Source organism: Dermacoccus sp. GAS27A, assembly GCF_044909235.1.
Taxonomy (GTDB): domain Bacteria; phylum Actinomycetota; class Actinomycetes; order Actinomycetales; family Dermatophilaceae; genus Dermacoccus; species Dermacoccus nishinomiyaensis.
The window spans coordinates 114,289-170,133 of record NZ_JBIYDW010000007.1; the positions used below are offsets into that span (position 1 = coordinate 114,289).

Here is a 55,845-nt window from a genome sequence, read left to right on the forward strand (position 1 = left end):
TCGTCGCCCGGCTCGCCGACGAAGTGGATGGCAACGCGCTCGCCGTTGCCCGCCTCGACATGGCGGTCGGCGCAGTTGTAGGCGACGTTGAGCTCACCTCCGACGAACCATTTCGCGACGGGCGCGTCGGACCAGTCGAGGACCTCGTCGAAGTCCTTGCTCCAGGTGAGGCGCTCGCGGGCCTGCTTCGCCCAGAACGCGAGGTGGTCGGCGCCGGCCTCTTCGTACAGCGACGCCTGACCCACGGCCTGGGCCGTGAAGGCCTCGCTCGGGGGGAAGGGGCCGGGCGTGGGGTCGGGGGTTTCGCTCATGGCGGGCGCTCCTTGCTTCGTCTCGGACACTCCGGCGTCGGCCGCCGAGCGGGCGGGCGCCGGGCCTGCTCGCGCTCGGATCGGGGGAGGCCCCGGATCGTCAGCGCGATGAGGTGTGGATCACAGGCGTCAACCCTTTTCTATCGCATCGCCCGGGTGGCGCGTCGAGGGCGGTTCGCATACTGACGGGTAGCAAACGTGGGGCGCTGAGTACGCTTGCGCCATGACTGCGACCGTCGACGCCGTGCGTGCCCTTGCCGACCTGCCCGAGGTGGGCGAGAGCGTCGATCGTGCCCGTGAAGCCTGCACCGAACTGCGCTGGCACAACGCGTTGCGACGGCGCATCCCGCAGGCCGCCGCCGAGTCGCGTGTGCGCGGGGCGCGGGCCAGCGCCGCGCTGGACGGCGCCGAGGTCTCCGTCGACGTCGTGCGTGAGTTGGTCGTCGGGCTGACGTCGTGGCCCGAGGAGCCCGACCCGCTCGAGCGGGCGCTGCGCGGCGCGGTGCAAGCCACCGCCGAGACGGAGCATGCCCGAGACCTCGTGCTGACGTCCCCCGCTCAGGCCCTCGCACGCCTCCACGTCGCCGTAGCGGGGTCTTCGGCGGGTGTCGATCTGCCGCCCGACGCCGTAGGACGCCCCCGTCGCGATGACGAGGTGTGCGCCGAACTCGTCGAGGTCGGAGCGCCCGTGCCGGCACTGGAACTTCCCGCGCGGCTCGGAGGGCTCTACGAACTCGTCGCGTGCCATGACAAGGCACCGGTGGCGGTGGTCGCCGCCCTCGCTCATGCCGAGATCGCGACGATGCGCCCCTTCGTGCGCGGGAACGCGATCGTGGCGCGAGGTTTCGAGCGGGCCCTCGTGCAGGCCGCCGGGCTCGACCCGACGGGAGTCTGCGTGCCCGAGGTCGGCCACCTGCGCGAGGCGAGCGCGGGATACGTCGGGGCGCTCGCGGCGTATGCGACCGGCTCCGCGGACGGGGTTCGCCTGTGGCTGACGTTCTGCGTCGGCTCGTACGAGCGGGGCGCGCGTGAAGGCATGCGCATCGCGGACGCGGTCCTCGCCGGGCGGCTCGGCGGATTGTAAGCAATTGCCACCCACTTCAGGGTGGAGTCTTGGCGTAATGTGGGTGAAGTCTCAGTAAATCAACAGGTTCCGGCTTGGATTAGCGTGCCCACCGTGACATATTGAAGCAGTGCGCTCCCCTCGGGTCGAGCGCTGGCGTGCATGCCGCACCCCCAAGGGTATGCACGCATAGACAGCCCCCGTCGTCCCCCCGACGGGGGCTGTCGCTGTTCCTGGCCGGTGGGTGCGGCGGGGGCTGGAATTCGGCGGGCCCCGACGGAGGCGCTGAGGCCGCGACGGGCGGGTGCGTCATCCACAGGGTGTGACGGCTACGGCCGGTTTTTGCCCTCGCCTGCAGGCTGATCCACAGGTTCGGCTCTCGCGACCTTGGCCCGGGCTGGTGCCTGCCGTGACGGTGGAGCCATGAACGCATGGGACGACGCGGGGGCGAGATTCGAACTCCCCGGGCGGCATCGAAGCCGCAGTGAAGAGCAGTCCGCCGAGTCGGCGCGAGGCGACGGAGCGCGTGATGCCTGGCCGGATGGCGAGGTGTTCGCCGACGACGTCGATGATCTGGCCGGTTCGGGCGGTGGCATCGTCGGCGTCGGGGATGGGGCCCTCGAGGCCCCGCTCGTGCGTGGACGTCGCATCGCGGTGATGTGCCCCGATTCGAGCATCGACGGTGCGTGCTTCGGGGCTGCGCTCGCGGGGTATCTGGCGAAGGTCGCGGCGGCCAGCGGCTCGTCGAGACCGCCGGTGGCCCTCGTCGACGGTCAACCCGGAACGGGTGGGCTCGACGTGCTGCTCGACCTCGAGACGACGCCCGGTGCGCGCTGGCCGGCCCTGCGTGGCGCGGGATCCCACATCGACGGTGAGCGGCTGCTCGCCGCCCTGCCGCAGCGCGACGGGGTGGCGGTGCTCAGCCACACCGCCTCTCCCGCCGTCGTCGACGAGGAGTCGAGGCGCGCGACGCACGAGGCGCTCGCCCACGTCGCGGGGGACGTCGTGCACTGCCTGGCCGCGCATCCGCTGCCACGCCCGGGGGAGTTCGACGTCATCGTGCTGCTCGTGCGCGGCACGCTCGCGTCGACGGCTGCAGCGCAGCACACGGTGCGAGCGCTCACGGAGCTCGCGCTGGACGAGCCGGGCGGCTCGAGCATCGCGCCGGTCGCGCTCGTCGCGCTGGAGACGCCGGTGCGTACGCGCTCCGTGCTCGCCGAATCGCTCGGTGCCCCGCTTGTCGCGGCCGGCCCGACGCGGTGGCGCATGAGCGCCCACTGCCCGGCCGACCTGCTCGCGGGCCGATGGCCGGGGCAGCGTGAGACGACGATGACCCGCCTCGTGCGCGACGTGTCGATGTTCGTCGCGCGCCTCGAACGGGAGCCGTCATGGGCGTAGCCGAAGGCATGTGGAAGGAGATCCACGCCGGGCGTGCACCGAGCGCTCGCTCGCTCGAATCGCTCGTGAAGCTCGACGCGCCGGTGTTCGGGCAGGAGCAGCGCGTCGCACTCGAGGCGCGCCTCGACGCCGATGTCCTCGGCGCCGGGCCGCTGCGTGAAGCGCTCGAACTCCCCGGGGTGAGCGACGTGCTCGTCAACGGCACCCGGGGTGTCTGGGTCGATCGCGGATGCGGCGTCGAACGGATCGCGCTCGACCTGGGCGGCGAGGAAGACGTGCGGCGACTCGCCGTGCGCCTCGCTGCCGCAGCGGGCCGGCGCCTCGACGACGCGAGCCCCTACGTCGACGCCGTCCTGCCCGGCGGGGTGCGACTGCATGCGGTGCTGCCGCCGCTCGTCGACCACGGCGCACACCTGAGCCTGCGTGTGCCGGGCGGCTTGCGAATCGGTCTCGGCGACCTCGTCGCCCGCGGCGCGATGGACGACGAGGTGGCCGCGCTGCTGCTCGCCCTCGTGCGGGCCAAGGTGTCCTTCGTCATCAGCGGTGGCACCGGAACGGGCAAGACCACGCTGCTCGCGGCGCTGCTGCGTCACGTGCCCCACGACGAACGCCTTCTCGTCGTCGAGGACGTACGGGAGCTCGCCGTCGAACACCCGCACGTGGTGCGACTCGAGGCGCGCTCCCCGAACGTCGAGGGGGTCGGCGAAGTGCCGCTGGCCGCGCTCGTGCGGCAATCCCTGCGCATGCGGCCCGATCGGATCGTCGTCGGCGAGGTGCGTGGCGCCGAGGTGCGTGAGCTCATGACGGCGCTCAACACGGGCCACGAGGGTGGGTGCGGCACCGTTCATGCCAACGCGGCGGCCGACGTGCCCGCGCGTTTCGAAGCGCTCGGCGCGCTGGCCGGCATGAGCCCCGAAGCAGTGCGCACACAGCTGCGGCCGGCGATCAGCGTCGTCATCCACGTCGAACGCGTCGACGGGATGCGCCGCGTCGCGAGCGTCGGGGTGATGGGGGGCGACCATCACGGCTTGCGGGTCGAGGCAGCCTGGCAGCGCGGTGTGCGCGCGGGTGCCTGGCCCGCTCTGTGCGACCTGGCAGGTGTGCGATGAACGTCATGACCTTGGCGCTCGCCGCTGCCGTCGCCGTCATCGCTTGGCCGGCTCGGGTGCAGGCTCTTCCGCGGGAGGACCGGCGGCCGGTGCGAGGGGTGCGGCGCCTGAGCAGCAGCGATCCCGAGGCCGAATGCCTGCAGCTCGTGGACGCTCTCGTCACGGTGCTGCGCGCCGGGTCGGCCGTCACGCCGGCCCTCATCATGGCGCTCGATGGTGTGGGGGCCACCTCGGCGGGTGGGAGCGCGACGAGTGCCGGGTGGCAGCGGCTGCGCCTCGAAGCGGTGCGCGACGGTGATGTCGTGCAGGTCTGGCGCGACCTCGGACGCTTGTGGCGCAGCGCCGCGTTCGAGGAGGTCGCCGCGGCCTGGCAGCTGTCGGCGCGGCACGGATGCCCACTCGCCGACGCGATGGAGGGTGCCGCCCGCAGTGTGCGAGCACGGCGCTCGCATCGTGCGTGCGTGGACGGTGCGACGGCGGGTGCGAAGGCAAGCACGTCGGTGCTGCTGGGCCTGCCGGTGCTCGGGGTGGGCCTCGGGATGCTGCTGGGCGTCGACATGCTCGGTTGCTACAGCGGCTTCTCCGGGCTGGTGACGCTGTGGCCCGGGATTGCGCTCATGTTCGTCGGGGCGCGGTGGTCGCGTCGCATGACGGCGTCCGCGCTCAAGGCACCGACCGAGGCGGCGACGTCATGACGGTGTGGGTGCTGGTGGCGGCGAGCGCCGCTGCGATGGCGTTGTGGCCGAGTTCGACGCGGGCCGAGCGGCCCGTCCTCGTCACGAGCGACGAGAGCGACACGGCGGATCATCCGTTGGCGGTCGCCTCCTCCATCGATCTGCTCGCCCTCGCACTGGAAGGCGGGGCGCCCGCCGTCGTCGCGCTCGAGGCCGTGGGAGCGGCGCAGCGGGGAGGGCCGTCGACGGAGACGGCGTTTCGGGATGCCGGCGGGCTCGAGCTGCCGAACAGCGCAGGCTCGCCGGGGAACGCGGCCGGTGGCGTCAGTACGGTCAGCCGCGTCGCGGCGGCGCTGCGCTGGGGCGTGGACGAACGTAGCGCTTGGGCGCTCGCGCCGCCCGTCTGGCGTCCCGTCGCGACAGCCTTCGAACTGGCCGGACGTTGCGGCGCGGCGCCGAGCTCGCTGCTGCGGCAGGCGGCCGACGACCTGCGTCGCTCCGAGGCCGAACGTGTCACGCAAGCGGGCGCGAAGGCCGGCGTGCGCATCGTCCTGCCGCTCGGCTTGTGCTTTCTGCCCGCCTTCATCCTCATCGCCATCGTTCCGCTCGTGCTCGGGCTCGTGAAACTGCCCGCCTGAGTGCCCACACACTCCGTCGCCGCCGGCGCCGGGACGTCCACTCCGGACGACAACCGCACCACCTTCAAGGAGACAACCATGATCGCCACCACCCGCCGTACCCGTGACGAGCTGCTGCGCCGCTGGCGCGCCGCGAGCGAAGCCGCCGAGCACGGCATGTCGACCGCGGAGTACGCCGTCGGCACCATCGCCGCCGTCGCGTTCGCCGCTGTGCTCATCGCCATCGTCAAGTCCGACACCGTCCGATCCGCGCTCGAGGGCATCTTCTCCTCGGCACTGTCGACGCGCTGACGGCGAGGGCGACGATGACCACGCGGGCGACGGCGCTGGGGGTGGCGAGGGCGACCTCGTCGCGGGCGACGCTCACGGCGACGAGTGCTCCATCGACTCGAACGGCTCGGCCTGCGGCCGGTCGGGCGTCGACGAAGCCTGCGTCCGCGACCATGGGATGCAATCTGCCCACATGGTTGCGCCGTCGTTGGTTGGTCGACGAATCAGGCATGGCTACAGCGGAATTCGCCGTTGCGCTGCCCGCCGTTGTTGTCGTCGTCTCGCTCGTCGTCGCCCTCACGCAGTTGTTGTTGACCCATCATCGGACGTGGAACGCCGCCTCCGTCGCCGCCCGTTCAGCCGCCAGGGGTGACGGCGACGACGCCGTACGTCGCGCCGTCGCCGCGACGGGCGTGCCGGCGACGTTGAGCGTCGCTCGCGACGGCGGGTGGGTGACGGTCTCGCTCGTCGCCCGCCCGCCGTCGCCCCTCGGCTGGGTGCTGCCCGATGTCACGGCCCGTGCGGTGGCCGCTCAGGAAGAGGGCCCATGATCTGGCGATCCCGACAGCCGCGTCTACCCCAGCACGGGTCGACGCGTTCGTCGCAGCCGTCCCATCTGTGGCGCCGGCTGCCGCGCGCGTGTCCACGGACGTGGTCGCGGTCGACCGCGCAAACACAAACACCGACACCGGCAAGGTCACGGACACCTGATCCGCGCGCACCTCGGACTCCGAGCGAGCGTGGTGGTGCGAGCGTCGTCATGGTGGGCGTCGTCGGGATGCTCGTCGCGCTGTTCGCGGGTGTCGCGACGTATGCGCGCATCGCCGTCGACGCCGAGCGCGTGAGGCTCGCGGCGGATCACGCGGCGCTGGCGGGTGCGTCCGTCGTGCTCGGCGCAGCGCGCCTGCCGGCAGGGGACGCCTGCGCGGCCGCCGGGCACAGTGCTCGCCTCAACGATGCGACGCTCACGACCTGCACCGAGTTGTCGACGGGGGTGCAGGTGACGGCGCGTCGTGCCTCGGCCCTCGGGCACGAGGTGACAGCGACCGCCCGAGCCGGCGCGCCCGAAGACCACTCGGCCAGACAGACGTCGGCACCCCCGTCGCCGGTGTCAGGGCCGCACTCGACGGGTCGACAACCGGCCTCAGCCACCCGCGAGGCGACGCGAGTCGTCGTCAGGCGCGTCGGCGAGGACGCACTCGAGCAGCGTGAGGGCGCCGGCCTTGTCGAGCGGGGAGTTGCCGTTGCCGCACTTGGGCGACTGGATGCAGGCCGGGCAGCCGTGTTCGCAGCCACAGGAGGCGATGGCGTCCTGTGTGGCGCGCAGCCACGTCGCCGCCCGTTCGTAGGCGCGCTCGGCAAAACCCGAGCCGCCGGGCAGGGCGTCGTAGACGACGACGGTGGGCATGTCCGTGTCGGGGTGCAGCGCGGTCGAGACGCCACCGACGTCCCACCGGTCTCCCTGCGCGACGAGCGAGATCAGCCCGATCGAGCAGTGCTCGGCCGCGTGCAGAGCCCCGGGCGCGCTCTCTGGTGTCACGCCGGCGTCGAGCAGGTGCTCCTCGGGAACCGTCCACCACACACCCTTCGTCATGAGGGTGCGCTCGGGCAGATCGAGCGGGTGCTCACCGATGACCTCGCCCGAGGGCAGCCGTCGCAGAAAGCTCGTCACCTGCGTGCGCACCCGAATGGTGCTGTAGTGGACGCCGACGGCACCCCATGTCTGCGACCGATCCTCCTCGAGGATGTCGAACGAGCTGACGGAGCGAGCCGCCGTCGACCACCCCGGGTTGCCGCGCACGACGTGCGCGCTGCCGTCGTCGAGGTCGAGGGACGTCACGACGAACGTGCGCCCTTGATGGACGTACACCGCGCCCGGGAAGACGCTCGAGTGGGCGCGCTCCCCGTCGACCGTGCCGAGCACGGCCCCGGTGCGCGACTCGACGATGCGCACGTCACTGCCGCCGTCGCCCCGCAACGAGACGTGGTCGCCGGGCCGGTCGTCGCGCGCCCAGTACCAGCCGCTCGGACGCCGACGCAGGACGCGCTGGGCGACGAGCGCCTCGACGAGCGGCCACATGTCCGCGCCGAAGAGAGCCTCGTCGGCGGCCGTCAGGGGCAGTTCGGCAGCGGCGCTCGCGAGCTGCGGCCCGAGCACGTACGGGTTGCTCGGATCGACGACGGTCGCCTCGACCGGGCGGTCGAAGAACACATCGGGATGATGGACGAGATAGGTGTCGAGCGGATCGTCGGCGGCGACGAAGACGGCGAGCGCGTCACGCCCCGAGCGCCCCGCCCGCCCGCTCTGCTGATGCAGCGACGCGACCGTCCCCGGCCACCCGGCGAGCAGGACGGCGTCGAGGCCGCTGACGTCGATGCCGAGCTCGAGCGCGCTCGTGGCGGCCACCCCGGCGAGGGTGCCGTCGCGCAGCCCGCGTTCGACGGTGCGGCGTTCCTCGGGCAGGTAACCCCCGCGATAGGCAGCGACGAGGTCGGGGTCGAACCCGTGGTTCCACAGGCGGTTTCGCGCCATGTCGGCCATCACCTCGACACCCACACGCGAGCGCGCGAACGCGAGCGTCTGCACGCCGCGCCCGACCAGTTCGCCGAACAAGTCGGCCGTTTCGGCGACGGCACTACGACGCCCGAGGTCTTCGAGAGTGGGGCCATCGTCCACGCCGCCTTCCTGGGCGGCGCCACGATCCTGGGCAGCGCCAGGAGCAGCCTGGGCCGCGCCGCCATCCCGCGCGGCGTCGCCATCCTCGTCGCTCATCCCATCTGTGGCTGCCGCCACGGCCCCACCCATGGCCTCTGCCGCGCCCGGGGGCGGGCCGGGCTCCCACAGCGCGAACGTCAGGGCTGGGCTCGGCGAGCCGTCGTCGGTGACGGCGTCGACGTCGAGGCCCGTCAGAGCGCGGGCGTGTGCGGCGGGTTCACCGGAGGTCGCGGAGGCGAGCACGAACGTCGGGTGGCTGCCGTAGCGCGCGGCGACACGGCGCAGACGTCGGATGACGCCGGCCGTGTGGGCGCCGAACACGCCGCGATAGACATGACACTCGTCGATGACGACGAGGCGCAGCGAGCGCCAGAAGATCGACCAGCGTTCGTGAGCGGGCAGCATCGAGTGGTGGAGCAGATCCGGATTGGTGAGGATGATGCCGGCGTGGTCGCGGATCCAGCGTCGCTCGTCCGGGGGAGTGTCACCGTCGAGCGTCGCGATGCGTGCACCCGGGATGGCGAGGGCGTCGAGGCGCGCGCGTTGGTCGGCGGCGAGCGCCTTCGTGGGCGAGAGGTAGAGCGTCGTGGCTCCGCGGATCGCCGCGAGCGCGCTGACGGGCGGGTCGCCGGGGCGGCGTGCGAAGTCGGCGCCGTCGACGGCAGCCGTCAGCATCGGCACCTGGTAGGCGAGCGACTTGCCCGAGGCGGTTCCGGTCGCGACGACGACGTGGCGGCGCTCGAACACGGCGTCGAGTGCGGTTCGTTGATGCGACCACAGATGGTGGATTCCCTTGCCCTCGAACGCAGCTCGAACCGCAGGCGCCACCGCGTCGGGCCACTCGGCGAGCGAGGCCTCACGAGCAGGGCGCGTGCGCACGTGGGTGACACCACCGGTGCCGGCGTCACGCAGCGCGTCGAGCCATTGCTCAGGGCCCGCGCCGTCAGTGCGCGTGACCGCAGAACTCATGCGCACCCTCCACCCTGGATCTCACCTCGAAGGAGATGAATGTGAAATCAACTTGCATTGACTTTTCGGCTTCCTGTGACAAAACTGAATCCCCAGAGAGCAGGCCTCGCCTGCGCCAGGATGAACCGTCGAGCAGCAGGAGCCCGGGCCGCGTGGAACTCAGAGTGAACCTTCGCCGGGACGAGGGCATCGCCGTCATCGCCTTCGCCGGGGAGGTCGACGTGTACACCGCCCCCGTTCTGCGGGACGCCATCTCGAAGGTACTCGCCGCCGGTGACAAGGCGATGGTCGTCGACATGAGCGAGGTCAGCTTCCTCGACTCGACCGGCCTCGGTGTGCTCGTGGGTCGCCTCAAGGCCGTGCGGATGCTCGAGGGGGTCATGCGGGTCGTCATCACCAATCCCCGGGTGCTCCGCAACTTCCAGATCACCGGCCTCGAGAAGATCTTCACCATCGATTCCACCGCCGCTGACGCCGTCGCGGCGGTCAAGGCGGGCGCCTGACGCTCCGCCGGCGCGCGCCGGTCCTCATGGGGTCGGTCCTCATGGGGTCGGCGGCGTTCACCAGGTCAACGTCATACTGGAGTCATGTCTTCCCCGGCTCCTCACGTCGACGATTCCACGCGCGATCAGCTCGCCGCTCTGCGCGCTGACCTCGCTGCGGCGCCCTACACCGTCGAGGCGGTCGCCGACGTCCTCGGCCCGAGTGCGTCGGCCGCGCTGCACCGCGAACAGCCGACGGCTGCTCGCCGCATCCTGGCCGACGACGACAGTCCTGTCGCGACGATGGTGGCACTGTTCACGCTCGGTGGGCGCATGAGTCCGGCGCGGATCGAGGCGGCCTTCCCCGCCGCGGGGGTCGACGGTCTCACGGCGCTCGGGCTGCTCGCCGACGACGACACCCTCGAGCAGATGCGCGGCGACGGGGGCGACCGCATTCTTGTTGCTACGTGCGACCTGCGCCCGTACGGCGACGAGACGTCGTCATGGTGGCTGGCATCGGATCTCTCGGAGATCGCGACGGGGCAGGTGCTCGAACCCGATCATGTGCTCGGCATCGGTGGCGCGTCGACGACCCTCGCAAGATGGACCCCGCGACGCACCGTCCGCACCGCCCTCGACCTCGGTACCGGCTGCGGTGTTCAGGCCGCGCACCTCGCGGGCCACGTCGAGCACATCGTCGCCTCGGACCTCGCGACACGCGCGCTCGCCTTCGTCTGCTTCAACGCCGCCCTCAACGATCTCGACGTCGAGGTGCTCGCCGGTTCGATGCTCGAACCGGTCGCCGGCCGCCGATTCGACCTCATCGTGAGCAACCCGCCGTTCGTCATCACGCCGCGTCGCCCCGGCATGCCCGAGTACGAGTACCGCGACGGCGGTGCGGTGGGTGACGCTGTCGTGCGCAACCTGGTTCGCGACGTCGGCGCCCACCTCGAACCCGGTGGTGTCGCACAGTTCCTCGGCAACTGGGAGATGCGCGACGGCGAGACGTTCGAAGACGTCTGGGAGCGATGGCTCGACGGCGTCGACCTCGATGCGCTCGTGGTGCAGCGCGAGGTGCAGGATCCGTGTGAATACGCCGAACTGTGGGCGCGTGACGGTGGCGCGCCCGTCGGGTCGCCCGAGTACGACGCCATGTACTCGGCCTGGCTCGACGACTTCGCGGCGCGCGGCGTCGAGCGCATCGGCTTCGGCATCATCACGCTCCAGAGGCCGGCCGAACCCCGTCCCCGGTTCACCGATCTGCTCGACGAGCGCGGCTCTGTCGACGCCGCCATGGGCCCGACGATCGACGCAGGTCTCGCCGCGCGGGCGTGGATGGCGCGTGTCGGAGACGACGCGGTGCTCGACTCGTTCTGGCAGGCCGCGCCGGACGTCACGGAGGAGCGTCACACGAAGCCCGGAGCGAGCGACCCGAGCGTCATCATGATCCGTCAGGGCGGCGGGTTCGGCATGTCGATCCAGGCCGACACCGTGCTCGCCGCGTTCCTGTCGGTCTGCGACGGATCGATGACGGCGCGCACGGCGCTGGAGGCCATCGCAACGCTCGTCGACGTGCCCGCTGACGACGCCGTCCGCGGCACGCTGCCGCTGCTGAAGCGCCTCGTCGCCAACGGTTTCCTCACCCGCGTCGAGCGCTGAGCACCTCTGCGATCCCTGTACCCTTCTGCGCTTTTCGTCCACATTCGAATGTGGACGAAAAGCGCAGAAGGGTACGTAGATCGCAGTTGAGTACGGCCGGGGCGTCAGGCCAGCTGCCAGCTGCGCTTGCTCAGGCCGTACCAGAAGCCGGCGACGGTGGTCTGCGCTGACGCCGACGCCGCTCCGTCCGGGTTGGCGGCGCCGAGCGCGACGTAGAGCGGTGCCCAGTGCTCGGTGCGCGGGTGCGCCTCATGGGCGGCGGGGGCCTTCGTCATGAAGTCGAACAGCGCGTCGAGGTCGCCGCTCGCCATCGTCTCGGCGGCCCAGTGGTCGAACTCCGACGACGGCGCTGGCGGGGCGTCGTCAGCGTCACCACTCGGACGGAACCACCGCAGGTTGTGGGTCGTGAACCCGGAACCGATGATGAGCGTCCCCGCGTCGCGCAGCGGCGCGAGCTTGCGGCCCAGCTCGAACAGCTCGACGGGGTCGAGCGTCGGCATCGACATCTGCAGGACGGGCACGTCGGCGTCGGGGAACATCTCGACGAGGGGGACGTACGCGCCGTGGTCGAGACCGCGTGATGGGTCCTGGTGCGCGGGCCGCTCGGGTGTGCCGACGAGGCGGGCCACCGATTCGGCGAGTTCGGGCGCGGCGGGCGCATCGTACGTCACCTCGTAGTACTTCTGCGGGAATCCCCAGAAGTCGTAGGTGAGCCCGGCGCCGCTCGTCGACGACACAGTGACGGGCGCATTCTCCCAGTGCGCCGAGACCATGAGGATCTGCTTCGGCTTGGGCAGTTCCTTGCCCCAGGCGGCCAGTTCGGCGGTCCAGGTCGCATCGTCCGCGAGGGGCGGCGCGCCGTGGCTGAGATAGGCGACGGGGAGTCGGTCGTCGGTGGCCTGTGTCGAGGTGCTCATACTGACGAAACTAGTTGACGTATCAACTTTATTCCAGTGGGTCCTCGAGTAGCCGAAACACCGCTCTCGGCCGTCCCGGACATTCCGCTCCGCCCTCGGGCGTCGGTGCAGGGCAGCGCTGTGGGTGCGGGGCCGGGGCGGCGTCACGCGGCCGGACCCGTCACGTCTGGGTCGCGGTGCCCCTCCCGCGTCGCGACGGAGGTGCTCCCGCTGCCCCACGACCGGCTGTCGGTCCCGTCGGGTACGGTCTAGACGACCGCACGCGAAGGCGACGACGAATCCGTGGCCCGTGCGCGAACCGAAGGAGCACCCCAGTGGCGTCAGGCAAGAAACTCGTCATCGTCGAATCGCCCTCCAAGGGCAACAAGATCGCGTCTTATCTGGGCAGCGACTACGTCGTCGATGCCAGCGTCGGGCACATCCGTGACCTGCCGACGCCGAGCGAGATGCCGGCCGACATGAAGAAGGGCCCGTACGGCAAGTTCGCCGTCGACGTCGACAACGGTTTCGCGCCGTACTACGTCGTCGACGCGAACAAGAAGAAGAAGGTCGCCGAGCTCAAGCGCGCTCTGAAGGACGCCGACGAGCTCTACCTCGCCACCGATGAGGACCGCGAGGGCGAGGCCATCGCGTGGCACCTGCTCGAGACGCTGAAGCCGAAGGTGCCGGTCAAGCGCATGGTCTTCCACGAGGTGACGAAGGAAGCCATCCAGCGCGCCGTCAACGACACGCGCGAGCTCGACATGCAGATGGTCAACGCGCAGGAGACGCGCCGCATCCTCGACCGTCTCTACGGCTACGAGGTGTCGCCGGTGCTGTGGCGCAAGGTGCGTGCGGGCCTGTCGGCCGGGCGTGTGCAGTCGGTCGCGACGCGCATGGTCGTCGAGCGTGAGCGTGAGCGCATGGCGTTCCGCGCCGCGTCGTACTGGGACGTCGAGGGCGAGTTCGAGGCGAAGTCGAGCCAGGCCTTCACCGCCAAGCTGACGGGCGTCGACGGCGAGCGGGTCGCCTCCGGCCGCGACTTCGGCGACGACGGGCGCCTCAAGAGCTCGGGCGTGCGCCACCTCGACGGTGCGGCGGCCGAGAAGATCGCTGAGGCGACGCGAGCCGGCCACGCCGAGGTAAGTGCCGTCAGCGAGAAGCCCTACTCGCGCAAGCCGAGCGCGCCGTTCATCACCTCGACGCTGCAGCAGGAGGCCAGCCGCAAGCTGCGTCTGGGCTCGAAGGACACGATGCGCGTCGCGCAGCGCCTGTACGAGAACGGCTACATCACGTACATGCGTACCGACTCGGTCGCCCTGTCCGAGCAGGCCATCAGCGCCGCGCGTCAGCAGGCGCGCGACCTGTACGGCGCCGAATACGTGCCGGACGCTCCCCGCCGATACGCGGGCAAGTCGAAGAAGGCGCAGGAGGCGCACGAGGCGATCCGCCCGGCCGGTGATCGCTTCCGCACGCCCGCCCAGGTCGCCGGTGAGCTGCGCGGCACCGAGTTCGCGCTGTACGAGCTGATCTGGAAGCGCACCGTCGCCTCGCAGATGGCGGACGCGAAAGGTTCGACGGCGTCGGTGAAGGTCGCCGTCGGGGTCGAGAGTTCGGGTATCGCCAAGCGCGCCGAGTACTCGGCGAGCGGCACCGTCATCACGTTCCGGGGCTTTCTCGCCGCCTACGAGGAGGGCCGCGACGCCGATCGTTACTCGAACGATGACGGCGAGCGTCGCCTGCCCAAGCTGTCCGAGGGTGTCGGCCTCGACGTGCTGCGCGCCGAGGCGTTGGGGCACGAGACGTCGCCGCCCGCGCGTTACACCGAGGCGACGCTGACGAAGGCACTCGAGGAGCGCGGCATCGGCCGCCCGTCGACGTACGCCGCGACGGTCGGCACGATCCAGGATCGCGGGTACGTGCGAACGCGCGGCAGCGCGCTCATCCCGACATGGCTCGCGTTCGCGGTGACGAACCTGCTCGAGACGCACTTCCCCAGCCTCGTCGACTACGACTTCACCGCCTCGATGGAGGAGGGGCTCGACCGCATCGCCGCCGGTGACGAGGAGCGCGCGGCCTGGCTCACGCGCTTCTACTTCGGCGACGAGGGTGAGTCGGCCGAGGGCCTCAAGCAACTCGTCGACGACCTCGGCGACATCGACGCACGCGAGATCTCCACCATTCCGATCGGCGAGGGTCTCGTCGTGCGCGTCGGGCGGTACGGGCCGTACGTCGAGGAGGAGGTGCCGAACGGCATCGACCCGGCGACGGGTGAGGTCAAGGAGGGCTTCGACCCCGAGAAGGTCGGCGAGAAGCCGCGGCGCGCGTCGATCACGGACGACATCGCGCCCGACGAGATGACGCCTGCGAAGATCCGCGAGCTGCTCGACGCCTCCGACGACGACGGCCGCGTCCTCGGCACCGACCCCGAGTCGGGCCACGAGATCGTCGCCAAGTCGGGACGCTACGGCCCGTACGTCACCGAGGTGCTGCCGGAGGTGACGCCTGCCGACGGTGAGAAGCCGAAGAAGAAGGCGGCGAAGCCGAAGCCGCGCACGGCGTCGCTGTTCAAGGACATGGATCTCGCGACGATCGAGCTCGACACCGCCCTCAAGCTGTTGTCGCTGCCGCGCGTCGTCGGCGTCGTCGAAGAGAAGGCGACGGCCGAAGACGGAACGGAGACGACGAAGCAGGTCGAGATCACCGCGCAGAACGGGCGCTACGGGCCGTACCTGAAGAAGGGCACCGACTCGCGCTCGCTCGAGAACGAGGCGCAGCTGTTCACGATCACGCTCGAGGAGGCCGAGGCGATCTACGCCCAGCCGAAGCAACGTGGCCGCGCCGCCGCGAAGCCGCCGCTCAAGGAGTTCGGCGCCGACCCGACGTCCGGCAAGCCCGTCGTCGTCAAGGACGGCCGCTTCGGCGAGTACGTCACCGACGGCGAGACCAACGCGACGCTGCGCAAGGACGACGACGTCGAGACACTGACGGCCGAGCGGGCCTACGAGCTGCTCGCCGAGAAACGCGCCAAGGGCCCCTCGACGCGCAAGAAGGCCGCCAAGAAGTCGACGAAGAAGGCTGCGACGAAGAAGACCGCCGCCAAGAAGACGACGACGAAGAAGACCGCTGCGAAGAAGACGACGGCCAAGAAGGCCTGACGACTCGCAGCAGCGTCATGACACCCCGGTTCGAGTGTTGCTCGAGCTGGGGCATCCGCTGTCAGCGGATGAACGCGTCGAACGCGGCGATGCTCGCGTCGCATGCGGCGGCGTCACCGTCAGGGGTGGCGAGGTCGGTGAAGAGGTGGCCTTCGCCGGGTGCGACGACGTCGTCGAACGGCGCGCCCGAGGCGGTGACGGCGTCGCGCAGCGCGGTGACGTCGGGTTCGCTGATGAACGGGTCGACAGCATGGCGATGCACCTGGACGGGGACGCCGTTCCATGTTCCGTCGCGCGGCGCCTCGACGTTGTGCAGGAGCACAGCGGCACGCGCGTCGGGCCGCTTCGCCGCGAACGCCTGAGCGAAGAACGCGCCGAGCGAGAAACCGGCGAGGACGGCGTCGGCGGGCGCGTCGTCGAGTGCCGTGCGCGCACGATCCATGAGGGCGCGAACGCCCCCGGCGTCGCGGTGGGCGAGCCCGTCGGCGGTCGAGTCGAACACGTGCCCGTCGTAGTAGTCGGGGGTGACGACGATGTGGCCGAGGCCGCGCAGGGCGTCAGCGAAGTCGAGGACGGCCGTGCGCAGGCCGAGCGCTGAGTGGAACAGGACGATGCGAGCCATGGACCCAGTGTCGTTCTTGAACGTGTTCAAAACATGCGAGGATGGGTGAGAGATGCGACGCCGATGGGCGCGGCAGGGCGACCGGGAGAGACATCGTGGCGAAGATGCTCGGCGCAGGAATGACGGGGGCGGGCGCGTCGAGCGCCGGCTCGCTTTCGGGGTCGCGAACGTCCGTGTGGCACACGGGCGGGCGGGCCGCCGTCATCGGTGTGGGGTCTGTGGCGGCGGGTTTCGTCGTCTCGTTGATCGCTGTCGCCGTCGCCTGGGTCCCCGGCCCTGCCGATGCCTACTCGCCCGCAAACTGGCTGAGTGACGCCGGGCTGGCGCTGGCGCTGCCGTGCGCCGTCATTGCGTGGGGCCTCGCGGCGTGGTCGTTGCACCTGACACGGGGGCTCACGATGGGGGCGCGGCAGTTCTCGCTCGTGCTGTGGGGCGCGGCGACGCCGTGCGTCTACGGCTTTCTCGCGATGCTCTCGTTCGGTGTGTTCGGTGGCGACTGGGTCGGTGGCGGGCTCTTCTGGTCGGCGACGACCCTGATCGGCTTCTGCATCTGGTTCGTCACGTTGACGCCGATGTTCATCATGCTCATCGCACGGCCTCTGCTCTCGCGCGACCCGGCGACGGTGCCCGTCTCGCCCGGGGCCGCTGCGGTGAACGGTCGTGACGAGCGCGACGAGGACATCGAAACCGGGATGATTGGCGCGCGCGCCTGCCTGCGAGAGGTCTTTCGGCGCGAACCTTGACCCTGACGTGACGTGAGGCGATGGAGTGAGGTCATGACCGACGAACTGACGGTGGGGCAGGTGGCGGCACGTTTCGGCGTCACCGTCCGCACGCTGCATCACTACGACGCGATCGGGCTCGTGCGTCCGAGCGAACGTGGCTGGAACGGATACCGGCTGTACACGCCGGCGGACGTGCAACGCCTCGCTCGGGTCGTGCTGCTACGGCGCCTCGAGATGCCGCTCGCGGACATCGCCGAGGCGCTCGACGAACCGGCCGTGCTGGCGGCACTCCTCGTCGAGCACAGGGAAGCGGTCATGGCCAGGCGCGACGAGCTCGATGCGCTGGTCGACGCGATCGACACCGCACTCACATCGGAGGCAACCATGAGCAAATATCAGATCAGCAGCGCCGAGATGAAGGAGATCTTCGGCACCGGATACGACGAGGCGTACGACGTCGAGGCGCAACAGCGTTGGGGTGGGACGGAGGAATTCGCAAAATCCCGGCGCCGCGCCAAGAGCTACGACAAGGCGACCTGGCATCGCATCAAGGCCGAGTCGGACGAGGTGTTGGCGGCATTCGCCACGGCGATGCGTGACGGCGCGGCACCCGGCAGCGCGCAGGCCGACGCCGCAGTTCAGGCGCACCGCGACCAGATCGAACGCTGGTTCAATCCGGTGCCTCTGCCGATGCTCCGGGGGATGGGCGCCATGTACAGCACCGACCCACGCTTCGCGCAGACCTACGACGACGTCGAGCCCGGCCTTGCCGCGTACGTCACGGAGGTGATCGCCGCCTACTGTGACAGCCGGGGCTGACGGTCGACGCGCGTCCCTCTCGCCGGGGCCGTGCTGGCGGCGGGCGTGGACCGCTGCCCGACTTTTGTGCATCTGCACGAGGAATGTGCCGCATATTCCTCGTGCAGATGCGCAAAAGTCGCGCAGCTGGCAGGCGGCGCTTGTCGCGACCCGTACGGTGGCCCAGCGACGCTCCCCCGCAGGCGATTTCCGCGAGTTTCCGGGGTTGTCGGACGCACTGGGTAGGGTGAGCGCCATGCCCGACGACCTGCGCCTCGACGTCGAAACGCTGCGCGCCTCGAGTGACGTCACCAGCGACGCCACGACCGACGCCGTCGCAGATGTCGACGCCAACACCAAGGGCGCACCAAGCGTCAGCACCGCAGCCGGCGACGAGGTCGCGGCCGACGCTGCCGCGCACGGGCTGTTCGTCACGTTCGAAGGTGGTGACGGCGCGGGCAAGACGACGCAGATCGAGCGTGCCGCTGCGTGGCTGCGTGAACTGGGCCGTGAGGTCGTCATCACGCGTGAACCGGGCGGTACCCCGCTGGGCGTGGAGATCAGGCGGCTCCTGCTCCATGGCGACGACGTCGCGTCGCGCGCCGAGGCCCTGCTCTACGCCGCCGACCGGGCGCACCACGTCGAGACGCTCGTGCGACCGGCCCTCGCGCGCGGTGCGGTAGTGCTGCAGGATCGCTACATCGACTCCTCGATCGCCTACCAGGGCGCCGGTCGTGCGCTGGCCGCCGACGACGTCGAGTCCATCTCACGCTGGGCGACGCGCGGGCTGACGCCGGACGTCACGGTGCTCATCGACGTCTCGCCCGAGGTCGCGCGCGAACGTCGCGGCGCGCGCGGTGCCGAAGACAGGCTCGAACGCGAGGCCGACGACTTCCACACCCGCGTGCGCGAGCACTTCCTCCGCCTCGCCGCGCGCGACGAGGCGCGCTACCTCGTCCTCGACGCCGGCCGCTCGCGCGACGACCTCACCGCCGCCGTCCGCACACGACTCGAGCAGCTCCTCGAGAGCGACAGGACGCGCGCATCAGGCGGTCCCTCATGAGTGACGTCGCGACGACCCGCCGGGTGCCGGGCGTCGGCGAGGGCGTATGGCGTGATCTCGTCGGTCAGCAGGAGGCGGTGCGCACGTTGAGCGAGGCCGTCGGCGACGCCCGTCGCATGACGCATGCGTGGCTCATCACCGGCCCGCCCGGCTCGGGCCGTTCCAACGCGGCTCGTTCGTTCGCTGCCGCGCTCGAGTGCCCGCAGGGCGGGTGCGGGAAGTGTCGCGAGTGCCGGACGACGATCGACGGCTCCCACGCCGACGTGCAGATCGTCTCGACGAGCGGCCTCACGATCCAGGTGCGCGAAGCGCGCGATCTGGCGTTGCAGGCGCAGTCGTCGCCGACGGTCGGGCGCTGGCGCGTCATCGTCATCGAGGACGCCGACCGTCTCACCGAACGCGCCGCCGACGCGCTGCTCAAGGCGCTCGAAGAACCCGTCCCGCGCACCGTGTGGCTGCTGTGCGCGCCGAGCGTCGAGGACGTCATCGTGACGATCCGCAGCCGTTCACGCCACGTCCGCCTGCGCATCCCGCCGCCCGACGACGTCGCCGAACTGCTCGTGCGCCGCGACGGCGTCGACCCCGCCATGGCGGCGTACGCGGCACGCGCGGCGCAGTCGCACATCGGCATCGCGCGGCGCCTGGCGCGTGACGAGGGGGCGCGCATCCGGCGGCGCGAGACGATCCTGGTCGCGCTGCGTATCCGCGGGCTCGGCGACGCCATGAAGGCGGCAGCTGATCTCGCCTCGATCGCCGAGGACGAGTCGGGTGCATCGTCGGGGGAGCGCAACGCCGCCGAGAAGGCCAAGCTGATGGAGCAGCTCGGCGCCGACCCGAGCGCGCGCACGCAGCCGCCCCACGTGCGCTCGGCGATCAACCAGCTCGAGAAGGAGCAGAAGACGCGGGCGACGCGTTTCGGTCGTGACGTCATCGACCGCGCCCTCGTCGATCTCGCCTCGATGTATCGCGACGCGCTCGTGGTGCGCTGGGGCGATCCGGTGCCGCTCGTGAACGCCGACATCGTCGACGACGTCGGCCGGCTCGCGCGCGCGTTCACCCCCGAAGGGCTGCTGCTCGCGCTCGACGCCATCAGCACCGCGCGTGAGCGCATCGCCGCCAACGTCCCCCCGCTGCTGGCCCTCGAAGCCATGTGCATCTCGCTCGAACTGCCCTCATGAGGCAGCCGGATAGGAGTCGCCCCGTGAAGAACATCGCGCGCTCGCGCCTGACGCAGGTGGCCGCGCTCGCGGCTGCGTCGATGCTCGCCGTCGGTGGGTGCAGCACGTCGTCTCCCACCTCGTCGGCGTCGTCGGACTCATCGGGCGGCGGCGCTGCGTCCGCCTCGTCGGCCGCGGGAACGGCCGCGACCGGTCCGCTCAGTGCGTTCTACACGCAGAAGCTCGACTGGAAGAGCTGCGACGATGGCGAGTGCGCGAAGCTGCGCGTGCCCATCGACTACGCGAAGCCCAGTGGCCCGAGCATCGAGGTCGCCGTCAACCGCATGAAGGCGACGGGGACGAAGAAAGGCTCACTCGTCGTCAACCCCGGCGGCCCCGGTGGCTCGGGCGTCGACTATGCCGCGGCGGCTGACCAGATCGTCAGCAAGTCGGTGCGCGACAGCTACGACATTGTCGGGTTCGACCCGCGCGGTGTGCAGCGTTCGGCCGCGATCACGTGCGTCGACGACGCGACGCTCGATCAGTTCATGGGTTCCGACCCCTCACCCGACGACAAGAGCGAGCAGAACGCGCTGCTGGCCGGCGACAAGAAGCTCGCCGACGCGTGCAAGAAGAACGCCGGCCCGCTGCTCGGCCACGTCAGCACCGAGGAGGTCGCGAAGGACATGGACGTCCTGCGTGCGGCTCTCGGCGAGCAGAAGTTGAACTTCCTCGGCAAGTCGTACGGCACGATGCTCGGCGCGACGTACGCCGACCTGTTCGCGAAGAACGTCGGGCGCATGGTGCTCGACGGCGTCCTGCCGCCCGATCTGACGATGCAGCAGATCAACGAGGGGCAGGCGACCGGCTTCGAGAAGGCGCTCGACGCCTACCTCGCCGATTGCGTCTCGGGCGGCAAGTGCCCGCTCGGGTCCGACGCCGCGTCCGCGAAGAAGAAGCTGCAGACCTGGCTCGCCGGCCTCGACGCCAAACCCATCAAGGCGAGCGGCGACAAGCGCCTCAGCACCCTGACGGAGGGCTGGGCGATCAACGGAATCGCCGCGTCGCTCTACGACCAGGCGAAATGGGGTGAGCTGACGCAGGCGCTGCGCAGCGCACTCGGTGGTGACGGCACGCAGCTGCTCAGCGCGGGCAAGAGCTACGCCGAGCGCAACGACGACGGCACGTACCAGAGCAACATGATGCAGGTGCTCAACGCCGTGACGTGCCTCGATCGGCCGGCGCCGACCGGCGGCGTGGCCGAGTACGAGAAGGACGCGGAGGCGTTCTCGAAGAAGGCGCCGACGTGGGGCCGGCAGATGGCGTGGGCCGGCGCGGTGTGCGCCGACTGGCCGGTCAAGACCACGGGCAGACCGCACGAGGTGAAGGCGGCCGGGTCGGCGCCGATCGTCGTCCTCGGCACGACCCGTGACCCCGCGACGCCGTACGAGTGGAGCGAACGCCTCGCCGGTGAACTGCAGAACAGCCGTTTCATCAGCTACGACGGTGACGGCCACACCGCCTACGGGCGCGGCTCCCAGTGCGTCGACGATGCCGTCGACCACTACCTCGTCGACGGCTCCGATCCTGCGAAGAAGACCACCTGCTGAATCGGGCTGACGGCGCGTCCTAGGCCGTGCGCACCGAGCCGCCGTAGGCGCCCAACCATGGGGAGGCGCCGCGGCTGCTGGGGTTGGTGCCCCCTTGGGCAGCGAGCGGGCGGGATTGGCGCCCCCCGCGCCGCTCGTGTAAAGTTTTGCCTCGCTGCCGGAGATATCCGATCAGCGGTTGCCGCTTTAGCTCAGTCGGCCAGAGCGTCTCACTCGTAATGAGAAGGTCGTCGGTTCGATTCCGACAAGCGGCTCCGAAGAAAGGCCCCCGAAGAGTCGGGGGCCTTTCGCGTGCCCGGGCCCGGCCGACGATACGGCCCGCCCACGACAAGCACCGGCACCGCGGCGAGCGCCGTGCCGTCCGTCGCAGGTCAGTGCTCGAAGTCGTCGTCGCGGAACTCGCCGTCGGGGCGCACGTCGTCGCGGGCGAGGTCGTTCTCACGACCGCGGAGTTCGACGCGGCGGATCTTGCCCGAGATCGTCTTGGGCAGTTCGGCGAACTCGAGTCGGCGCACGCGCTGCCACGGCGCGAGGCGCTCGCGGGCGAAGGCGAAGATGCTCTCGGCGGTCACCGCGTCCGGCGAACTGCCTTCGATGAGAACGAGATACGCCTTCGGGACGGCGAGTCGCACGGCGTCGGGGGCGGGCACGATCGCCGCTTCGGCGACGGCAGGGTGCTCGATGAGCACCGACTCCAGCTCGAACGGGCTGATCTTGTAGTCGCTCGCCTTGAACACGTCGTCGGTGCGCCCGATGTAGCTGATGTACCCCTCGTCGTCGATCGCGGCGACGTCGCCCGTGTGGTAGAAACCGCCCGCCATCGCGTCGGTGTTGCGGGCCTCGTCGCCGAGGTAACCCGTCATGAGTGGCAGGGGGTGGGCGGCGAGGTCGAGGCAGATCTCGCCCTCACCGGCGCCGTCGAGCCGTTCGCCGCTCAGCGGGTCGACGATGACGACGGGCACGCCCGGCAGCGGGCGTCCCATCGACCCGGGCTTCACCGCCGAGCCGGGCGTGTTGCCGACGGCGGCCGTCATCTCCGTCTGGCCGTAGCCGTCGCGGATCGTCAGGCCCCACGCCCGTTCGATCTGCGTGATGACCTCCGGATTGAGCGGTTCACCCGCGCCGATCAGTTCGCGCAGCGCGCCGCGCCCAACGGTCAGGTCGGCGTTGATGAGCATGCGCCACACCGTCGGCGGCGCACAGAACGTGGTCACCTCGCGGGCGCGCAGTTGCTGCAGCAGGGCGGCGGGGGAGAAGCGCGTGTAGTTGTAGACGAAGATCGTCGCCTCGCCGATCCACGGCGCGAAGAAGCACGACCATGCGTGCTTCGCCCATCCCGGGCTCGAGATGTTGAGGTGGACGTCACCGGGGCGCAGACCGAGCCAGTACATCGTCGACAGGTGACCGATCGGGTAGGAGGCCTGCGTGTGCTCGACGAGCTTGGGGCGACTCGTCGTGCCCGAGGTGAAGTAGTACAGCAGCGGATCGCCCGGCGCGGTCCCCGGGTGCTCGGTGGGCGGGACGTCGCCGACGCGGCGATACGCCCCGTGCAGGTCGGACCACCCGTCCGCCGCGCCGACGCTGAGCCGCGTGTACTCGCCCGGCACGCCCGAGAACTTGTCGACGTCGCCCGCGTTGGCGACGACGTGCCGCACCCCGCCGCGCGCGATGCGGTCGCGCAGATCGGCGGGCCCGACGGCCGTCGTCGTCGGCATGATGATCGCGCCGAGCTTCATGACGGCGAGCATGAGATCCCACAGTTCGATCTGGTTGCCGAGCATGAGGACGACAGGGTCACCGCGCCTCACGCCCTGCTCTGCGAGCCACGTGGCGACGGCGTCGGAGCGGCGCGCCATCTCGTCGTACGTCACCTCGAGCGACGAACCGTCCTCCTCGACGATGACGATGGCCGTGCGGTGGTTGCCGCGCGCGATGGCGTCGAACCAGTCGATCGCCCAGTTGAACCGTTCGCCGACGTCGGGCCAGGTGAACGTCGCCACGGCGTCGTCATGGCGTCCGCGCAGCTCGAGGAGTGTGTCGCGCGCGGCGCGGTAGGCCTCGGTGGGGGAGGGATCGGAGCCGGTGGTCGTCATGAGACGACATTGCCAAACACGACCAGGGTTACTGCGCGGTACGTGTGAAGTGGGTCACTTTCACAACCACCCGTTCTCCTGCGCGATGCGGACGGCGTCGGCGCGGGTGCGTCCGCCCGTCTTGCCGATCGCCGACGACAGGTGGTTGCGCACGGTGCCCTCCGACAGGAAGACGGCGCGTGCTCGCAGCACGCGTCGAGCACCTCGTCACCCCGCCCGACCTCGGCGACGACCTCGAGGTCGCTCTCCAGATCGAGCAGTGCCGCGAGCGCGCCACGCACCATCGCCCGATCGTCGGCGATGAGAAGTCGGATCGTCATGGTCGGCCTTTCGTCGATGCTGGGGTCGATTCTCGGATGGTCAGCGCGCCCGCACGACGAGGGCAAAACCGGGGTCGCTGCCCGTCTCGACGACCGCGCCGACGGGCGCGGCGCGCTCACGCAGTCCGGCGAGGCCGTTGCCGTCGCTGGGTCCGCACGGCGCGCCGCGTCCGTCGTCGACGACCGAGACGGGTGGGTTCGGGGGTGACGTCGACGTGCGTGGCCCCGCTGCGGCGGATGACGTACGTCGCCGCCTCGCGCACTGCCCAGGCGAACAGTTCGCGCGGGTCGGGCGCGACGTCGTCGACGCTGCACGGCAGGTCGGCCCGGATGCCGGCGTCCGTGAACGCCCTTCGCGCGCGGGTCGATTCGCCCGACAGCGACATCTCGCGATAGCTCGAGACGGTCGTGCGGACGTCGGCGAGGGCGCTGCGTGACAGCTGCTCGACCTCCGCAATCTGCACCTTCGCCTTCTCGGGTCGACGTCGACGCCCGAGACTTCATTGATCGCCTCGACGAGTGTCATGACCGCGTCGGACAATGTCGCGCTCACGCACCGGCCGCCACCTGCTGCGCGGATGTCGCTGCTCGAGCCGTCGGCGACGATCTCGCCGTCACGCATGACGACGACGCGGTCGGCCCACGCGTCGGCCACTTGGAGGTAGTGGGTGGCGAACAGGATCGTCCGGCCGCGCGCGACGGCCGCGTGCGGCGTCATGCCGAAGACGCTGACGCCGCCCGTCGTCGGTTCGCTCAGACCGAGGACCATGTCGATCGTCGTCGTCTGCCCGCACCGTTGGGGCCGAGGAACGCGACGACCTCGCTGGGCGCGATCTCGAGGTCGACCCACGGACGGCCTCGACGCGCCCGTGCTGGGCCGGGGAAGGTCTTCGTCACGCCGGTAAGGGTGGTGGCTGCGTTGTTCATGCCTCGAGCCTCGCCGCGACGACGCGTGCGGGCCTCGGGCGGACGTCACGACCGCGCCATGACAAGTGTCACGAGTCGACGCTGCGGCGGCGGCCGGCCGTCAGTATCGGCGGTTCAGGGGTCACGCTTCACCGCGAGATCGCGCGTGACAGAGTGAAGGCATGCCCAGTTCGCCGACGAAACCGACGCGTAGCCCTGTGACGAAGGCGGGCGCGGGCACCGCTGTCGGCTGGATGAGTGTCGCCGCCGTCATCACGATCCTCGTGACGCGCGGGTACCTGCTCGCGACGGGCTACCCCCAGGTCGGCGGCGAGATCTTCCACATCGCACACGCCGTGTGGGGTGGGTTGCTGCTCATGATCGCGTTGACGCTTGTGCTGTCCCTGGCCAATCGGTGGGCGACGGCGTTCGCCTCGATCGCGGGTGGCATCGGCATCGGGTTGTTCGTCGACGAGATCGGCAAGTTCATCACGAAGGACAACGACTACTTCTTCCCTCTCGCCGCGCCCCTGTGCTACGCGATTCTCGCGGCGCTCGGGGTGGCCGCGATGCGGGTGGGCTCGCAACGGCCGCCCCACGCTCGCAATCACCTCTACGCCGCGCTCGAACTCATGAAACCGGCGGCTGACGGGCCGCTCACGCGCAGCCAGGTCGAGACGATCGAGGGTCACCTCGACGCCGTCAGGCGCGACGAGCCGACGGGGCAGGAGCGCGCCATCGCCGAGGGGCTGGCGCAGGCTCTCGACGTGGCGCGAAGCCAGGCCGTCCCCGATGACGAGCGTCGCGTCGGGCGGATGATGGAGCGTCTCGACGCGGTCGAGGAGCGGCTGCTGCCGCCGAGCCGTCAGCGCAAGCTGAGCCGTCTCGCGCTGGGCGTGCTCGCTGTCGTCGGTGTCTTCGCCGGTCCGGGCCTGTTCGTCTACTCGCTGTGGCAGGCCTACGGCCCGGACGCCGTCAGCGGCCACAACAGTCTCCTCGGCGACCACCCGGGCAAGGTCGCGTGGACGGCCGCGAGCGTCGCCGCGCTCATCGGCACCGTCGCCGCGTTCTTCGCCTGGCGAGCGGTGAAACGACTCGGTGACGACAGCAGCAGCCTCGCCGACGGCGCCCGCTGGGGCATCGCGGCGCTGTTGCTCATGCTCGGCGGCGTCAATCTGCTCAACGCCTACTTCAACCAGTTCCTCGTCTTCATCAATGCATGCCTCGAGGCGGGCGTCGTCGGGCTGCTCGCCCGCGTGAAGAGCCGCGCCGACAAAGCCGCGAAGACGTTGGGGCACGACCACTCCTGACGGCGGCCGGACTCCGTGGTCGCGCGCTTGCACGCACGAACAGAGACGGTTGGGCGCACCTGCCCGACACGCCCGCGGGCCGACGGTGTCAGCCCTGGGACGGCTCGCGTTCGCCGACCGGCTGGCGCGCGAACCACGCCGCGAGAATGGCGCCCGAGACGTTGTGCCACACCGAGAACACGGCCGACGGCAGCGCGGCCAGCGGCGAGAAGTGCACCTTGGCCAGCGTCGCGGCGAGGCCGGAGTTCTGCATGCCGACCTCGAACGCGAGCGCGCGGCGCGCCTTCACGTCGAGGCCCGCGAACCGTGCGGCGAGGTAGCCGAGCAGCAGCCCGAAACCGTTGTGCAGCACGACGGCGAGGAAGACGATGCCGCCGACCTTCGCGAGCTTTCCGGCGCTGCCGGCGACGACGATCGCGACGATCCACGCGATGACGAACGCGCTGATCCACGGCAGCGCGGGCGCGATGGCGCGTACGCCCTCGTCGCGGATGACGAGCCTGACGACGACGCCGAGCACTATCGGCACGAGCACCGTCTTGACGATGTCGACCATCATCGACCCCGCATCGACGTGCAGGTACGACCCGGCGAGGAACGCCGTCAGCAGGGGTGTGACGACGGGAGCGACGAGCGTCGAGACCGTCGCGACGGAGACGCCGAGGGCGACGTCTCCCTTCGACAGGAACGTCATGACGTTCGACGCCGTCCCGCTCGGCGCGCAGCCGACAAGGATGAGCCCGACGGCGAGCTCGGGGGAGAGGTTGAGTGCGTGCGCGATGATCCAGCCCGCTCCCGGCATGATGACGTAGTGCGCGGCCAGCCCGATGAGCACGGCCCACGGGCGGCGCAGGACGGCGGCGAAATCGCGCGGCGTCAGCGTCAGCCCCATCGTGAACATGACGACGCCGAGCAGGTACGGCACCCACGACGCGTGTGACGTGAACGTCGACGGGCTGTTGTACCCCCACAACCCGGCGATGATGACGACGATCGGCAGCACCGTCACCGCGATCATGGCGGCGCGACGCTGCGCGGGCGTCTCGACGGCGTCGGCGCCGCTCGTCGAGTGGGTGGTCGCTGAGTCGGTGGTCACCGAGTCGGTGGTCGCGGGAGTGGGGTGCTGCTCGTTCGTCACATTCGTCAGAGTAGAGGCGGGCGCCGACAGCAGTTGGCGATGTTCACGCAGCGGGTCCAGCCGTGCCGACGGTGCGAGGTGGGGGGCGCGAAAAGCGTTGCCGCCGGGGCCCGCTCAGAGCATCGTGGCTGCGGCGGGGTCGCTCGCATGCGTAGAAGCGACGCCGGGCAACATCGAGAACCGAACTAAACTGGCGTCACCATGACGTCCCACACCGCCGCGCCCGTTGACACGCCCACCTCGAAACTTGTCGCCCCGCTCGGTGGGCGACGCGCCTGGGCGATCTGGACCGCGGCGGTGAGCGTCTACGTCCTCGCCGTGTTCCACCGCACGTCGCTCGGCGTCGCGGGCATCCTCGCGGCGCAGCGCTTCGGGATCTCGAGCGGACAACTCGCGACGTTCGCGATGGTGCAGTTGCTCGTCTACGCCGTCATGCAGGTGCCCGTCGGCGCGATGCTCGACCAGTTCGGTTCGAAGAAGCTGCTGGCCGCCGGAACGCTGACGATGACGCTCGGGCAGGCGTGGTTCGCGTTCGCGTCGACGTTCGCGCAGGGCATTGGCGCGCGCGTCCTCGTCGGCACGGGCGACGCGATGATCTTCGTGTGCGTCCTGCGCATCGCGGCGTTGTGGTTCCCGGTGCGACGCGCGCCGATGGTCACGCAGATCACCGGGTTCGCCGGCCAGCTCGGCTCGCTCCTCGCGGCAGGGCCACTCGCCGTCAGCCTGCACAGCCTCGGGTGGCGCACGACGTACCTCGGCGCGGCGGCGTTCGGCGTCGTCCTCGGCGTCGTCATGTGGTTCGTCGTCATCGACTCGCCGACGCACGACGAGCGCCGCGACTCGATCCGCCTGCGCGCCGTCGGGCAGACACTCGCGCAGGTGTGGCGCGAGCCCGGCACGAAGCTCGGCCTGTGGGCGCACTTCACCGCGCAGTTCTCGATGAATGTGTTCATGCTGCTGTGGGGTTTCCCGTTCCTGACGAAGGGGCAGGGCCTGTCCGAGGGTGCCGCCAGCACGCTGCTCAGCATCATGGTCGTGACGATCATCGTCACGAGCCCACTCATGGGCACGTTCACCGCCCGCTTCCCGCACCGACGCTCGGTCGCCGTGTTCGCCGTCGTTCTCACCGTCATCACGCTGTGGACGATCGTGCTGCTGTGGCCCGGCCGTGCACCGTTGTGGTTGCTCGTGCTCCTGTGCATCGCAATGGCGTTCGGCGGACCAGGCTCGATGGTCGGCTTCGACGTCGCCCGCTCGTTCAACCCCGCCGCACGCATCGGCAGCGCCAACGGCATCGTCAACGTCGGCGGCTACGCCGCGTCCGTGACGTGCATCGTCCTCATCGGCCTCGTGCTCGACCACGTCGCCCCCGGCGGCCCGGCGACGTACGACGTCGAGGCGTTCCGCAAGGCGATGAGTGTGCAGTACCTCGTGTGGGCACTGGGCCTGGCGATGATGTGGCACTACCGCCGCCGCACCCACGACGTCGTCCTCGCCGACGACGACTACGCGCACCTGCGCGCGGGCGTCTCCCGCCGCCGCACCGAGCGCGCCGGGGCGGCCGAACACCGAGGTGCTACCCGCGCGTAAGCCCCTCCGCCGTCGCGAGCCTGTGCCAGGGTGGCGGAATGAACGAGTTGAGCAAGGGAGCCAACGCGCCCCTCGGCGGCACCGGCCTCGCCATCACGGTCGTCGGCACCCAGCCGGGCACGGTCGACCTCATGGTGCTGCAACTGACCGCAGACGGGGTCGTGCGCACCGACGACGACTTCGTCTTCTACAACCAGCCCCGCTCACCCGAGGGCGCGGTGCGTCTCGACGGTGGTGACATCACCGTCGACCTGTCCGCACTCCCGCCGCAGACCGAACGTCTCGCGGTCGCCGTCGCGATGGACGACGCGGCGCCGGGGTCGCTCGCCTCGTCCCCGCAGCTCGCCGTCACGATCGACACGCACGGTGAGCGATACGCCGTCACCGCAACCGGATTCACGAGCGAGCGCGCGGCGGTGCTCGTCGAGATCTGCCTGCGAGGCGGCGCCTGGAAGGTGCGCAACGTCTCCGCAGGATGGGACGGCGGGCTGCCCGCGCTCCTGCGCGAGCACGGCGTGAGCGTCGAGAACGACACGCCTCAGACGCCCCTCGCGGCCGCCTCGACAGCTGGACCGCTCCCCGCCACGCCTCCTGTGGCTGCGCCTCCTGTTGCTGCGCCGCCTGCCGCTGCGCCGATGCCGTCGTCGAGCGGCCCGGTCGATCTCGGCAAACGCACGGGGGCGATCAGCCTGACGAAGGGGCAGCGTGTCTCGATCGAGAAGTCGCCCGTCATCACGGCTCGCATCGAGTGGCCGGCCGCCACCGACTACGACGTCTTCGCTCTCGTGCGCTACGCCGACGGCCACGACGAGACGGTCGCGACGTTCGGGACCAAGGAGCAGCCCCATGCCACGCAGCGCTCCTCGGACGGCGCCGTCACGCATCTCGGCGACGTCGGACGAGCACGGACGGCACGCACCGGTGGGGGACTGTTCGGGCGCAAGAAGCAGAGCCCGCCTGCGCCGATGGCGAGTGAGACGATCGAGATCCGTCTCAACCCGAAGGTCGTGGCGGTGCTGCCCGTCGTGTACTCGGCGCAATCGAACGGCACGGGGTCGTTTCGCCGCTATCAGGTGTCCATGTCGATCGACAACGGCGCCGGCACGAGTGTCCGCATCGATGCGAGCAACGCGAGCGATCACGACAACATCTACACCTGCGTTCCGGGGATCGTCGTCAACAGCCCCGACGGGGTGATCGTCGACTCGCTCGAGTTGTACTCCGCGCCGACCTCGGAACTGCGCCCCGTCCTCGACGACCACCTCACCGTGCACATGGACGCCGGGGGGCTCAACCTCTACAAGTGAGAGTGGAGCACTCGCTCAGCTGGGCGACACGTCGAGTCAGCTCGCGGGGGTGGCGGCGCACTTGCTGCCAAGCTGCGTCATCGCAGCCTTGACACGGCCGTAGGCGTCGGCGTTCTTCGTCGGCGTCGCGAGTTCGATGACGTGCCCGGCGAGGTTGACGTGCGTCGGCTGGTAGGTGAGCTGCTGCGTCACCTTGCCGTCGTCACCCTTCGTCAGCTTCACGTCGACGATCATGCCATCCTGCGTCGACGGTTTGAGGCTCGAATTGATGCTCGGACCCTGGTTGCTCAGGAAGTTGCCCATGCCGTAGACGACGTACTTGCCGTTGATCTTCTCGCACGACTGCGGCACGTGGACATGCGTGCCGAGGATCGTGTCGACGTCGTCGCTCGCGAGCAGTTTCGCTGCGAGTTCGCGTTGCTCGGTGGAGGCCGGGATGCTGTACTCCTTGCCCCAGTGCATGCTGAGGACGACGACGTCCGCGCCCGCAGCCTTCGCCTTCTTCGCGTCGGCCAGGATGCCCTCGGCCTTGACGACGGGGAACTGCCAATACTTGAGCCAGGGCCATTCGGGCGGCACGACGGTGTTCGAGGCGTCCGCGTTTCCGGTCGTGTACGAGTACGCGAGCTGCGCGACCTTGACGCCCTTGACGTCGTACATCACGGCGCTCTGGCCGGTGCTCGGCGTCGGCGTCGGGCCCTGGTTCTTCAGACCCGCGTCGTCGAGCGATTTCTTCGTCTCGCCGACGCCCTGGATGCCGCGGTCGATGACGTGGTTGCCGACGCGGTCACAGCCGTCGAACCCGGCACGCTTCAACGATCCGGCGACCTCGTGCGGGACATTGAAGCTGAGCGTCGCGGGGATGGAAAGGTTCGTGTTCGTCGTCGACAGCGGCGTCTCCATGTGGCAGATCGCGAGATCGAGCGCACTGATCGGCTTGGTGACGTTGGCGAACATCGGGTCGAAGTCGTAGCCCTTCGCGCCCTTCGCCGCCGCATTGTGCGCGGCGTCGTCGCGCACGGGCACGTGGACGAGGATGTCGCCCGAACCACCGATGTCGATGCTCTTGCCGGCCGCGAGGCCCGGCGCGTTCGACGAGCCGGGTTGCGCCGACGACGCGCCCGAGGCGCCCTGAGAACCGCTGGCCCCTGACGCCTTGGACGACCCGGCGCCTGACGACCCGCTGCTCTTCGATCCGTCGTCGTTCGATGAGCATGCCGCCGCGCTCAACGTCATGGCCACCGCGAGCATTGTCGCGGCCTTCCGCATGCCGTGGTTCCTCGCCCCCTGGTTCATGTGCCAACGATAGACGGGGTATTGACCGCCGCAGCAGCAATTGAAGGCGTTCCGGTGACGCAGCACTCTCGTGCCCCCGCAGGTCGCGCAGACCCGCCTGCGCCCCTGCGATTCATGTCCACATCGGCGATCTACGTCCACATTCGCGCAGGTTGGTTGACGCTGCCGAAACCACGTCGGATCTCATCTCGCATCGTCAACCCTGCCCAAGAGCCAGAACACGCCGCAGCCCCCGTCCGAACTCGGACGGGGGCTGCGGCGTCGCTGAGCGTGACGCTCAGGGGTGGGTCACTTCGTCGGCTTCTCGGCCTGGGAGTCGCCGGGTGCCTTGTCGATGGAGCGCTCGGTCTCGTGGGCGTCGTGGCCCGGCATCGCCCAGCGCGCCGTCGTCATGCCCTCGGCCTTGGCGCGCTCGAGCGCTTCCTCGACGGTCTTCTGCGCGGCCGCGGCGTCGACCCAGTGCGAACCCTCTTCGACGGACTTGCCCGGCTCGAGCGCCTTGTACGTCTCGAAGAAGTGCGACATCTCCTTGAGCGTGAAGTCGGAGACGTCCTTGATGTCCGTCACGTGGTCCTGACGCGGGTCGCCCGCGGGGATGCACAGGATCTTGTCGTCGCCGCCGGCCTCGTCGACCATGCGGAAGACACCGATGGCGCGGGCGCGCACGACGCAGCCGGGGAACGTCGGCTCGTCGATGAGCAGCAGCGCGTCCAGCGGGTCGCCGTCCTCACCGAGGGTGTCCTCGATGTAGCCGTAGTCGGCCGGGTAGTGCATCGCGGTGAACAGGATGCGGTCGAGGCGGATGCGGCCCGTCTCGTGGTCGACCTCGTACTTGTTGCGTGTGCCGCGCGGGATCTCGATGGTGACGTCGAACTCCATGGTTCGTGCCCTCCGGATAGCTGGTGTAATGGTCGTTCCTTAGTGTTCCGTACCGGGGCGCGGATGAAAAACTCGTCATCGACGTGCGATGGCGCGGCAGCAGGACGCGATTAAGGTGGTGCCCCGATGAAGAAGCGGACGTGGGCCGTCAGCGGTGCGCTCGTGGCGGCGCTCGCGGGGTACGGCGCGCTCGATGCGTACGACGTGGTGCCCGGCGTCCTGACGCTCGCGCCGACGAACACCCCCAAGGCCGTGACGGTCGAGGGCAAGACGTATGAGCCGTTGCAGAAGGCCGCGTCGGCGTCGTTGCCGTCGGCGAGCGTCGGGGCCGCGCCGAGCGCGAACGAGGTGAAGAAGTCGGTCGAGGCGTCGCTGAAGAACCCGTGGTTCGGTTCGCCGACGGCGGTGACGGTACGCGATGCGTCGACGGGAACTGTTCTCTACGAACACGATTCGAGCAAGGCGACGACGCCGGCGTCGGTGACGAAGCTCGCGAGTGCCTTCGCGATCGCCCATAGCGAACTCGACCTCGACAAGGGGCTGACGACGCGGGCGACGCTCGAGGGCAGCACCCTCGAGCTCGTCGCCGGCGGTGACATGACCCTCGCCGAGGGGGTGGGCGATGCGACGAAGGTCGCCGGCCGCGCAGGCCTCGGCGACCTCGCGGCGCAGAGCGCGGCGGCGCTGAAGAAGCAGGGCGTCACGAAGGTCACCGTCGACACGAACACCTCGTACGCGCCCGGGCCGAACAAGGCGAAGGGGTGGGAGGACGCGCTGTTCGACTACGGTTTCACGGCGCGCATCACGACGTTGGCGCTCGCCTCCGAGCGCGCCGACAACCGCACCCCGGCCGTCGCCGACCCGACGAAGGACGCCGCGGAGGCGTTCGTCAAGGAACTCGGCAAGCGCGGTATCACGGCGACGTACGGCAAGAACGTGACGACGCCGGTGGCGGGGCAGCAGCTCGGGTCGGTGACGTCGGCGCCGGTGCTCGACCTGCTCGGTCTCGCCTTGCAGGATTCGGACAACTCGATGGTCGAGTCGCTCGCCCGTCAGGCTGCGGCGCTCGACGGCGTGCACGGCGATTCGGCCGCGGCGGGCACGTGGGTGACGTCGGTGCTCAAGCGTGAGGGCGTCGACGTCAGCGGCGTCAAGCTCGTCGACACGAGCGGTTTGTCGTCGGGCACGACGCTGCCGGTGCGGGTGCTCGGCGACGTGCTGACGCGCGCATCGACGGGCAAGGATGCGACGTACGCGCGCGTCATCGAGCGGTTGCCGGTCTCGGCGTGGAACGGCACCCTGCACGATCGATACATGCGCGCCGAGTCGCAGGACGGCGCCGGTCTCGTGCGGGCGAAGACCGGGTCGTTGCCTGACGCGTCATCGCTGGCGGGCCTGGCGACGACGAAGAACGGCCACCCCCTTGTGTTCGCGGTGACGACGAACGGCACGTTCTCCGACGGTGCCATCGGCGCCAAGACGGCCGTCGACCACCTCGTCGCCGAGTTGACGAAGCTGCCCTGAACTCAGCACGTGTTGACGCTCGGCAGCATGCGTTGTCGAATCGCCGGCTGTCGCGTCGCCGCTCATGTTGACCGTGGATTCAGGCTGCCAGAACGGACGCACCGCTCAGGCGCTTCGGCGCAGTTCGTGCTCGACGGCTCGGCGGATCCAAGCCGAGACCGACCGATCGTCAGCTCGAGCGGCGCTCTTGACCTCTTCGAGCAGCTCGGCAGGGAAGCGGACCGAAACGGGTGTGCTCAGCCGTTCCTTCCGCCGACGAGGCGCGCCTTGGGGCTGCTGGTTGGCTGCGTCGGCATAGAAGCCGTATTACTGCTGCGCGCTCATGGGTTCAGACGTCATGACGGTCCTTCCGGTAGGTCGCGGCCAACGCTGACGAGGTGACGTAGCACCCGATGGGGCGGCACCTCGACGGGTCGCCCGAACGAGATGGCGCCGGCGCCACCATGGGCGCCTCTCCGGTCACCTCGGCCATCATCGGCGCCGCCCTCGGCATCGGTCGCCATGCCGCGCAGCAGTGCTTCGCCTCATAGGCGACGACCCTGACGCTCACAGTGACTTCGGCGGGCATCGTGCTCGCCGTTGGCCGCTGTTCTTGCTGCCACGGTGCAACAACCCTCACCGAACAACCTCGACGTAGAGGTGCTCGTGACGGCGACGGACGTCGCCTCTCTACGGGATCTCATGCCCTACCGCTGGCCCGTCGACTGACCTCGGTGCGCGAACCGTGTTGGGGCGTCAAGCGATGGAGTCCGTCGAGGGTGGCGGGCTCACACCGGCGACCTCGACTCCCGTCCGCTGCTCGACTGGTTCCTGTCCGAGCAGATCGAGGAAGAAGCCACCGTCTCGCAGATCGTCGGGCGTCTGAAGTTCATCGACGGCAACGGTCCCGGCCTGCTCCGTCTCGAAGCCGAACTCGGCGCCCGCCCCGTCAAGACGACGGAGGTCTGAGCGTGCCGCCCCGTCGTGGGCTCTCGGACTCGACGCCGGGCGATTCGCGACCGTCAAGGGGCTGTCAGCGCCGCGCGGTAGCGTGAGCAGCATGGGTGAACCGAGCTATATCGACTGGCGTTTCGCCGCGACGACGGGCAAGAAACTGCATCGCGGCGGCCCGCGCCTCAGTGCCGCCGAAGCGAGCGACGCCGTCGCCGAACTGCGTGACGCCGCCTGCCGCGCCCACGATCCAGTCGCGCAGACGGCGCAGCTCGTCACGCCCGACGACATCGGCGCGGTGCGCGTCGTCGACCGCAGCGCGTGGGTCGACGTCAACATCGCCTCCCTCGACGGCATGATCGCGCCCGTCGTCGACAAGATCACCGCCAAACGCGCCGCCGGGCCGGTCGCGCGCGCCATCACCGCCAAGGTGAGCGGGGGAGAGATCGGCGGGCTCATGGCGTTCATGTCGAGCAAGGTGCTCGGTCAGTACGACATCGCACCCGGCGGCACGCCGTCGCTGCTGCTCGTGGCGCCCAACATCGTCCAGGTCGAACGCGAACTCGACGTCGACCCGCACGACTTCCGCCTCTGGGTGTGCCTGCACGAAGAGGCGCACCGCGTGCAGTTCACCGCCGTGCCCTGGCTACGCGAGCACGTCGTCAGCGCCGCCCGAGACCTGCTCGTCGACATGGCGCCGACGCCCGAGGAGATGGCGACGCGCGTCGGCGAGATCGCCAAACGTGTGCCCGAGGCGTTCAAGGAGGGCTCGATGGGGCTGAGCGACATCTTCGCCACCCCCGAACAACGCACGCGCATGGCCGACCTCGCCGCCGTCATGTCCCTGCTCGAAGGCCACGCCGACGTCGTCATGGACGACGTAGGCCCGCAGATCGTGCCGAGCGTCGAGACGATCCGCGCCCGCTTCGGCGACCGCCGCGCCGGTCTCGGCAACATCGACAAGCAGCTGCGACGCCTCATGGGCCTCGAGGCCAAGATGCGCCAGTACCGTGACGGCGCAGCATTCGTGCGCGGCGTGCAGGAAAAGGTGGGAATCGACGGTTTCAACGCCGTCTGGGCCGCCCCCGAGAACCTGCCGACGCCCGCCGAGATCCAGCGCCCTCAGCTGTGGGTCGAACGCATCCACGGGTCGCTGTTCCGATGAGTGGCCCGCACCCCAGCGTCGCTCTGACGCGCCTCGCCGTCCGCACCGCGCTGCAGCGCACGTTCTCGAGTGATGCCGCGGGTGAGCGGCGCGTCGTCGCCGGCGTCAGCGGGGGAGCCGACTCCATGGCGCTCGCCGCGGCCCTCGCGTTCGAGGCGCCGAAGCAGGGCGTCGCGGTCGACGTCGTCATCGTCGACCACGGGCTGCAAGCGGGCTCGGCGGACGTCGCCGAACGCGCGCGCCGCGCCTGCGTCGACCAGCTCGGCTTCGCGGACGACGACGTGCGCACCGTCGCCGTCATCGTCGACGCCGACGCGCCGGAAGGGCTCGAAGCGGCCGCCCGCGCGGCCCGTCGTCGAGCGCTGTTCGACGTCGCGGACGCAGTGGGCGCGGCGCGCGCCGTACTCGCGCACACGGCCGACGACCAGGCCGAACAGGTGCTGCTCGGCCTCATGCGCGGCAGCGGCACCCGAGCGCTCGCCGGCATGCGCGCCGACCGTGCGCGCCTGCTGCGACCGTTCCTGCTCGGCCCCGAGATCGTGCCAGGTGGGCCGGTGCGGCGCGTCGACACCGAGCTCGCCTGCGAAGCGCTCGGCCTCGAACCATGGCACGACCCGCACAACGACGACCCGGCCTTCAGCCGGGTGCGCGCGCGCCACACCCTCGCGGCACTCGAACGTGAACTCGCGGCACCGACACTGCGCCGCAGCCTGTTCCGCACGGCAGCGGCCGCCGGCCGCGACGCCGACCTGCTCGACCGCCTCACCGACGAGGCGCTCGCACGCTCCGCGGGCACCGACGACGCCCGAGCCTGGCCAGCGACGTGGAGCGTCGTAGCGCTGGTCGGGCTCGACCCTGCGCTGCGCATCCGCGCGCTGCGCCGCCTCCTCGTCCTGCACGGCGCCCGCGACGCCGAACTGTCGAGCGGGCACCTGTTCGACGTCGAACGGCTGCTCGTCGCCTGGTCGGGGCAGGGGCCGATCGACGTCCCGGGTAGCGTTGAGGTTCGACGCGTCGGGGGCGAGATGACCATCAGCCCACGCCGCAAGGGAGAATGACGTGGACGGCCGCCCGCGAGCACGCGCGGTGGCGAGCGCCGGCAAGACCGGCAGAGACGACGAGGAGCCGGTGATGGACTCTTCCCAGATGGGAAACGACCTCGAGAACGTGTTGTTCACCGAGGCACAGATTCACGCGAAGCTCGAAGAGCTCGCTGCGCAGATCTGGCGTGACTACGAGGGCAAGGACGTGCTGCTCGTCGGTGTGCTCAAGGGCGCAATCCTCGTCATGGCCGACCTCATGCGAGCGCTGCCGGGCTCGGTGCCGATGGACTGGATGGCCGTCAGTTCCTACGGCTCGGGGACGAAGAGCTCCGGCGTCGTGCGCATCCTCAAGGATCTCGACGCCGACATCTCCGGCCGCCACGTCCTCATCGTCGAGGACATCATCGACTCCGGCCTGACGCTGAGCTGGATCCGCAGCAACCTCGAGTCGCGCAACCCCGCGTCGGTCGAGATCTGCACGCTGCTGCGCAAGCCGGAGGCTGCGAAGGTCGAGATCGACTGCAAGTACGTCGGATTCGACATCCCCAACTCCTTCGTCGTCGGCTACGGGCTCGACTTCGACGAGAAGTTCCGCAACCTGCGCGACATCGGCACGCTCGCGCCGCACGTGTACTCCTGATCGAGCGTCCTCGCGGCGCTGACGCCGGCGTCGCCACCGGCCGCGCCGGACGACGCACGGTTGCGCTGTGCGCGAACCCGCGGCGCAGCGGCGCGTTCAGTGGGTCACACTGTCCTATCGAGACGCATCTGCTGTCGTCGCGCGCAGGGAGCGGGAACATCGCCGCCGCGCCGCGCGTTGGCGGTTTGTTGACTGGCACTTCTTCGATGAGAGGGTCGGGGCTCGCCCCGCAAACAGATGAACGCTAAGAAAATCATGCGCACGCCGGGCCTGTACGTGGTCCTCGCGCTCGCCGTGGCGCTGCTGTTCTACATGTTCAGCAACATCGGCGGGTATTCGCGCATCGACACCTCGCAGGCCATTTCCCTCATCAACGCCGAAAAGGTCGAGAGTGCGAAGGTCACGCCCGACAGCGTCAGTCTGACGCTGCAGGACAAGCAGGACATCGGCAAGCTCAAGGACGTCAAGCGCGTCGAGGCCGACTACGTCGACGCGCGCGGCAAGCAGGTCGTCGACTCCCTGAGCGCGCACACGCCCCCGAAGGGATACACGGACGACCCGCAGCGTCAGGGCATCTTCGTCACCCTGCTGATGAACATCCTGCCGATCCTGCTGCTCGTCGGTCTGTTCTGGTTCCTCATGAGCCAGGCCCAGGGCGGCGGTTCAAAGGTCATGCAGTTCGGCAAGTCGAAGGCGAAGCTGCACAGCAAGGACATGCCGACGACGAAGTTCAGCGACGTCGCGGGCGCCGACGAGGCAGTCGAGGAACTCAAGGAGATCAAGGACTTCCTCGCCGACCCCGAGAAGTACGAGAAGATCGGTGCCAAGATCCCCAAGGGCGTGCTGCTGTACGGCCCGCCCGGCACGGGTAAGACGCTGCTCGCACGCGCCGTCGCCGGCGAGGCGAACGTGCCGTTCTACACGATCTCAGGTTCTGACTTCGTCGAGATGTTCGTCGGTGTTGGTGCGAGCCGTGTGCGTGACCTGTTCGCGCAGGCCAAGGAGAACAGCCCCGCCATCATCTTCGTCGACGAGATCGACGCCGTCGGCCGCCACCGCGGCGCCGGCCTGGGCGGAGGCCACGACGAGCGTGAGCAGACGCTCAACCAGCTCCTCGTCGAGATGGACGGCTTCGACGACCGCACGCGCGTCATCCTGATCGCGGCGACCAACCGCCCCGACATCCTCGATCCGGCACTGCTGCGTCCCGGCCGTTTCGACCGTCAGATCGCGGTGGAGGCGCCCGACATGGGCGGCCGCCACCACATCCTGCAGGTGCACGCCCAGGGCAAGCCGATGGCGAAGGACGTCGACCTCATGTCGGTCGCGCGCCGCACACCGGGCTTCTCCGGCGCCGAGCTCGAGAACGTGCTCAACGAGGCTGCGCTGCTCACCGCGCGCACCAACGGCACGATCATCACGAACGAGGCCCTCGACGAGGCGATCGACCGCGTCATGGCCGGCCCGCAGAAGAAGTCGCGCCCGATGAGCGCGAAGGAGCGCAAGGTCACCGCGTACCACGAGGGTGGCCACGCCCTCGTCGCCGCCGCGATGAACAACACCGACCCGGTCAGCAAGATCACGATCCTGCCGCGCGGGCGCGCGCTGGGCTACACGATGGTGCTGCCGACCGACGACAAGTACTCGACGACGCGCAACGAACTGCTCGACCAGCTCGCGTACGCCCTCGGCGGCCGTGTCGCCGAAGAGATGGTGTTCCACGACCCGAGCACCGGTGCGAGCAACGACATCGAGAAGGCCACCGACATCGCCCGCAAGATGGTGACGCAGTTCGGCATGAGCGAGAACGTCGGCGCCGTGCACCTCGGCAACTCCGGCGGCGAGGTCTTCCTCGGCCGCGACATGGGCGGCAACAACCGCGAGTACTCCGAGCAGGTCGCCGCGATGGTCGACGTCGAGGTCCGCAAGCTCATCGAGGCCGCACACGACGAGGCCTGGCGCGCGCTCAACAACAACCGCGACATCCTCGACGCCCTCGTGCTCGAACTGCTCGAGAAGGAGACCCTCGACGCGCCGCGCCTGGCTGAGATCTTCTCCGCCGTGCGCAAGGAGCCGGTGCGTGAGGTGTGGCTCTCGAGCGAACAGCGCCACGTCAGCACGCGCGGCCCGGTCATGACGCCCGCCGAACAGCGCGCCATCGACCTCGGCAAGAACCCGCACGCCGACGAGCGTCCCGACGGCGAGATCAGCCTCTACCCGCCGCAGCCGCCGGCCGGCCCTGGCCTGCAGGGCCCCAGCGACGTCGGGCCTGGCCTGGGTGACTGAGCGCCGTGGCTGAGACGCACGACGTGGTCGGCGCCGAGGTCGACCTTGCGCGCCTCGAAGCGGCCGTCCGCGAGATCCTGCTCGCGGTCGGGGAGAACCCCGACCGCGAGGGGCTCGTCGAGACGCCCGCCCGCGTGGCACGCGCCTACGCGGAGATCTTCGCGGGCCTGCGACAGAACCCCGAGGACGTGCTCGTCAAGACGTTCGACGTCGACCACGAAGAGCTCATCCTCGTGCGCGACATCGAGGTCTACTCGACGTGTGAGCATCACCTGGTGCCGTTCCACGGCGTCGCGCACGTCGGGTACATCCCGTCCACGTCCGGCCGGGTGACGGGGCTGAGCAAGCTCGCGCGGCTCGTCGACGTGTTCGCGAAGCGCCCGCAGGTTCAGGAGCGGCTGACGACACAGATCGCCGACGCGCTCGTCGAACACCTCGACGCGCAGGGCGTCATCGTCGTCATCGAAGCCGAGCACCTGTGCATGTCGATGCGTGGCATCCGCAAGCCGGGCGCGCGCACGATCACCTCGGCCGTCCGCGGCCAACTGCGCAACCCCGCGACCCGCGCCGAGGCGATGAGCCTCGTCATGGGCAAGTGACGCACTCGTCGGAGGAACGCATGAGTGAGATGCGCACGGATCGTTCGTCTCCAGGTGATTCGAACGGCAATGCGCTCGACGGTTCGTCGCCGCGTGCGGATGGACCGGTGCGGCGTCCGCTCGTCATGGCAGTCGTCAACGTCACGCCCGACTCGTTCAGCGACGGCGGACGCTGGTTCGACGCGGCCGCCGCGGTCGAGCACGGCCTGCAGCTGGTGGCGCAGGGCGCCGACATCCTCGACGTCGGCGGCGAGTCGACCCGTCCGGGAGCCCAGCGTCCCAGCGCTGACGAGGAGGCCCGACGCGTCATCCCCGTCGTGCGTGAACTGGCCGCCGCGGGTGCGCGCGTGAGTGTCGACACGATGCGCGCGAGTGTCGCCGAGGCCGCCGTCGCTGCCGGAGCGGACATCATCAACGACGTCAGCGGCGCGCTCGCCGACCCAGCGATGCGCGACGTCGCCGCCGCGAGTGACGCGACGTTCGTCGCGATGCACTGGCGCGGGCACTCCGTCGACATGCAGCAGCACACCGCGTACGACGACATCGTCACGGATGTGTGTCGCGAGCTGGCCGAGTCCGTGGCCGCGCTGCGGGAGGCCGGCGTCCGCGACGGCAGGCTCGTCGTCGACCCCGGCTTCGGGTTCGCGAAGACGGCCGAGCAGAACTGGGAACTGCTCGCGCGCATGGGCGAGTTCGACGTCGACGGGCTGCCGGTGCTGTGGGGCACGTCGCGCAAGAGTTTTCTCGGCGTCGCAGGGCGGACGCCGCAGCTCATCGCGGACGGCGCGTCCGTCCCGCCCGCCGCGCGCGACGCCGCGACGGCCGCGACCAGCGTCCTCGCCGCACAGCACGACGCATGGGCGGTGCGCGTGCACGATGTGCCGTCGACGCTCGCAGCGCTCGACGTCGTCGCCACGGCGCGCGGGGCCGTGGCGCCCCGGTCGGCCGGGGAGCGAGTGAGCGGAGGCATGCCCCGATGAGTGACCGCATCACCCTCACCGGCCTCGCCGCGACGGCGTGCCATGGCGTGCTCGACTTCGAGAAGCGCATCCCCCAGCCGTTCGTGCTCGACATCAGCCTCGACGCCGACCTGGGCCCCGCGGGCCGCAGCGACGATCTCGAGGCGTCGCTGTCGTACGCCGACGTCGCCGCGCGCGCCGTCGAGGTGTGCTCCGGCGAGCCGGTCGATCTCATCGAGACGCTCGCCGAGCGCGTCGCCGACGCCTGCCTCGCGTGGGAGATCGTCGAGGCGGTCGACGTCACCGTCCACAAGCCGCACGCTCCCGCAGGTGTCGCGTTCACCCCGTCGACCGGGGCGTTGGCAGGCCCGTCGGTGAGCGTTCGCCGCGAGCAGCGCCGCCGCGTCGTCGTCGCGATGGGCACGAACCTCGGACGGCGGGTCACGACGTTGCGCGCGGCGCTCGACTCGCTGCGGGCGCTCGAGGGGTTCGAGGTGACCCAGGTGTCGCCCCTCGTCGAGACCGACCCCATCGGGGGCGTCGCGCAGCCCGACTACCTCAACGCCGTCGTCGTCGGCGTCACCCGGCTCGCGCCGGGGCACCTCATCCGCGAGCTGCATCGCATCGAAGCCGATCACGGCCGCGTCCGCGGTGAGCGCTGGGGCGCGCGCACCCTCGACCTCGACGTCGTGACGCTCGGCGAGGCCGGTCGCGAGGACGAGATCGTGCTCGCCGACGAGCGCGACGGGGTGCAGGCCGGCGCGGCGGACGCGTCATGGTCGCCCCTCGCCCTGCCGCACCCGCGGGCTCATGAGCGCGCGTTCGTGCTCGTCCCGTGGGCCCAGGCGGCGCCGTGGATGGCGGTGCGCACCCCTGACGGCGTCCTGCCGCTGCTCGACGCCGTGCAGCGCGTCGATGCGTCCGGGGTGCGCCGCGGCCCGTCGTGGGACGACGACGACCACATCGACCTCGAGGAAGGCCTGACATGAAGCCCGTCCGACCGGTCACCGCCGTCGTCGCGGGGCTGCTCGTCGCGCTCATCAGCGGCGGCCTCCTGCAGCTGATGCGCAACAGTGGGCGCGCCGTGCCGCAGCACTCGTGGTGGGAGGTGCTCGTCGTCCTCGCGGCGTGCGGGCTGCTCGTCGCAGGCGGATGGCGCATCCGCGACGAGGTGCGCGCCCGCACGAAGGCGAAGAAGGAAGCGGACGCCGCGCGCCGCGCCGGGTCCGACGAGAGCGAGATCCGCGCGGCCGCCGCAGCCGTCGTCCAGGGGAGCGAGACGGTGGCGCCCGACACGGCCCGACGTATCGTCGTGCTCTCGCAGACGGCCGCCATCGGTGGCGGCATCCTCGCCGGATGGTATGCGGGGCAGGCCGTCACCCAGCTCGCGCGCCTCAGCGTGCCGTCCGTCCGTTCGGCCGTGCTGCTGCTCGGGGTGCTCGTCATCAGCTCTGTCGTGCTCAGCGTGCTGGGGTTCCTCGTGCAGCGCTGGTGCACGATTCCCGACGACGAACGCTGACGCGCAAGCCCGCTCCCTTGCAGGCTGGATCGGTGGACGGCTGCACGCGTCGACCGTGAACCGCGCAGGTGGTCAAGAGTTCGCGGCCGCTTCACAGCGCCCCGCATGACGATGGGGCCCGTTCGTGGTGAACGGGCCCCATCGTCATGCGGGGCGCGGGTGCTGAGGCCCGCCGGCTGGCGTCAGTTCTCTCGACGTCCGGCGAACGCCGCGCCACCGATGGCGACGACACCCGCCGCAGCGAGGCCGATGCCGGCGAGGTTCATCGAGTCGTGACCGACGTAGTCGGTCTCGACCTTCGGGCCCTGACCGCCGCCCGTCGTGTGCGACGGCGACGGCATCGCCGTGGAGCTGGCCGTGTTCGTGGACGGCGCCGTCGGGTTGGTGCTCGTCGTGGGGCTCGTCGACGTGGTGGTCGAGCTCGACGACGTCGGGCTCGTCGAGGTGGACGTCGTCGGCGACGTGTTCGTCGACGTGGTGGTCGAGGTCGAAGGGGCCGAAGCCGTCACCGTGATGGAGTCGACGACCTTCGTGCCGCTCTTGTAGGTGCAGGCGCTGTCGAGGGACGCAGTCGTTCCGTCCGCCTTGGTGCCCGTGAACGTGGACGTGAACCTGTCAGGCGCCGAGATCGTGTACGTACCGGCGTTCTTCGGCGTCATCGTTGTGTCGGGCGAGCCCGCCAGGGGCAGCACGAGGTGGCCGTCGGGCCCGAAACCGCCGTAGGTGCCGTCGTTGACCCAGCCGTTGTTGAAGATGTGCGTCTTCGCGGTCGTCAGCTGCACGTCCTGCGTGGTCGTGCCGTCGGGGCCCGCGATCGTCACCGTATTGGGCGTCGACCCGCTGACGTAGTTCCAGCCGAGGAAACCGGCCATCGCGTTGCCGAGGTCGCCCGGCAGCGTGATCTGGCCCGTGACCTTCGAGACGGTGATGGGCGAACCGACGGTGCCGCTCGTCGGAGCGTTGGTGTCGATGGCGACGGTGACGTCCTTGGCGCCGACGGCCGTGTCGCACGTGTAGACGAGTTCCGTGGCCGCGCTGGCGCTCGGCGCCATGGCTGCGACACCGATGAGGGAGGCACCGCCGACGAGGCTGAGAGCGCCGAGCGATGCAAGACCGCGGCGGGTGCGAGAGGCGGGGCGAACTGAGTGCTTGCTCATGGAAAACAACTCCTGAGGGTCGAAACAGGGGGTCGACGGGCGCAGGCCCTACCTGAGCGTAACCCCATGTGACGTGACACACATCGCTTTTGCGGCGGTTCACCTACGGAAGCGTAGGTTTTCTCGGTGCGCGAGACGAGGGCCGCGCGATCCGGCGTGGCTCGGACGAACGATGGGGCGGTGTCGCTGCCTGGCGCTCAGGCCGGGCCCGTACCGTGCGCAAGGGCTGCATCTACTTGTCGATATCTGATTGACAAATGAGACCCACCTCGCTGCGCCGAGGCCGGCATGCTTCGCACGTCGGCCTCAGCTCCGCTCGGCGAGACTCATTTGTCTATGTCCCCGACCACAAAGAACATCGACCCCAAGATCGCCACCATGTCGGCCAAGAGTTGCCCCCTCATCACCTCGCCGAGGCACGCCATGTTGTTGAACGACGCCGAACGCAACTTCAACCGCCACGGCGTCTTCTCACCGCGCGACACGATGTAATACCCGTTGAAACCGAGCGGATTCTCCGTCGCCACATACCCATCGCCCTCAGGCACCTTCAGCACCTTCGGCAACTTCACGTTCACCGGCCCCGGCGGCAAGCTCCGCAGCACTTCGATGCAGGCGTCCGCGAGATCGAGCGACACATGCGTCTGATCGAGCAACACCTCGAGACGAGCCAGCGAATCACCCTCGGAGCGCGTGATGACGCGCCCCGGCCCGCCCGGAGCGAACAGCTCTCCGTAGGCGAGATATGGGTCGTCGCGGCGCAGGTCGACGTCGACGCCCGACGCGCGCGCGATCGGCCCGGTGATGCCGTACTGCTCGACCATCTCGCGAGAGACGACGCCAACGCCCTTCGTCCGCGCATTCAAGATCGGATTACCGACGATGAAGCTCTCGATCTCCGGCATGCGTGAACGCACGAGAGAAACGGCCGCCGCGGCGCGATCGAGCCACCCGGCCGGAATGTCGTCGCGCAGGCCGCCGACGCGGTTGAACATGTAATGCAGGCGGCCGCCCGCGATTTCCTCCATGACGCCCTGCAGCTCTTCGCGCTCACGGAACACGTAGAACATCGGCGTGATGGCGCCCAATTCGAGTGGATACGAACCGAGGAACATGAGGTGATTGAGCACGCGATTCAACTCGGAGAGCAGCGTCCGCGTCCACGTCGCGCGCTCAGGCACCTCCATGCCCAGCATCTTCTCGACGGCTAGGGCCACGCCGATCTCACTGCTGAACGCCGACAGCCAGTCGTGACGGTTCGCGAGCACGAGGATCTGACGGTAGTCGCGCACCTCGAACAACTTCTCGGCGCCGCGGTGCATGTACCCGACGATCGGCTCGCACTTCGTGATGCGCTCTCCGTCGAGCGTGATGCGTAGGCGCAGCACGCCATGTGTCGCCGGATGCTGCGGGCCGATGTTGAGCACCATGTCCGACGTCGCGAGCCCACCCGCGCCCATGCCGACGGTGAGTTCACGCGGGGACGACGCAGGAGACGACATGCCCCCAGTTTGCCAAACGCGACGACGCCCGCCGCGGCGCCGCGCCCTGATGGAGTGGGGCACGTGGGCGACGAGGCGTGACGACGTGGCAGACGACGGCGTGGCGAGGTGACCTGGGGGCCGTGGTGGCCGAGTTGCGGCTGAGGACTGACGTCGCGAGTAGCGCCGGGGCCATCAGGGCGGGGCCGTGCGCCGCGCGTCGGTATATCGGCGTGGTGGGGAGCCTCGGGCGCGCGCGTGCGGTGCGGTGCGCGCGCCGGTTGGGGGCTGAAACTCCGCTATACGGGCTTTCGGCTCTCAGCACGGTCCTTCCGGGCTGTGATCCCGCATGGCGGCGTTTCGGCGCTGAGGTGCGCAACCCCGGTGGGTTGCGCACCTCGTGGCGATTCCGGGCCGAGGGGCCGAGGCGACAGCGTCGTGGCGGCCGTAGGCCCTCAGCGGCTCAGCGCGTGACGCACTCTTCGTCGCGCGTGGGGCGGACGTCGTCGAGCCAGCGTTCGATCTCGGCGTCGTGTTCGGCCGCGACGACGGGGCCGAAGCTCTCCGCGTGACGCGACTCGTCGAGACGCACGAGCACGACACCGCCGACGATGAACGCGCCGCCGACGACCTGGACGAGCGTCGGGGCCTCGCCGACGAACATCCACGCGAAGGCGACGGCGAACAGCACCTCGAGCAGCGAGATGAACGACGCGACCGTCGTGCCGAGGGCGCGGGCGGCGTAGATGCCCGTCGCGTAGGCGAGGGCCGCAGCGATGAGCGCGAGGCCGAGCACCGGCACCCAGAACGGCATCTGCGAACCGGCGAACGTGACGTCGGCGGTGCTGACCGAGACCGGCTGCACGCCGAGTGCGCACATCGCGAGCAGGATGACGGCGCCGACGCTCATGCCGCCACCGGCGAGTGCGATCGGGGGCAGCTCCGACTCCTCGTCGCCCGCGATGACGAAGTACACCGTCAGGCACAGCGCGGCGCCCAGCGCCCACGCGATGCCGATGGGGTCGACGCTGAAACCGTTGAACACGTCGAGCACGAACAGCAGCCCGACGATGGCCGCAGCCGTCCCGGCGATCGTCAAGCGCCGCGGCGTGCGGCCGTAGCGCGCCCACGCCCAGCCGACGAGCAGCATCGGCGCGAGGTACTCGATGAGCAGTGCGACACCGACGCTGACGTGCGTGACGGCGTTGAAGTAGAACAGCTGGCAGCCGGCGACGCCGAAGATGCCGTAGAGCACGATCGGCTTGATGTTGTCGCGCAGCACGTGCCAGCGCCCACTCAGCGCCATCGCCGTCGGGATGGCGAGCGCGAGCGCTGCGATGCTGATGCGGGCCGCGACGGCCGTGACGGGCGTCCACCCGGAGCCGAGCAGTGCCTTCGCGAACGAACCGGACGTGCCGAACGCCGCACACGAGACAATGGCGATGATGAGGCCCATGCTCGTGTGGGACATCGCGCCGGATCGGCCCGCGCGCCTGCGGGTGGCGACGGGGATGGGCTCGATGTCGTGTGCGATCTGGCTGGGAGCCATGGGGGAACACCTCCAACTCTCGTGTAAGTGGTCAAAACCAGGAACACCGGTTACGTTAGACCTGGAAGAGGTCAGGAGTCAAAATGCCCTTTGGTCATGACACGGAGGACGGTCTGCTGTCCGTCGCCGCGCTCGTCAACACCGCCACGCCCGACGACACCCTCACCGAGATCGCCGACCTCGACGCCTTCGTCGAGTCCTGGGGGTACACCGGCACGCACGAGCGCACGCACGCCGAACTCGACGAGGTGCGCGCCCTGCGCCCCCGATTCCTCGAGGCGTGGTCACTGTCGCGCGACGAACTCGTCGCGTTCGTCAACGAGGTGATGCTGCAGTACCGTGCGCTGCCGCAACTCGTGCGTCATGACGAGTGGGATTACCACCTGCACGCGACGCCGTCCGACGCGCCACTGGCGAGTCGCATGGCGGTCGACGCCGTCATGGCGTTCGTCGACGTCATCCGCGCCGACGAACTCGACCGCCTCAAGATGTGCGCCGGTGACTGCGGGGGAGTGCTCGTCGACCTGTCGAAGAACCGCTCCCGCCGCTACTGCGATCGCGGGTGCGGAAACCGCGCCAACGTCGCCGCCTATCGCGCGCGCAAGGCGGCCGAATCGGTGTCCTGACGCTCGGCTCCGTTCGGCCCTGTCGATGCCGCGTCAGTCGTCAGCACCTTCGCCGAGGTCGGGCAGCCCGTTGCGCGCGAGGCGCTGTCGCGAGATCTCGTAGCCGACGTTCGTGCCGACGAGCATGAGCACGCCCGCGACGAGGTTGTAGTACCAATTCGCCGAACTGAAGTCGAGCATGACGTAGAGCGCGACGGCAACGAGGGAGACGATGCAGATCCACGTCGTGACGGGCGCGCCGGGCAGGCGGAAGTCGACAGCACGAGGATCGAGCCGAGGTAGAAAACGCCGAGGCGCACGACGACGGAGCTCATGGCGCGCGGCATCGATGAGCGCGGGCCCCGCGGCCGACAGGCGTTCGCCGGTGCCGAGAAACAGCCCGACCCCGATGGCGATCATCTGGATCTGCAGGTTGCCGGGGGACTGCTTGTACCCGGCGTCGCCTCGATCCTCGTACGTCGCCTCCTGGGTGCTGGACGCGTCCTGTTCGCTCGCGGCCGGGCCTCGACTTTTCCCGCCGGGTGCCTCGGTCGCGCGACTCGCGCCGCCGGAAGCGTTGCTGCTGTGGGCCGTTCGACTCCCCCTCGCCGGACGCGGCCAGGTGGCGCGTCTCGAGGCTGATCGTGCCAGGCGGGGGCGACAACCCGGCACGACGGGCGTTTTCGGGTGGTCGAGGGTGGCGGTGGCCGCGTCAGCCGATCGCCCGCGTGTACCACGCGAAGGCTCCGAGGCCACGCGGATGCGTTGCCGTCGCGAGCGCCGAGCGGGCCGCGAGACGAGCGAGGTAGACGGGTGGGTCGCTCGAGGCGAGGGCGAGCGGAACGGGTTCCAGGGCCAGCTCGCCGAACAGTTCGAGCAGCACGTCACGCTGGGTGCGCACGTCGTCGACATCGAGGGAATCGAGTGCGACGTGCGCCGTCACGTCGCACGAACCGTCGGGAACGGGCGCGCACTCGCTGCCGTCACGAAAGCCGGTGAGGGTGCCGAACGGCGGCCGCGTGGCGCTCGTGGACGCGTAGTCGATTCCGACCACGACGCTGCCAGCCGCGGCATGACGCGTCACCTCCGCGACGAGCGCCTCCCAGGCCGCATCACGCGTCATGCCGATCTCGACCCGCTCGCCGGGTTCGCGACGGGTGGCGTTCTCGCGGCCATCGGCCGGAGGTAGGGCGTCGTCAGGCACGGGGTGGGGCGGTGGATCGTCGGGGGCATCGATCGTGGGCTGGGCCGCCGACGAATGTGGACGAAGATCGCCGACGTGGACAGGAATCGCCGTTGGGGCATGACGGGCGGCCCACCGGGCGGCGTCGGGAGGGAGTGGGGCGCCGAGCGTCTCGTCCCCGTCGGGCGTGACGAGTACCTCGCGCAGGACACCGTCGTCGTCAGCCTCCGCGATGTCGCACGGCACGACGTCGAGCCACTCGTGCGCGACGACGAGCGCCCGACGACCTGCGATGATGTCGAGCGACGGAATCGACGCCCCTCCCGCAGAACGCACCCAGGCGATGCGGCTGCTGAGTTCGGGCGGACGCTCGACGACGTCCACGCCCACGAGGTCAACGCGATCAACGAACCGGCTGATGGTGTCGAGCAGTTCGCCACGGCCGCAGGCAAAGTCGACGACAACGTCCGCGTCGATGCGTTCGGCCATGGCGACGATCGCCTGCGCGAGCACCTCGTCGACGCCCGGAATGCCCTGCGCGTTCGTCGCAAAATGGCCCCCGGGGCCCTCGTCACGTCGATAGAAACCGTCACGTCCGTAGAGCGCGGCCTGCCAGGCGTCGCGCCACGGCACCGCGTGGCTCACCGGCATGTCGGAGTTCTCGAACTGCTGCGTCACGTCGCGACTCTACGTCGCGTCCACGCGTCGACCGCCCATGTCCCGACCGTGACGGCGGCAGAATGGGGCCATGCCCTTCCTCTCGCTCGAGGCCGACCTGCCGCCGGCGCGACGCGTCATCATCGCGGGGCCGTCGGGCAGCGGCAAGACGACGGCGTGTGCGCTCGTCAGCGATCGGATCGGGGTGCCGCATCATGAGATCGACGCGCTGTTCCACGGCCCCGGGTGGCAACCGCGCCCGCAGTTTCATGACGACGTCGCGCGGTTCGTCGCGACCGAGGCGTGGGTCACCGAGTGGCAGTACGGCGAGGTGCGTGGCCTGCTCGCCGAGCGCGCCGAACTGCTCATCTGGCTCGATCTGCCGCGCGGCACCGTGACGCGGCAGGTCGTCAGCCGGACGCTGCGGCGACGACTGCTTCACCAAGAACTGTGGAACGGGAACACCGAAGGCCCGCTGCGCACCTTCTTCACCGACCCTGAGCACATCGTGCGCTGGTCGTGGCAGGGCCACGCGCGCTACCGGGGGCTCATCGGCGACGTCGCAGCTCGACGACCTCAGCTGCCGATCGTCCGCGTTTGTTCGCGACGTGAGCTGACGCATCTGATCGAGCGACTGTCCCGCCCCTGAGCGCCGGCAGCGCATCGAGACGAGTCGCCGCACTGACGGCCCGACGTGCGACGCCGCGTCTCGTCGAGCGGCCCGAAACGCACGCACCGAGCGCCGGGCGCGCCCGTCGAGCGACCAACGCGCATCCCTCACCGAGCACACGGCCCCGCAGTGATTCGAGGACCTCGCGGACGGGAGTAGCGTTGGGCGGGTGACTTTCGAGCAGCCGACCCCGCTCCCGGGCGCGCCGAGCCTGCGCGTCGGCGTCATCGGTGCGGGGCGAGTCGGTGCGGTGCTGGGGGCGGCGTTGCGCAAGGCGGGGCATGACGTCGTCGCCGTCAGCGGTGTGTCCGAGGCGAGCCGCGAGCGGGCTGAGGCGCTGCTGCCCGGAGTCCCCGTCCAGCAGCCGGCCGGCGTCGCAGCGGCCGCCGATCTCGTCCTGCTCACCGTGCCCGACGACGAACTCGCCGCTCTGGTCCACGGCCTCGACTTCCCCGGCACGCTCGGCCCGCGCATCGTCGTCCACACGAGCGGCGCGCAGGGCATCGGCGTGCTCGCGCCCGTCGTCGAGGCCGGCGGGGTGCCGCTCGCGATCCACCCGGCGATGACGTTCAGCGGCACCGCGGTCGACCTGACGCGCCTCGCCGGCTGCCCGTTCGCCGTCACGGCGATGCCCGACCACCGCATGGTCGCCGACGCGCTCGTGCTCGACATGGGCGGCGAGCCGTTCACCGTCGACGAGGCCGATCGCACGCAGTACCACGCGGCGCTCGCGCACGGCTCGAACCACCTCGTCACCCTCGTCGCGCAGGCCGCCGAGCTGCTGCGCCGCATCGACGTCGACGACCCGGGCCGCCTGCTGCGTCCGCTGCTCGAGGCCGCGCTCGACAACGCCCTCGAACGCGGCGACAAGGCGCTGACGGGCCCCGTCGCGCGCGGTGACGCGGGCACGTTGACGCGTCACCTCGACATGCTCGACGCGCTCGCCCACACTGGTGTGGCACTCGACATTGCCCCGACCTACCGCGCGCTCGCGCTCGCGACCGCGCAACGCAGCTCGGCGCGCGGCGCTCTCACCCCGACGCAGATCGACGCCGTCCTGACCGCGCTCGACGGGCCACCAGACCAGGGCGGGGTGGGCCCCGAGCCCCCGACGCCCTGATCCGTCCGCTCCGATCGTTCCTCCACAATCTCCGACACCCACCCCGTCAGGTTCGAGCCCCGTCCCTGACCACGCCACCGGGAGCCACGCATGACCGCACCTGTCGTCACCCACGCCCGCACCGAGTTCGCCGACGCCCGCGGCCGCTTCGGCGGCAGCGTCGGCGTCGTCATGACGATGGGGGCCCTGCACGAGGGGCATGCGACGCTCATCCGTCGCGCGCGCGAGGAGAACGACGCCGTCGTCGTCACGATCTTCCTCAACCCCCTGCAGTTCGCGGCGGGGGAGGACCTGTCGCGCTACCCCCGCACGCTGCAGCGCGACCTCGAGATCTGCGAGCGCGAGGGCGCCGACCTCGTGTTCGCTCCGAGCCCTGACGTCGTCTACCCCGACGGTGAGCCGGGCGTGCGCGTCTCGGCGGGCCCGCTGGGCGGCGTCCTCGAAGGTGCGTCGCGCCCCGGGCACTTCGACGGGATGCTGACGGTCGTCAACAAGCTGCTCAACATCGTGCACCCGACACGCGCCTACTACGGCCAGAAGGACGCGCAGCAGTTGCTGCTCATCAAGCGCATGGTGCGTGACCTCGACATGTCCGTCGAGATCGTCGGCGTACCGACCGTCCGCGAGTCCGACGGGCTCGCCCTCAGCAGCCGCAACGCCTATCTGAGCGAAGCCGACCGCGAGGTCGCGCTGTGCCTGTCGAAGGCCCTCCAGGCCGGTGAGGCCGCTCGTAACTCCGGCCCCGCCGCTGTACGGCGCGCTGCGCGGGACGTCCTCGTGCGCGAACCGCTGGCCCTCGTCGACTACCTCGTGCTCGTCGACCCGGTCACGTTGGAGCAGGTGCCCGAGTACTTCCGCGGGGAGGCGCTGCTCGCCGTCGCGGCCAAGGTCGGTACGACCCGGTTGATCGACAACGTCCCCCTCGTCGTCGGCGGTCGCGAGGCCTGAACCGCGGCCTCGTAGACTGAACACCTGGAGCGGCCCGGCGACGCGGCTGCACGTGAAAGGAAGTGGAGCCCGTGGACAGCCTGTGGCCGGCCATCGAGACGCTCATTCCGTCGATCGGAATTCTCGGCCTGTTCTACCTCATCCTGCGTCACATCATGGAGGGCGACCGGCGTGAACGCGTCGCGCAGGCGCAATGGGAGCGCGAACACGACCTGACGAAGGGTGCCGTCGCGCCCGGCGAGGAGGAGGCGCGTCTGCAGAATGCGCACCTGCCGAAGGCTGCACCCGGAACGATGAGTTCTCGCGCGACGACGCCCCCGGAATGATCGCCCCCATTCCAGTCGCGTGAATTGCGTCTGAAAAAATACTCGGGGAAAGAGCGAAATCGGTTGCCGGGTTTCGCTCTTTCGCTTATCGGACGGTAATGTCGGGTTCGTCGCCTCGCCCCTGCGAGGCAGAATCATTCGCACTTCGAAAGGAGCCGATCATGGCTCAGCGCATCCATGTCACGCTGGAAGACGACATCGACGGCTCGGACGCGAGCGAGACCATCCAGTTCGCCCTCGACGGTGTGAACTACGAGATCGACCTGTCCGACGAGAACGCCGCCAAGCTGCGTGATTCTCTCGCCACCTGGGTCGGTCACGCTCGTCGGGTCGGCGGTCGTAAGCAGCAGTCGAAGGCGTCCTCCACGCGCGGCGGTGGTCGTTCCGACCTCAATGCCATTCGTGACTGGGGCCGCGCGAACGGCTGGACGGTCAGTGACCGAGGCCGCGTCTCGGCCGACCTCATGAAGGCCTACGACGCCGCCACGAAGAACTGACGTTCGCCACGGCGCGAAGAACTTCCAGAGAGGCCCTGTGCTTTCCGTGTGGAAAGTGCAGGGTCCTTCTGTCGTGTCGGCTCGACGCGCTTGCGTGCTCTTGTCTCGTTGTTTGATTCGTTCAGCGGAGCAGGGCGTCCATCGGGTCGGGCCGGTCGAGTCGTTCGTCGAGCACGTCGTGGAGGTCGAGCTGCCGCAGGGAGCCGGGCTTGGTGCGGGCCGTCTCGATCTCGTCCCACGTTCGCGGCGTGGCGACGAACGGCCGGTTGCGGCCACGCAGCGACCATGGGGTGATGGTCGTCTTGGCCGCGACGTTCTGCGACCAGTCGATGAACACCTTGCCGGGGCGTAGTGATTTCGTCATCTTCGCGGTGATGAGTTCGGGGCGCATCTCGGTGAGCTTCTCCGCGAGGGTGCGGGCGAACTCGCGAATGTCGTCACTCGAATGGGTGCCGTCGAGGCGTGCGTAGATCTGCATTCCTTTGCTGCCCGAGGTGACAGGAACGCTGGGCCAGCCCAGAGAACCGAGCAGTTCATGCAGCATGACGGCGACCGCGGCGCATTCGTCGAGCCCCGCGGGAGCGCCCGGGTCGAGGTCGAGAACGATGCGGTCAGGATTTTCGCGTTCGCCATCCCGCCAGCGCCACTGGGGTGTGTGGAATTCGAGGGAGGCGAGGTTCGCGAAATAGCTGAGCGCGGCTACGGAATCGACGAACGGGTAGGTGACCTTGTCGATCTCTTCACGTTCGATCCAGTGCGGTGCGCCCGATGGGGTGTTCTTCTCGAAGAACTCGAGTTTTCCCACACCATGCGGAAAACGCAGCCGGGTGACTGGCCGGTCTTTCGTCTGCGCGAGAATTCGCGGTGCCACGCTCGCGTAATAGTGCAGTACCTCACCCTTCGTCGTCTCCGTCGCGGGGTACAGGATCTTGTCGAGATTCGTCAGGCGCAGCGTCCGCCCGTCGACCTCGACGACGGTGGGGCTCACCTCGGGGCTCATGCGTCGTCCTCACGTGCGGCGATGTCGAGGCGCAGCCCGGTGTATGCGGGCTGACGCAGCCGCCCGCCGGCGCTGCGCCCCAGGTGGGTGACGTCGACGAGGATCTCGGGGCGCACCCAGTGGGTGCCGACGGCGTCCTCCGCGGCGAGAGCATCGCGCGGCACGGCCGGCTCGGGCGCCGGCGTCAGCCACTCGAGCAGCGCGCGCCCGGCCGCGGCCGAGAATCCGGTGCCGACGCGTCCGCGATAGACGAGCTCGCCGTCGGCCCATTCGCCGACGAGGATCGCGCCCAGCGCGCCGGCGGTGCCGTCGACCGGTCGCCAACCGAGGACGACGAACGTCTCGCGGGTGCGGTGGACGCTCTTGAGCCAGTCCTCGCTGCGCACGCCCGGGCGATACGGTGAATCGACGCGCTTGCTGACGACGCCCTCGAGGCCCGCGTCACGGGTCGCGGCGAGCAGCGCGTCGCCGTCGTCATGCGCGGGCGGCACCTGGATCGCGGAGGCCGTGGCGCTCGATCCGTCGTCGCCCGAGCCACCGATTCCGGCGCCGTCGAGCAGTTCACGACGCGCGCTCCACGGCAGGGTGATGACGTCGTGCCCGGCGGCGCGCAGCACGTCGAACGTCATGAGCTGCACAGGAGTTCGTGCGAGGGCCGCGGCTTCGTCGGGGCTGGCGGCGCGCATGCGTGAGCGTCCGCCGCCGGGGGCGAGTCGGTGCATGACGGCGCGGAAGTCGGGCCGCCCGTTCGTCAGGGCGACGAGCTCGCCGTCGAGGACGAGGTCGTCGAAGTCGCGCAGGCGTGAACCGGTGATCTCGGGGAAGCGCGCGGAGCAGTCGGCGCCGGAGCGCGTCGCGATCGTCACCTCACCGCCGCGGACGGTGACGATGGCGCGGATGCCGTCCCACTTCACCTCGTGGCGCCACGCGGGCCCGCTCGGCACGTGAGGTGTCGGTGTCGCGAGCATCGGGCGCATAGGCTCACCCTAGATGTGACACCGCACGAGCGAGAAGGGCGCGAAGGGCATGCGAGCGATCTGGAAGGGTGCCGTCAGTTTCGGCCTCGTCAACGTGCCGGTACGCCTGTATTCGGCGACGGAGAACCACGACGTGCAGTTCCGTCAGGTGCACGAGAAGGACGGCGGACGCATCAAGTACCAGCGTGTCTGCTCGATCGACGGCGAGCAGGTCGCCTACAGCGACATCGCGAAGGGGTACGAGACGCCCGAGGGGCAGATGGTCGTGCTGACGGACGCAGACCTTGCCGACCTGCCGCTCGTCACGAGCAAGGAGATCGCCGTCGACCGGTTCGTGCCGGCCGAGCAGATCAGCCCGCTCGTGCTCGACAAGGTCTACTACCTCGAGCCCGACAAGGCGGCACTCAAGCCGTACGCCCTGCTGCGTAGCGCGCTCGAGGAGAGCGGGCGCGTCGCCGTCGTCACGGTGTCGTTGCGCACGCGCGTGACGGTGGCCGTCCTGCGCGTCGAGGGCAAGGCCATCGTCCTGCAGACGTTGCTGTGGCCCGACGAGGTGCGCGAGCCCGACTTCGCCGTCCTCGAGGCGAAGGCGGAGGTGACGGATTCAGAGCAGGCGATGGCGGCGATGCTCGTCGAGTCGTTGTCGGGTGACTTCGACCCCGAGGCGTACGAGGACACCTACGAGCAGGCCGTGCGCGAGGTCGTCGAGGCCAAGCTCGCGGGCGGCGAGGTCAAGGAACCCGAAGACAAGCCGGAGGAGAGCGCCGAGGTCGTCGACCTGCTCGCCGCCCTGCAGGCCAGCGTCGACCGGGCCAAGAAAGCACGCGGCGAAGCAGCGAGCTGACGCGCTCAG

General features: G+C 69.9%; 52 protein-coding genes, 1 tRNA gene and 2 pseudogenes (1 of these 55 only partly in view). 36 read left to right on the forward strand and 19 right to left on the reverse strand.

Annotation, left to right across the window (positions count from 1 at the left end):
• Window positions 1–311, reverse strand: the 5' portion of a protein-coding gene (acs, locus tag ABH936_RS09055) for an acetate--CoA ligase (RefSeq protein ID WP_404603065.1). 1,639 nt of this gene lie to the left of the window's left edge; only the first 311 of its 1,950 coding nucleotides appear in the window; the start codon lies at window positions 309–311; the stop codon falls past the left edge of the window.
• Between the two features lie 223 nt (window positions 312–534).
• Between acs and ABH936_RS09060 the strand changes: the two genes are divergently transcribed.
• From ABH936_RS09060 to ABH936_RS09095, 8 genes and pseudogenes are all read left to right on the forward strand, one after another.
• Window positions 535–1,395 carry a hypothetical protein gene (locus ABH936_RS09060; protein WP_006944034.1) on the forward strand — a complete coding sequence of 287 codons (861 nt, stop codon included), beginning with the start codon at window positions 535–537 and terminating at the stop codon, window positions 1,393–1,395.
• Between the two features lie 402 nt (window positions 1,396–1,797).
• Complete coding sequence (locus ABH936_RS09065; protein ID WP_006943999.1) at window positions 1,798–2,772, forward strand: hypothetical protein; 975 nt, start codon at window positions 1,798–1,800, stop codon at window positions 2,770–2,772.
• Window positions 2,763–3,881 carry a TadA family conjugal transfer-associated ATPase gene (locus tag ABH936_RS09070; protein ID WP_231729428.1) on the forward strand — a complete coding sequence of 373 codons (1,119 nt, stop codon included), beginning with the start codon at window positions 2,763–2,765 and terminating at the stop codon, window positions 3,879–3,881. Before ABH936_RS09065 ends, ABH936_RS09070 begins: the two co-directional genes overlap by 10 nt.
• Before the next feature lie 5 nt (window positions 3,882–3,886).
• On the forward strand, window positions 3,887–4,576 hold the full coding sequence (locus tag ABH936_RS09075) for a hypothetical protein (protein WP_175282457.1): 690 nt from the start codon (window positions 3,887–3,889) through the stop codon (window positions 4,574–4,576).
• The gene (locus tag ABH936_RS09080) at window positions 4,573–5,193 is read left to right on the forward strand and encodes a type II secretion system F family protein (protein WP_006943927.1); all 621 of its coding nucleotides are present in this window, start codon (window positions 4,573–4,575) and stop codon (window positions 5,191–5,193) included. Before ABH936_RS09075 ends, ABH936_RS09080 begins: the two co-directional genes overlap by 4 nt.
• A gap of 78 nt (window positions 5,194–5,271) precedes the next feature.
• A complete protein-coding gene (locus ABH936_RS09085; RefSeq protein WP_006943941.1) occupies window positions 5,272–5,484 on the forward strand; it encodes a DUF4244 domain-containing protein in 213 nt (70 codons plus the stop codon).
• Window positions 5,485–5,693: 209 nt separating this feature from the next.
• A complete protein-coding gene (locus ABH936_RS09090) occupies window positions 5,694–6,014 on the forward strand; it encodes a TadE family type IV pilus minor pilin (protein WP_038569562.1) in 321 nt (106 codons plus the stop codon).
• Window positions 6,011–6,514: pseudogene (locus ABH936_RS09095) on the forward strand (Rv3654c family TadE-like protein); the annotation flags it as partial. The gene ABH936_RS09090 and the pseudogene ABH936_RS09095, both read left to right, overlap by 4 nt.
• Before the next feature lie 93 nt (window positions 6,515–6,607).
• On the opposite strand, the gene ABH936_RS09100 reads toward ABH936_RS09095, so the two are convergent.
• The gene (locus tag ABH936_RS09100; RefSeq protein WP_404603066.1) at window positions 6,608–9,148 is read right to left on the reverse strand and encodes a DEAD/DEAH box helicase; all 2,541 of its coding nucleotides are present in this window, start codon (window positions 9,146–9,148) and stop codon (window positions 6,608–6,610) included.
• Between the two features lie 152 nt (window positions 9,149–9,300).
• On the opposite strand from ABH936_RS09100, the gene ABH936_RS09105 reads away from it, so the two are divergent.
• Both ABH936_RS09105 and ABH936_RS09110 read left to right on the forward strand, forming a co-directional pair.
• Entirely contained in the window at window positions 9,301–9,651 is a 351-nt protein-coding gene (locus ABH936_RS09105; RefSeq protein WP_286697076.1) for an STAS domain-containing protein, read from the forward strand.
• 84 nt (window positions 9,652–9,735) lie between these two features.
• The gene (locus ABH936_RS09110) at window positions 9,736–11,289 is read left to right on the forward strand and encodes a class I SAM-dependent methyltransferase (protein WP_338811590.1); all 1,554 of its coding nucleotides are present in this window, start codon (window positions 9,736–9,738) and stop codon (window positions 11,287–11,289) included.
• A gap of 104 nt (window positions 11,290–11,393) precedes the next feature.
• On the opposite strand, the gene ABH936_RS09115 is transcribed toward ABH936_RS09110, so the two are convergent.
• Window positions 11,394–12,206 (reverse strand): dioxygenase, encoded by an 813-nt coding sequence (locus ABH936_RS09115; protein WP_404603067.1) that lies wholly within the window; start codon window positions 12,204–12,206, stop codon window positions 11,394–11,396.
• A gap of 314 nt (window positions 12,207–12,520) precedes the next feature.
• Between ABH936_RS09115 and topA the strand changes: the two genes are divergently transcribed.
• Window positions 12,521–15,343 (forward strand): type I DNA topoisomerase, encoded by a 2,823-nt coding sequence (gene topA, locus ABH936_RS09120; RefSeq protein WP_404603068.1) that lies wholly within the window; start codon window positions 12,521–12,523, stop codon window positions 15,341–15,343.
• A 61-nt stretch (window positions 15,344–15,404) separates the two neighbouring features.
• Here topA and ABH936_RS09125 read toward each other — a convergent pair whose 3' ends face one another.
• Window positions 15,405–15,965, reverse strand: a complete 561-nt coding sequence (locus ABH936_RS09125; protein ID WP_006944040.1) for a dienelactone hydrolase family protein — start codon at window positions 15,963–15,965, stop codon at window positions 15,405–15,407.
• A gap of 95 nt (window positions 15,966–16,060) precedes the next feature.
• Here ABH936_RS09125 and ABH936_RS09130 point away from each other — a divergent pair, with 95 nt between their 5' ends.
• The 6 genes from ABH936_RS09130 (at window position 16,061) to ABH936_RS09155 (ending at window position 21,572) form a co-directional block, all read left to right on the forward strand.
• The gene (locus ABH936_RS09130) at window positions 16,061–16,708 is read left to right on the forward strand and encodes a hypothetical protein (protein WP_006943944.1); all 648 of its coding nucleotides are present in this window, start codon (window positions 16,061–16,063) and stop codon (window positions 16,706–16,708) included.
• 33 nt (window positions 16,709–16,741) lie between these two features.
• Window positions 16,742–17,509, forward strand: coding sequence for a MerR family transcriptional regulator (locus ABH936_RS09135; protein WP_006944024.1), 768 nt, complete (start codon window positions 16,742–16,744; stop codon window positions 17,507–17,509).
• A 235-nt stretch (window positions 17,510–17,744) separates the two neighbouring features.
• Entirely contained in the window at window positions 17,745–18,551 is an 807-nt protein-coding gene (tmk, locus tag ABH936_RS09140; RefSeq protein ID WP_006943970.1) for a dTMP kinase, read from the forward strand.
• A complete protein-coding gene (locus ABH936_RS09145; RefSeq protein ID WP_404603069.1) occupies window positions 18,548–19,729 on the forward strand; it encodes a DNA polymerase III subunit delta' in 1,182 nt (393 codons plus the stop codon). Before tmk ends, ABH936_RS09145 begins: the two co-directional genes overlap by 4 nt.
• Window positions 19,730–19,752: 23 nt before the next feature.
• Entirely contained in the window at window positions 19,753–21,318 is a 1,566-nt protein-coding gene (locus ABH936_RS09150; protein WP_281712137.1) for an alpha/beta hydrolase, read from the forward strand.
• 180 nt (window positions 21,319–21,498) lie between these two features.
• Window positions 21,499–21,572: transfer RNA gene (locus ABH936_RS09155), tRNA-Thr, on the forward strand.
• A gap of 117 nt (window positions 21,573–21,689) precedes the next feature.
• On the opposite strand, the gene ABH936_RS09160 is transcribed toward ABH936_RS09155, so the two are convergent.
• The 4 genes and pseudogenes from ABH936_RS09160 to ABH936_RS09175 form a co-directional block, all read right to left on the reverse strand.
• A complete protein-coding gene (locus ABH936_RS09160; protein WP_404603071.1) occupies window positions 21,690–23,411 on the reverse strand; it encodes an AMP-binding protein in 1,722 nt (573 codons plus the stop codon).
• 60 nt (window positions 23,412–23,471) lie between these two features.
• A pseudogene (locus ABH936_RS09165) lies at window positions 23,472–23,731 on the reverse strand (response regulator transcription factor).
• A gap of 116 nt (window positions 23,732–23,847) precedes the next feature.
• Complete coding sequence (locus tag ABH936_RS09170; RefSeq protein WP_404603072.1) at window positions 23,848–24,195, reverse strand: hypothetical protein; 348 nt, start codon at window positions 24,193–24,195, stop codon at window positions 23,848–23,850.
• A gap of 289 nt (window positions 24,196–24,484) precedes the next feature.
• Window positions 24,485–24,658 (reverse strand): hypothetical protein, encoded by a 174-nt coding sequence (locus ABH936_RS09175; protein ID WP_404603074.1) that lies wholly within the window; start codon window positions 24,656–24,658, stop codon window positions 24,485–24,487.
• Window positions 24,659–24,819: 161 nt separating this feature from the next.
• Between ABH936_RS09175 and ABH936_RS09180 the strand changes: the two genes are divergently transcribed.
• Window positions 24,820–25,947 (forward strand): hypothetical protein, encoded by a 1,128-nt coding sequence (locus tag ABH936_RS09180; RefSeq protein WP_404603075.1) that lies wholly within the window; start codon window positions 24,820–24,822, stop codon window positions 25,945–25,947.
• An 88-nt stretch (window positions 25,948–26,035) separates the two neighbouring features.
• Here the strand turns inward: ABH936_RS09180 and ABH936_RS09185 are convergent, their stop codons facing one another.
• Window positions 26,036–26,965: a bile acid:sodium symporter family protein gene (locus tag ABH936_RS09185; RefSeq protein WP_404603105.1), complete on the reverse strand. Its 930-nt coding sequence runs from the start codon at window positions 26,963–26,965 to the stop codon at window positions 26,036–26,038.
• A gap of 321 nt (window positions 26,966–27,286) precedes the next feature.
• Here ABH936_RS09185 and ABH936_RS09190 point away from each other — a divergent pair, with 321 nt between their 5' ends.
• Window positions 27,287–28,675 (forward strand): nitrate/nitrite transporter, encoded by a 1,389-nt coding sequence (locus tag ABH936_RS09190; protein WP_404603076.1) that lies wholly within the window; start codon window positions 27,287–27,289, stop codon window positions 28,673–28,675.
• A gap of 38 nt (window positions 28,676–28,713) precedes the next feature.
• Window positions 28,714–29,982, forward strand: a complete 1,269-nt coding sequence (locus tag ABH936_RS09195; RefSeq protein WP_404603077.1) for a TerD family protein — start codon at window positions 28,714–28,716, stop codon at window positions 29,980–29,982.
• Between the two features lie 36 nt (window positions 29,983–30,018).
• On the opposite strand, the gene ABH936_RS09200 is transcribed toward ABH936_RS09195, so the two are convergent.
• Both ABH936_RS09200 and ABH936_RS09205 read right to left on the reverse strand, forming a co-directional pair.
• Window positions 30,019–31,251, reverse strand: a complete 1,233-nt coding sequence (locus ABH936_RS09200) for a CapA family protein (protein ID WP_404603078.1) — start codon at window positions 31,249–31,251, stop codon at window positions 30,019–30,021.
• A 315-nt stretch (window positions 31,252–31,566) separates the two neighbouring features.
• Window positions 31,567–32,157 (reverse strand): inorganic diphosphatase, encoded by a 591-nt coding sequence (locus ABH936_RS09205; RefSeq protein WP_006943947.1) that lies wholly within the window; start codon window positions 32,155–32,157, stop codon window positions 31,567–31,569.
• Between the two features lie 126 nt (window positions 32,158–32,283).
• Between ABH936_RS09205 and dacB the strand changes: the two genes are divergently transcribed.
• On the forward strand, window positions 32,284–33,681 hold the full coding sequence (gene dacB / locus ABH936_RS09210) for a D-alanyl-D-alanine carboxypeptidase/D-alanyl-D-alanine-endopeptidase (protein ID WP_404603079.1): 1,398 nt from the start codon (window positions 32,284–32,286) through the stop codon (window positions 33,679–33,681).
• A gap of 105 nt (window positions 33,682–33,786) precedes the next feature.
• Here dacB and ABH936_RS09215 read toward each other — a convergent pair whose 3' ends face one another.
• Window positions 33,787–33,921 (reverse strand): YlcI/YnfO family protein, encoded by a 135-nt coding sequence (locus ABH936_RS09215; RefSeq protein WP_404603106.1) that lies wholly within the window; start codon window positions 33,919–33,921, stop codon window positions 33,787–33,789.
• 799 nt (window positions 33,922–34,720) lie between these two features.
• Between ABH936_RS09215 and ABH936_RS09220 the strand changes: the two genes are divergently transcribed.
• The 8 genes from ABH936_RS09220 to ABH936_RS09255 all read left to right on the forward strand — a co-directional run bounded on the left by ABH936_RS09220 (window position 34,721) and on the right by ABH936_RS09255 (window position 42,822).
• Entirely contained in the window at window positions 34,721–35,776 is a 1,056-nt protein-coding gene (locus ABH936_RS09220; protein ID WP_404603080.1) for a zinc-dependent metalloprotease, read from the forward strand.
• Window positions 35,773–36,834, forward strand: coding sequence for a tRNA lysidine(34) synthetase TilS (gene tilS / locus ABH936_RS09225; protein ID WP_404603081.1), 1,062 nt, complete (start codon window positions 35,773–35,775; stop codon window positions 36,832–36,834). Before ABH936_RS09220 ends, tilS begins: the two co-directional genes overlap by 4 nt.
• 73 nt (window positions 36,835–36,907) lie before the next feature.
• Window positions 36,908–37,459 (forward strand): hypoxanthine phosphoribosyltransferase, encoded by a 552-nt coding sequence (hpt, locus tag ABH936_RS09230; RefSeq protein ID WP_038571717.1) that lies wholly within the window; start codon window positions 36,908–36,910, stop codon window positions 37,457–37,459.
• A 237-nt stretch (window positions 37,460–37,696) separates the two neighbouring features.
• Complete coding sequence (gene ftsH / locus ABH936_RS09235) at window positions 37,697–39,745, forward strand: ATP-dependent zinc metalloprotease FtsH (RefSeq protein WP_404603082.1); 2,049 nt, start codon at window positions 37,697–37,699, stop codon at window positions 39,743–39,745.
• A gap of 5 nt (window positions 39,746–39,750) precedes the next feature.
• The gene (folE, locus tag ABH936_RS09240; RefSeq protein WP_006944026.1) at window positions 39,751–40,344 is read left to right on the forward strand and encodes a GTP cyclohydrolase I FolE; all 594 of its coding nucleotides are present in this window, start codon (window positions 39,751–39,753) and stop codon (window positions 40,342–40,344) included.
• Between the two features lie 29 nt (window positions 40,345–40,373).
• The gene (gene folP, locus ABH936_RS09245; RefSeq protein ID WP_404603107.1) at window positions 40,374–41,324 is read left to right on the forward strand and encodes a dihydropteroate synthase; all 951 of its coding nucleotides are present in this window, start codon (window positions 40,374–40,376) and stop codon (window positions 41,322–41,324) included.
• On the forward strand, window positions 41,321–42,292 hold the full coding sequence (gene folK / locus ABH936_RS09250) for a 2-amino-4-hydroxy-6-hydroxymethyldihydropteridine diphosphokinase (protein ID WP_136788509.1): 972 nt from the start codon (window positions 41,321–41,323) through the stop codon (window positions 42,290–42,292). The genes folP and folK overlap by 4 nt, the downstream gene beginning before the upstream one ends.
• On the forward strand, window positions 42,289–42,822 hold the full coding sequence (locus ABH936_RS09255) for a DUF3180 domain-containing protein (protein ID WP_136788510.1): 534 nt from the start codon (window positions 42,289–42,291) through the stop codon (window positions 42,820–42,822). Before folK ends, ABH936_RS09255 begins: the two co-directional genes overlap by 4 nt.
• Window positions 42,823–43,004: 182 nt before the next feature.
• Here the strand turns inward: ABH936_RS09255 and ABH936_RS09260 are convergent, their stop codons facing one another.
• From ABH936_RS09260 to ABH936_RS09270, 3 genes are all read right to left on the reverse strand, one after another.
• Window positions 43,005–43,979 (reverse strand): DUF6801 domain-containing protein, encoded by a 975-nt coding sequence (locus ABH936_RS09260; RefSeq protein ID WP_404603083.1) that lies wholly within the window; start codon window positions 43,977–43,979, stop codon window positions 43,005–43,007.
• A 326-nt stretch (window positions 43,980–44,305) separates the two neighbouring features.
• Complete coding sequence (locus tag ABH936_RS09265) at window positions 44,306–45,481, reverse strand: NADH-quinone oxidoreductase subunit D (protein WP_144694256.1); 1,176 nt, start codon at window positions 45,479–45,481, stop codon at window positions 44,306–44,308.
• 442 nt (window positions 45,482–45,923) lie between these two features.
• Window positions 45,924–47,009, reverse strand: coding sequence for a DMT family transporter (locus ABH936_RS09270; RefSeq protein ID WP_006943939.1), 1,086 nt, complete (start codon window positions 47,007–47,009; stop codon window positions 45,924–45,926).
• An 83-nt stretch (window positions 47,010–47,092) separates the two neighbouring features.
• Between ABH936_RS09270 and ABH936_RS09275 the strand changes: the two genes are divergently transcribed.
• Window positions 47,093–47,635, forward strand: a complete 543-nt coding sequence (locus ABH936_RS09275; protein WP_006943974.1) for a CGNR zinc finger domain-containing protein — start codon at window positions 47,093–47,095, stop codon at window positions 47,633–47,635.
• A gap of 33 nt (window positions 47,636–47,668) precedes the next feature.
• Here the strand turns inward: ABH936_RS09275 and ABH936_RS09280 are convergent, their stop codons facing one another.
• Window positions 47,669–48,034, reverse strand: a complete 366-nt coding sequence (locus tag ABH936_RS09280; RefSeq protein ID WP_404603085.1) for a hypothetical protein — start codon at window positions 48,032–48,034, stop codon at window positions 47,669–47,671.
• 292 nt (window positions 48,035–48,326) lie between these two features.
• Window positions 48,327–49,475 (reverse strand): SAM-dependent methyltransferase, encoded by a 1,149-nt coding sequence (locus tag ABH936_RS09285; RefSeq protein WP_404603086.1) that lies wholly within the window; start codon window positions 49,473–49,475, stop codon window positions 48,327–48,329.
• Between the two features lie 70 nt (window positions 49,476–49,545).
• On the opposite strand from ABH936_RS09285, the gene ABH936_RS09290 reads away from it, so the two are divergent.
• The 5 genes from ABH936_RS09290 (at window position 49,546) to ABH936_RS09310 (ending at window position 53,015) form a co-directional block, all read left to right on the forward strand.
• Window positions 49,546–50,103: an AAA family ATPase gene (locus ABH936_RS09290; protein ID WP_404603087.1), complete on the forward strand. Its 558-nt coding sequence runs from the start codon at window positions 49,546–49,548 to the stop codon at window positions 50,101–50,103.
• Window positions 50,104–50,293: 190 nt separating this feature from the next.
• Window positions 50,294–51,244 carry a Rossmann-like and DUF2520 domain-containing protein gene (locus ABH936_RS09295; protein ID WP_062256007.1) on the forward strand — a complete coding sequence of 317 codons (951 nt, stop codon included), beginning with the start codon at window positions 50,294–50,296 and terminating at the stop codon, window positions 51,242–51,244.
• Between the two features lie 90 nt (window positions 51,245–51,334).
• The gene (gene panC, locus ABH936_RS09300) at window positions 51,335–52,192 is read left to right on the forward strand and encodes a pantoate--beta-alanine ligase (RefSeq protein ID WP_404603088.1); all 858 of its coding nucleotides are present in this window, start codon (window positions 51,335–51,337) and stop codon (window positions 52,190–52,192) included.
• A 71-nt stretch (window positions 52,193–52,263) separates the two neighbouring features.
• Window positions 52,264–52,518 carry a hypothetical protein gene (locus tag ABH936_RS09305; protein ID WP_038569485.1) on the forward strand — a complete coding sequence of 85 codons (255 nt, stop codon included), beginning with the start codon at window positions 52,264–52,266 and terminating at the stop codon, window positions 52,516–52,518.
• A gap of 161 nt (window positions 52,519–52,679) precedes the next feature.
• Window positions 52,680–53,015 (forward strand): Lsr2 family protein, encoded by a 336-nt coding sequence (locus ABH936_RS09310; protein WP_006943971.1) that lies wholly within the window; start codon window positions 52,680–52,682, stop codon window positions 53,013–53,015.
• A 121-nt stretch (window positions 53,016–53,136) separates the two neighbouring features.
• Here ABH936_RS09310 and ligD (ABH936_RS09315) read toward each other — a convergent pair whose 3' ends face one another.
• Together ligD (ABH936_RS09315) and ligD (ABH936_RS09320) are read right to left on the reverse strand one after the other, a co-directional pair.
• Window positions 53,137–54,015 carry a non-homologous end-joining DNA ligase gene (gene ligD / locus ABH936_RS09315; RefSeq protein WP_074045718.1) on the reverse strand — a complete coding sequence of 293 codons (879 nt, stop codon included), beginning with the start codon at window positions 54,013–54,015 and terminating at the stop codon, window positions 53,137–53,139.
• Entirely contained in the window at window positions 54,012–54,992 is a 981-nt protein-coding gene (gene ligD, locus ABH936_RS09320) for a non-homologous end-joining DNA ligase (protein WP_404603089.1), read from the reverse strand. Before ligD (ABH936_RS09320) ends, ligD (ABH936_RS09315) begins: the two co-directional genes overlap by 4 nt.
• A gap of 49 nt (window positions 54,993–55,041) precedes the next feature.
• Between ligD (ABH936_RS09320) and ABH936_RS09325 the strand changes: the two genes are divergently transcribed.
• A complete protein-coding gene (locus tag ABH936_RS09325; protein WP_074045716.1) occupies window positions 55,042–55,836 on the forward strand; it encodes a Ku protein in 795 nt (264 codons plus the stop codon).
• Window positions 55,837–55,845 lie beyond the last annotated feature (9 nt).

Excerpts from the sequence above, each read along its gene's own strand:
- ABH936_RS09060 (WP_006944034.1), top strand. The coding sequence starts at position 535 with ATGACTGCGACCGTCGACGCCGTGCGTGCCCTTGCCGACCTGCCCGAG.
- ABH936_RS09065 (WP_006943999.1), top strand. The coding sequence starts at position 1,798 with ATGAACGCATGGGACGACGCGGGGGCGAGATTCGAACTCCCCGGGCGG.
- ABH936_RS09070 (WP_231729428.1), top strand. The coding sequence starts at position 2,763 with ATGGGCGTAGCCGAAGGCATGTGGAAGGAGATCCACGCCGGGCGTGCA.
- ABH936_RS09075 (WP_175282457.1), top strand. The coding sequence starts at position 3,887 with ATGACCTTGGCGCTCGCCGCTGCCGTCGCCGTCATCGCTTGGCCGGCT.
- ABH936_RS09080 (WP_006943927.1), top strand. The coding sequence starts at position 4,573 with ATGACGGTGTGGGTGCTGGTGGCGGCGAGCGCCGCTGCGATGGCGTTG.
- ABH936_RS09085 (WP_006943941.1), top strand. The coding sequence starts at position 5,272 with ATGATCGCCACCACCCGCCGTACCCGTGACGAGCTGCTGCGCCGCTGG.
- ABH936_RS09090 (WP_038569562.1), top strand. The coding sequence starts at position 5,694 with ATGGCTACAGCGGAATTCGCCGTTGCGCTGCCCGCCGTTGTTGTCGTC.
- ABH936_RS09100 (WP_404603066.1), bottom strand. The coding sequence starts at position 9,148 with ATGAGTTCTGCGGTCACGCGCACTGACGGCGCGGGCCCTGAGCAATGG.
- ABH936_RS09110 (WP_338811590.1), top strand. The coding sequence starts at position 9,736 with ATGTCTTCCCCGGCTCCTCACGTCGACGATTCCACGCGCGATCAGCTC.
- ABH936_RS09115 (WP_404603067.1), bottom strand. The coding sequence starts at position 12,206 with ATGAGCACCTCGACACAGGCCACCGACGACCGACTCCCCGTCGCCTAT.
- ABH936_RS09125 (WP_006944040.1), bottom strand. The coding sequence starts at position 15,965 with ATGGCTCGCATCGTCCTGTTCCACTCAGCGCTCGGCCTGCGCACGGCC.
- ABH936_RS09135 (WP_006944024.1), top strand. The coding sequence starts at position 16,742 with ATGACCGACGAACTGACGGTGGGGCAGGTGGCGGCACGTTTCGGCGTC.
- tmk (WP_006943970.1), top strand. The coding sequence starts at position 17,745 with ATGCCCGACGACCTGCGCCTCGACGTCGAAACGCTGCGCGCCTCGAGT.
- ABH936_RS09145 (WP_404603069.1), top strand. The coding sequence starts at position 18,548 with ATGAGTGACGTCGCGACGACCCGCCGGGTGCCGGGCGTCGGCGAGGGC.
- ABH936_RS09160 (WP_404603071.1), bottom strand. The coding sequence starts at position 23,411 with ATGACGACCACCGGCTCCGATCCCTCCCCCACCGAGGCCTACCGCGCC.
- ABH936_RS09175 (WP_404603074.1), bottom strand. The coding sequence starts at position 24,658 with ATGAACAACGCAGCCACCACCCTTACCGGCGTGACGAAGACCTTCCCC.
- ABH936_RS09180 (WP_404603075.1), top strand. The coding sequence starts at position 24,820 with ATGCCCAGTTCGCCGACGAAACCGACGCGTAGCCCTGTGACGAAGGCG.
- ABH936_RS09185 (WP_404603105.1), bottom strand. The coding sequence starts at position 26,965 with ATGATCGCGGTGACGGTGCTGCCGATCGTCGTCATCATCGCCGGGTTG.
- ABH936_RS09190 (WP_404603076.1), top strand. The coding sequence starts at position 27,287 with ATGACGTCCCACACCGCCGCGCCCGTTGACACGCCCACCTCGAAACTT.
- ABH936_RS09195 (WP_404603077.1), top strand. The coding sequence starts at position 28,714 with ATGAACGAGTTGAGCAAGGGAGCCAACGCGCCCCTCGGCGGCACCGGC.
- ABH936_RS09200 (WP_404603078.1), bottom strand. The coding sequence starts at position 31,251 with ATGCGGAAGGCCGCGACAATGCTCGCGGTGGCCATGACGTTGAGCGCG.
- ABH936_RS09205 (WP_006943947.1), bottom strand. The coding sequence starts at position 32,157 with ATGGAGTTCGACGTCACCATCGAGATCCCGCGCGGCACACGCAACAAG.
- dacB (WP_404603079.1), top strand. The coding sequence starts at position 32,284 with ATGAAGAAGCGGACGTGGGCCGTCAGCGGTGCGCTCGTGGCGGCGCTC.
- ABH936_RS09220 (WP_404603080.1), top strand. The coding sequence starts at position 34,721 with ATGGGTGAACCGAGCTATATCGACTGGCGTTTCGCCGCGACGACGGGC.
- tilS (WP_404603081.1), top strand. The coding sequence starts at position 35,773 with ATGAGTGGCCCGCACCCCAGCGTCGCTCTGACGCGCCTCGCCGTCCGC.
- hpt (WP_038571717.1), top strand. The coding sequence starts at position 36,908 with ATGGACTCTTCCCAGATGGGAAACGACCTCGAGAACGTGTTGTTCACC.
- ftsH (WP_404603082.1), top strand. The coding sequence starts at position 37,697 with ATGAACGCTAAGAAAATCATGCGCACGCCGGGCCTGTACGTGGTCCTC.
- folP (WP_404603107.1), top strand. The coding sequence starts at position 40,374 with ATGCGCACGGATCGTTCGTCTCCAGGTGATTCGAACGGCAATGCGCTC.
- folK (WP_136788509.1), top strand. The coding sequence starts at position 41,321 with ATGAGTGACCGCATCACCCTCACCGGCCTCGCCGCGACGGCGTGCCAT.
- ABH936_RS09255 (WP_136788510.1), top strand. The coding sequence starts at position 42,289 with ATGAAGCCCGTCCGACCGGTCACCGCCGTCGTCGCGGGGCTGCTCGTC.
- ABH936_RS09260 (WP_404603083.1), bottom strand. The coding sequence starts at position 43,979 with ATGAGCAAGCACTCAGTTCGCCCCGCCTCTCGCACCCGCCGCGGTCTT.
- ABH936_RS09265 (WP_144694256.1), bottom strand. The coding sequence starts at position 45,481 with ATGTCGTCTCCTGCGTCGTCCCCGCGTGAACTCACCGTCGGCATGGGC.
- ABH936_RS09270 (WP_006943939.1), bottom strand. The coding sequence starts at position 47,009 with ATGGCTCCCAGCCAGATCGCACACGACATCGAGCCCATCCCCGTCGCC.
- ABH936_RS09275 (WP_006943974.1), top strand. The coding sequence starts at position 47,093 with ATGCCCTTTGGTCATGACACGGAGGACGGTCTGCTGTCCGTCGCCGCG.
- ABH936_RS09280 (WP_404603085.1), bottom strand. The coding sequence starts at position 48,034 with ATGATCGCCATCGGGGTCGGGCTGTTTCTCGGCACCGGCGAACGCCTG.
- ABH936_RS09290 (WP_404603087.1), top strand. The coding sequence starts at position 49,546 with ATGCCCTTCCTCTCGCTCGAGGCCGACCTGCCGCCGGCGCGACGCGTC.
- panC (WP_404603088.1), top strand. The coding sequence starts at position 51,335 with ATGACCGCACCTGTCGTCACCCACGCCCGCACCGAGTTCGCCGACGCC.
- ABH936_RS09310 (WP_006943971.1), top strand. The coding sequence starts at position 52,680 with ATGGCTCAGCGCATCCATGTCACGCTGGAAGACGACATCGACGGCTCG.
- ligD (WP_074045718.1), bottom strand. The coding sequence starts at position 54,015 with ATGAGCCCCGAGGTGAGCCCCACCGTCGTCGAGGTCGACGGGCGGACG.
- ligD (WP_404603089.1), bottom strand. The coding sequence starts at position 54,992 with ATGCGCCCGATGCTCGCGACACCGACACCTCACGTGCCGAGCGGGCCC.
- ABH936_RS09325 (WP_074045716.1), top strand. The coding sequence starts at position 55,042 with ATGCGAGCGATCTGGAAGGGTGCCGTCAGTTTCGGCCTCGTCAACGTG.